Origin of the sequence: Methanosarcina sp. MSH10X1 (assembly GCF_004099695.1) — an archaeon.
In the GTDB taxonomy this organism is placed as follows: Archaea; Halobacteriota; Methanosarcinia; order Methanosarcinales; family Methanosarcinaceae; genus Methanosarcina.
On sequence record NZ_SCHL01000021.1, the window covers coordinates 1 to 57,671 of the forward strand.

53 protein-coding genes (1 of these 53 running past the window's edge) are annotated in these 57,671 nt (G+C 43.3%); 20 read left to right on the plus strand and 33 right to left on the minus strand.

All coding sequences use genetic code 11. The features are described from left to right. The 9 genes from EQO05_RS12975 to EQO05_RS13015 all read right to left on the minus strand — a co-directional run. Nucleotides 1–2,157: DUF2341 domain-containing protein (locus tag EQO05_RS12975; RefSeq protein WP_240664687.1), on the minus strand; the 2,157-nt coding region annotated here is incomplete at its 3' end. Nucleotides 2,158–3,406: 1,249 nt separating this feature from the next. Then, nucleotides 3,407–3,685: an ACT domain-containing protein gene (locus EQO05_RS12980; RefSeq protein WP_128507184.1), complete on the minus strand. Its 279-nt coding sequence runs from the start codon at nucleotides 3,683–3,685 to the stop codon at nucleotides 3,407–3,409. Between the two features lie 271 nt (nucleotides 3,686–3,956). Continuing rightward, nucleotides 3,957–4,466: a shikimate kinase gene (locus EQO05_RS12985; RefSeq protein WP_128507186.1), complete on the minus strand. Its 510-nt coding sequence runs from the start codon at nucleotides 4,464–4,466 to the stop codon at nucleotides 3,957–3,959. A gap of 653 nt (nucleotides 4,467–5,119) precedes the next feature. Next, complete coding sequence (locus EQO05_RS12990) at nucleotides 5,120–5,662, minus strand: tRNA (cytidine(56)-2'-O)-methyltransferase (protein ID WP_128507188.1); 543 nt, start codon at nucleotides 5,660–5,662, stop codon at nucleotides 5,120–5,122. 52 nt (nucleotides 5,663–5,714) lie between these two features. After that, nucleotides 5,715–7,235 carry an AMP phosphorylase gene (locus EQO05_RS12995; protein WP_128507190.1) on the minus strand — a complete coding sequence of 507 codons (1,521 nt, stop codon included), beginning with the start codon at nucleotides 7,233–7,235 and terminating at the stop codon, nucleotides 5,715–5,717. 603 nt (nucleotides 7,236–7,838) lie between these two features. Further along, nucleotides 7,839–8,054 carry a hypothetical protein gene (locus EQO05_RS13000; RefSeq protein ID WP_128507263.1) on the minus strand — a complete coding sequence of 72 codons (216 nt, stop codon included), beginning with the start codon at nucleotides 8,052–8,054 and terminating at the stop codon, nucleotides 7,839–7,841. Nucleotides 8,055–8,483: 429 nt separating this feature from the next. Next, nucleotides 8,484–8,714, minus strand: coding sequence for a hypothetical protein (locus EQO05_RS13005; protein WP_240664673.1), 231 nt, complete (start codon nucleotides 8,712–8,714; stop codon nucleotides 8,484–8,486). 778 nt (nucleotides 8,715–9,492) lie between these two features. Next, complete coding sequence (locus EQO05_RS13010) at nucleotides 9,493–10,662, minus strand: ABC transporter permease (protein ID WP_128507194.1); 1,170 nt, start codon at nucleotides 10,660–10,662, stop codon at nucleotides 9,493–9,495. Nucleotides 10,663–10,773: 111 nt separating this feature from the next. Beyond that, the gene (locus EQO05_RS13015) at nucleotides 10,774–11,934 is read right to left on the minus strand and encodes a hypothetical protein (protein ID WP_128507196.1); all 1,161 of its coding nucleotides are present in this window, start codon (nucleotides 11,932–11,934) and stop codon (nucleotides 10,774–10,776) included. A 425-nt stretch (nucleotides 11,935–12,359) separates the two neighbouring features. Here EQO05_RS13015 and EQO05_RS13020 point away from each other — a divergent pair, with 425 nt between their 5' ends. Further along, nucleotides 12,360–13,817 carry a cobyric acid synthase gene (locus tag EQO05_RS13020; protein WP_128507197.1) on the plus strand — a complete coding sequence of 486 codons (1,458 nt, stop codon included), beginning with the start codon at nucleotides 12,360–12,362 and terminating at the stop codon, nucleotides 13,815–13,817. An 883-nt stretch (nucleotides 13,818–14,700) separates the two neighbouring features. Here the strand turns inward: EQO05_RS13020 and ala are convergent. Next, a complete protein-coding gene (gene ala, locus EQO05_RS13030) occupies nucleotides 14,701–15,681 on the minus strand; it encodes an alanine dehydrogenase (RefSeq protein ID WP_128507201.1) in 981 nt (326 codons plus the stop codon). 201 nt (nucleotides 15,682–15,882) lie between these two features. On the opposite strand from ala, the gene EQO05_RS13035 reads away from it, so the two are divergent. Beyond that, nucleotides 15,883–16,608 carry a DUF434 domain-containing protein gene (locus EQO05_RS13035; protein WP_128507203.1) on the plus strand — a complete coding sequence of 242 codons (726 nt, stop codon included), beginning with the start codon at nucleotides 15,883–15,885 and terminating at the stop codon, nucleotides 16,606–16,608. A gap of 4 nt (nucleotides 16,609–16,612) precedes the next feature. On the opposite strand, the gene EQO05_RS13040 is transcribed toward EQO05_RS13035, so the two are convergent. Both EQO05_RS13040 and EQO05_RS13045 read right to left on the minus strand, forming a co-directional pair. After that, entirely contained in the window at nucleotides 16,613–17,665 is a 1,053-nt protein-coding gene (locus tag EQO05_RS13040) for a lipopolysaccharide assembly protein LapB (RefSeq protein ID WP_128507205.1), read from the minus strand. A 310-nt stretch (nucleotides 17,666–17,975) separates the two neighbouring features. After that, complete coding sequence (locus EQO05_RS13045) at nucleotides 17,976–18,365, minus strand: hypothetical protein (RefSeq protein WP_205793814.1); 390 nt, start codon at nucleotides 18,363–18,365, stop codon at nucleotides 17,976–17,978. Nucleotides 18,366–18,801: 436 nt separating this feature from the next. On the opposite strand from EQO05_RS13045, the gene EQO05_RS13050 reads away from it, so the two are divergent. After that, nucleotides 18,802–19,608, plus strand: coding sequence for a serine/threonine protein phosphatase (locus tag EQO05_RS13050; RefSeq protein ID WP_128507207.1), 807 nt, complete (start codon nucleotides 18,802–18,804; stop codon nucleotides 19,606–19,608). A gap of 176 nt (nucleotides 19,609–19,784) precedes the next feature. Here EQO05_RS13050 and EQO05_RS16025 read toward each other — a convergent pair whose 3' ends face one another. The 3 genes from EQO05_RS16025 to EQO05_RS13060 form a co-directional block, all read right to left on the minus strand. Then, nucleotides 19,785–19,895, minus strand: coding sequence for a tetratricopeptide repeat protein (locus EQO05_RS16025; RefSeq protein ID WP_240664675.1), 111 nt, complete (start codon nucleotides 19,893–19,895; stop codon nucleotides 19,785–19,787). Next, nucleotides 19,892–20,974 carry a lipopolysaccharide assembly protein LapB gene (locus tag EQO05_RS13055; protein WP_240664677.1) on the minus strand — a complete coding sequence of 361 codons (1,083 nt, stop codon included), beginning with the start codon at nucleotides 20,972–20,974 and terminating at the stop codon, nucleotides 19,892–19,894. Before EQO05_RS13055 ends, EQO05_RS16025 begins: the two co-directional genes overlap by 4 nt. A gap of 564 nt (nucleotides 20,975–21,538) precedes the next feature. Next, nucleotides 21,539–21,826 (minus strand): hypothetical protein, encoded by a 288-nt coding sequence (locus EQO05_RS13060; protein WP_128507209.1) that lies wholly within the window; start codon nucleotides 21,824–21,826, stop codon nucleotides 21,539–21,541. Between the two features lie 308 nt (nucleotides 21,827–22,134). Between EQO05_RS13060 and EQO05_RS13065 the strand changes: the two genes are divergently transcribed. Next, on the plus strand, nucleotides 22,135–22,539 hold the full coding sequence (locus EQO05_RS13065) for an FxsA family protein (RefSeq protein ID WP_128507267.1): 405 nt from the start codon (nucleotides 22,135–22,137) through the stop codon (nucleotides 22,537–22,539). 12 nt (nucleotides 22,540–22,551) lie between these two features. On the opposite strand, the gene EQO05_RS13070 is transcribed toward EQO05_RS13065, so the two are convergent. From EQO05_RS13070 to EQO05_RS13085, 4 genes are all read right to left on the minus strand, one after another. Continuing rightward, nucleotides 22,552–23,268, minus strand: coding sequence for an LrgB family protein (locus tag EQO05_RS13070; RefSeq protein WP_128507211.1), 717 nt, complete (start codon nucleotides 23,266–23,268; stop codon nucleotides 22,552–22,554). A gap of 2 nt (nucleotides 23,269–23,270) precedes the next feature. After that, entirely contained in the window at nucleotides 23,271–23,750 is a 480-nt protein-coding gene (locus tag EQO05_RS13075) for a CidA/LrgA family protein (RefSeq protein ID WP_128507213.1), read from the minus strand. A gap of 185 nt (nucleotides 23,751–23,935) precedes the next feature. After that, nucleotides 23,936–24,214 carry a hypothetical protein gene (locus EQO05_RS13080; RefSeq protein ID WP_128507214.1) on the minus strand — a complete coding sequence of 93 codons (279 nt, stop codon included), beginning with the start codon at nucleotides 24,212–24,214 and terminating at the stop codon, nucleotides 23,936–23,938. 61 nt (nucleotides 24,215–24,275) lie between these two features. Further along, the gene (locus EQO05_RS13085; protein ID WP_128507216.1) at nucleotides 24,276–25,634 is read right to left on the minus strand and encodes a M14 family metallopeptidase; all 1,359 of its coding nucleotides are present in this window, start codon (nucleotides 25,632–25,634) and stop codon (nucleotides 24,276–24,278) included. Between the two features lie 204 nt (nucleotides 25,635–25,838). Between EQO05_RS13085 and nifS the strand changes: the two genes are divergently transcribed. From nifS to truD, 6 genes are all read left to right on the plus strand, one after another. Continuing rightward, complete coding sequence (nifS, locus tag EQO05_RS13090) at nucleotides 25,839–27,029, plus strand: cysteine desulfurase NifS (protein WP_128507218.1); 1,191 nt, start codon at nucleotides 25,839–25,841, stop codon at nucleotides 27,027–27,029. 34 nt (nucleotides 27,030–27,063) lie between these two features. Next, the gene (gene nifU, locus EQO05_RS13095) at nucleotides 27,064–27,453 is read left to right on the plus strand and encodes a Fe-S cluster assembly scaffold protein NifU (protein ID WP_128507220.1); all 390 of its coding nucleotides are present in this window, start codon (nucleotides 27,064–27,066) and stop codon (nucleotides 27,451–27,453) included. A gap of 159 nt (nucleotides 27,454–27,612) precedes the next feature. Continuing rightward, nucleotides 27,613–28,599, plus strand: a complete 987-nt coding sequence (gene mptN / locus EQO05_RS13100; protein WP_128507222.1) for a tetrahydromethanopterin:alpha-L-glutamate ligase — start codon at nucleotides 27,613–27,615, stop codon at nucleotides 28,597–28,599. Nucleotides 28,600–28,806: 207 nt separating this feature from the next. Beyond that, nucleotides 28,807–29,154 (plus strand): peptidyl-tRNA hydrolase Pth2, encoded by a 348-nt coding sequence (gene pth2 / locus EQO05_RS13105; protein WP_128507224.1) that lies wholly within the window; start codon nucleotides 28,807–28,809, stop codon nucleotides 29,152–29,154. A 187-nt stretch (nucleotides 29,155–29,341) separates the two neighbouring features. After that, nucleotides 29,342–30,583: a transglutaminase family protein gene (locus EQO05_RS13110; RefSeq protein WP_128507226.1), complete on the plus strand. Its 1,242-nt coding sequence runs from the start codon at nucleotides 29,342–29,344 to the stop codon at nucleotides 30,581–30,583. Nucleotides 30,584–30,619: 36 nt separating this feature from the next. Beyond that, nucleotides 30,620–31,936, plus strand: coding sequence for a tRNA pseudouridine(13) synthase TruD (gene truD, locus EQO05_RS13115; RefSeq protein WP_128507228.1), 1,317 nt, complete (start codon nucleotides 30,620–30,622; stop codon nucleotides 31,934–31,936). Between the two features lie 208 nt (nucleotides 31,937–32,144). Here truD and EQO05_RS13120 read toward each other — a convergent pair whose 3' ends face one another. The 7 genes from EQO05_RS13120 to EQO05_RS13145 all read right to left on the minus strand — a co-directional run bounded on the left by EQO05_RS13120 (nucleotide 32,145) and on the right by EQO05_RS13145 (nucleotide 38,633). Further along, nucleotides 32,145–33,257, minus strand: a complete 1,113-nt coding sequence (locus tag EQO05_RS13120; protein ID WP_240664680.1) for a HEAT repeat domain-containing protein — start codon at nucleotides 33,255–33,257, stop codon at nucleotides 32,145–32,147. Between the two features lie 285 nt (nucleotides 33,258–33,542). Then, nucleotides 33,543–34,085, minus strand: a complete 543-nt coding sequence (locus EQO05_RS15830) for a hypothetical protein (protein WP_205793816.1) — start codon at nucleotides 34,083–34,085, stop codon at nucleotides 33,543–33,545. Between the two features lie 418 nt (nucleotides 34,086–34,503). Further along, complete coding sequence (locus tag EQO05_RS13130; RefSeq protein WP_240664682.1) at nucleotides 34,504–34,806, minus strand: hypothetical protein; 303 nt, start codon at nucleotides 34,804–34,806, stop codon at nucleotides 34,504–34,506. A gap of 453 nt (nucleotides 34,807–35,259) precedes the next feature. Further along, on the minus strand, nucleotides 35,260–35,394 hold the full coding sequence (locus EQO05_RS16145; protein WP_255420859.1) for a hypothetical protein: 135 nt from the start codon (nucleotides 35,392–35,394) through the stop codon (nucleotides 35,260–35,262). Nucleotides 35,395–35,646: 252 nt separating this feature from the next. Next, nucleotides 35,647–37,251, minus strand: a complete 1,605-nt coding sequence (gene pyrG / locus EQO05_RS13135) for a glutamine hydrolyzing CTP synthase (protein ID WP_128507230.1) — start codon at nucleotides 37,249–37,251, stop codon at nucleotides 35,647–35,649. Nucleotides 37,252–37,680: 429 nt separating this feature from the next. Next, nucleotides 37,681–38,436: a hypothetical protein gene (locus EQO05_RS13140; RefSeq protein ID WP_128507232.1), complete on the minus strand. Its 756-nt coding sequence runs from the start codon at nucleotides 38,434–38,436 to the stop codon at nucleotides 37,681–37,683. A 14-nt stretch (nucleotides 38,437–38,450) separates the two neighbouring features. Further along, on the minus strand, nucleotides 38,451–38,633 hold the full coding sequence (locus EQO05_RS13145; protein ID WP_205793818.1) for a methytransferase partner Trm112: 183 nt from the start codon (nucleotides 38,631–38,633) through the stop codon (nucleotides 38,451–38,453). Between the two features lie 525 nt (nucleotides 38,634–39,158). Between EQO05_RS13145 and cooS the strand changes: the two genes are divergently transcribed. The 5 genes from cooS to EQO05_RS13170 all read left to right on the plus strand — a co-directional run bounded on the left by cooS (nucleotide 39,159) and on the right by EQO05_RS13170 (nucleotide 44,487). Further along, a complete protein-coding gene (gene cooS / locus EQO05_RS13150) occupies nucleotides 39,159–41,042 on the plus strand; it encodes an anaerobic carbon-monoxide dehydrogenase catalytic subunit (protein WP_128507234.1) in 1,884 nt (627 codons plus the stop codon). 6 nt (nucleotides 41,043–41,048) lie between these two features. After that, entirely contained in the window at nucleotides 41,049–41,558 is a 510-nt protein-coding gene (locus tag EQO05_RS13155; RefSeq protein WP_128507236.1) for a 4Fe-4S dicluster domain-containing protein, read from the plus strand. 170 nt (nucleotides 41,559–41,728) lie between these two features. After that, nucleotides 41,729–42,184: a universal stress protein gene (locus tag EQO05_RS13160; RefSeq protein ID WP_128507238.1), complete on the plus strand. Its 456-nt coding sequence runs from the start codon at nucleotides 41,729–41,731 to the stop codon at nucleotides 42,182–42,184. A gap of 95 nt (nucleotides 42,185–42,279) precedes the next feature. After that, nucleotides 42,280–43,215: a nucleoside recognition domain-containing protein gene (locus tag EQO05_RS13165; protein WP_128507240.1), complete on the plus strand. Its 936-nt coding sequence runs from the start codon at nucleotides 42,280–42,282 to the stop codon at nucleotides 43,213–43,215. A gap of 822 nt (nucleotides 43,216–44,037) precedes the next feature. Continuing rightward, nucleotides 44,038–44,487, plus strand: coding sequence for a universal stress protein (locus EQO05_RS13170; protein WP_128507242.1), 450 nt, complete (start codon nucleotides 44,038–44,040; stop codon nucleotides 44,485–44,487). Between the two features lie 325 nt (nucleotides 44,488–44,812). Here EQO05_RS13170 and EQO05_RS13175 read toward each other — a convergent pair whose 3' ends face one another. From EQO05_RS13175 to lonB, 3 genes are read right to left on the minus strand one after another with little or no spacing between them, the layout of a single operon-like run. Next, entirely contained in the window at nucleotides 44,813–46,123 is a 1,311-nt protein-coding gene (locus EQO05_RS13175) for a TldD/PmbA family protein (RefSeq protein ID WP_128507244.1), read from the minus strand. A 2-nt stretch (nucleotides 46,124–46,125) separates the two neighbouring features. Further along, nucleotides 46,126–47,454, minus strand: coding sequence for a TldD/PmbA family protein (locus EQO05_RS13180; protein WP_240664684.1), 1,329 nt, complete (start codon nucleotides 47,452–47,454; stop codon nucleotides 46,126–46,128). 29 nt (nucleotides 47,455–47,483) lie between these two features. Further along, nucleotides 47,484–49,580 carry an ATP-dependent protease LonB gene (gene lonB, locus EQO05_RS13185; protein ID WP_128507248.1) on the minus strand — a complete coding sequence of 699 codons (2,097 nt, stop codon included), beginning with the start codon at nucleotides 49,578–49,580 and terminating at the stop codon, nucleotides 47,484–47,486. Between the two features lie 515 nt (nucleotides 49,581–50,095). Between lonB and EQO05_RS13190 the strand changes: the two genes are divergently transcribed. Next, nucleotides 50,096–50,920, plus strand: a complete 825-nt coding sequence (locus EQO05_RS13190) for a tetratricopeptide repeat protein (protein WP_128507250.1) — start codon at nucleotides 50,096–50,098, stop codon at nucleotides 50,918–50,920. Here the strand turns inward: EQO05_RS13190 and EQO05_RS13195 are convergent. After that, complete coding sequence (locus EQO05_RS13195) at nucleotides 50,917–51,396, minus strand: hypothetical protein (protein ID WP_240664685.1); 480 nt, start codon at nucleotides 51,394–51,396, stop codon at nucleotides 50,917–50,919. The two genes, EQO05_RS13190 and EQO05_RS13195, sit on opposite strands and share 4 nt — an antisense overlap. Before the next feature lie 424 nt (nucleotides 51,397–51,820). Between EQO05_RS13195 and EQO05_RS13200 the strand changes: the two genes are divergently transcribed. Continuing rightward, complete coding sequence (locus EQO05_RS13200) at nucleotides 51,821–51,922, plus strand: tetratricopeptide repeat protein (protein WP_255420861.1); 102 nt, start codon at nucleotides 51,821–51,823, stop codon at nucleotides 51,920–51,922. A gap of 185 nt (nucleotides 51,923–52,107) precedes the next feature. Here EQO05_RS13200 and EQO05_RS13205 read toward each other — a convergent pair whose 3' ends face one another. Both EQO05_RS13205 and EQO05_RS13210 read right to left on the minus strand, forming a co-directional pair. Then, nucleotides 52,108–52,539 carry a cytochrome b5 domain-containing protein gene (locus tag EQO05_RS13205; RefSeq protein ID WP_128507252.1) on the minus strand — a complete coding sequence of 144 codons (432 nt, stop codon included), beginning with the start codon at nucleotides 52,537–52,539 and terminating at the stop codon, nucleotides 52,108–52,110. A gap of 299 nt (nucleotides 52,540–52,838) precedes the next feature. Further along, complete coding sequence (locus EQO05_RS13210) at nucleotides 52,839–53,048, minus strand: zinc ribbon domain-containing protein (protein WP_128507254.1); 210 nt, start codon at nucleotides 53,046–53,048, stop codon at nucleotides 52,839–52,841. A 202-nt stretch (nucleotides 53,049–53,250) separates the two neighbouring features. Between EQO05_RS13210 and EQO05_RS13215 the strand changes: the two genes are divergently transcribed. From EQO05_RS13215 to comE, 3 genes are all read left to right on the plus strand, one after another. Continuing rightward, a complete protein-coding gene (locus EQO05_RS13215) occupies nucleotides 53,251–53,712 on the plus strand; it encodes a hypothetical protein (protein WP_128507256.1) in 462 nt (153 codons plus the stop codon). Between the two features lie 380 nt (nucleotides 53,713–54,092). Then, a complete protein-coding gene (locus tag EQO05_RS13220) occupies nucleotides 54,093–55,343 on the plus strand; it encodes a cysteate synthase (RefSeq protein ID WP_128507257.1) in 1,251 nt (416 codons plus the stop codon). A gap of 117 nt (nucleotides 55,344–55,460) precedes the next feature. After that, nucleotides 55,461–56,633 (plus strand): sulfopyruvate decarboxylase subunit beta, encoded by a 1,173-nt coding sequence (comE, locus tag EQO05_RS13225; RefSeq protein WP_128507259.1) that lies wholly within the window; start codon nucleotides 55,461–55,463, stop codon nucleotides 56,631–56,633. A gap of 242 nt (nucleotides 56,634–56,875) precedes the next feature. Here the strand turns inward: comE and EQO05_RS13230 are convergent, their stop codons facing one another. Then, nucleotides 56,876–57,671, minus strand: partial view of a methanogenesis marker 16 metalloprotein gene (locus EQO05_RS13230; RefSeq protein ID WP_128507261.1) — the 3' portion only. It continues 521 nt past the right edge of the window; only the last 796 of its 1,317 coding nucleotides appear in the window; its start codon lies beyond the right edge, outside the window; the stop codon is at nucleotides 56,876–56,878.

Below are 57,671 nucleotides of genomic sequence, written 5' to 3' on the forward strand. Positions count from 1 at the left end.
TGTATAGTTGCCTGCTGTAGAGTAAGTATGCACTGGATCCTGCTCTGTAGAATTAGATCCGTCACCAAAGCTCCAGTTTACTGTATCTGCGTTTTCAGAACTGTCGTTAAACTGGACAGGAAGTGGAGCATAACCTTCGCTGACATTGCTGGTGAAGTTTGCTACAGGAAATACTGTCCCTGGTTCTAGTGCCGGACCGAGTGTACTGAAAGTTTCTGGAGAATACTGATTATTATACCCTGTCTTGAAATATCCAGCAGAGCGATCTATATTAGAGATTCGTATTTCGTCTACTCTCCCTGTTACACCAGCATCTATTTCAGGAGTACTTAACCACAGAGAATCTGGTGAAATACTTACTGGTCCTATACAGCTTGTAGTATCTTTTGTATCAAAATTACCATCAATATAATAGTTCACAGTTCCAGTTGTTGCATTGTATGTTGCAGCTACATGATGCCAGCTATTATTAGGAATTATGGTTTGTCCAGTTGCTGTATATTCCCAGGGTGTATTTGTTTTCATCTCAGTAGTTAGACGCGTGTTTGATGAAACAGTCTGTAGCACAAGACTGTGTGAATTATGTTTTGTCGCTATTTTAGCATATTGTAGCGGGGACGAAGGTATGTTTATCCATCCTTCCATGGTTAATGCTGTAATTTCTGGATTTTGTTGCTCTGGTAATTTATCTAACATACTGAGCGGAAATGTAGCTAATCCCTCACTAAAAACGTAATCTGCAGTCCCTCCTGTATAGTACATTTGAAGATCTGATGATGGAAAACTGTTTCTGTAAATATCGTTTGATAATATGGAGGGAGTGTCAAGATTATCGGATTCCCAGTCTGATGACGCATTGGCTGTAATTACGTATCCTAAATATGATCTTTCGCTTGGGTAGAAAGTTGGGTTTTTATCTCTATACAGCTCAATGAATCCGGTTGTTAATGGAACCAGCATATAGTAATAATCACCATACTTGAACTCCTGTATACAATACCTTCCACCTGTGAAAATAGGGTTATTCGGATCACTTGTCCAATGTATAAGGTCTGTAGAAGTTGCAAGTCCTGTCATTCTTGTATGGTCGCCGAGGTCATTTACTGTATTATACCAAAGATAATAAACTGGACCTATCTTGATTAAACCCCAGGGATCAAAACCCTGGCCTACACCTGATTCCCATCCACTAGCAGAAGCGTTTAAAACAGGGTTACCGGCGTATTTGGTCCAGTTTTTCCCATCTGTTGAAGTTGCGAGCCCTATTTTATTCTCTATTCCAGACCTGCCTCTGAAAAGCATATACCAGGTAGAGTTTTCTTTCCACACATATGGCACTTCAACTGCCGAGGAATCCCATGACCCAGTCTGACCAGGTAGTAAAGCAGGATCAGGATCAGATACCCAGTGATTTCCATCAGTAGACGCTGCATGCATAATTTTTCCGCTAGGAACGTTATACCATGCGTCATACTGGCCAGGCCCGCTATACCACATGCTCCCAAACTCACCGTTTGGAATCATTGGATTATATAAGGATTTATTAAACTTACTTGGCTGATCGAATTGTATATAGTCTCCGTTGCCATTGAAATAAATTGAGTTGTTAATTTTCCCTGATACAAGGTTTGAACCGGTCATTCCACCAAACGCAGTTCCATTATACTGAAAACTTGTTGAATCAGCAAACTGAGGGGACGAACTGAGAGGGTCCGAGTCTAAATGCTGAACAAGCGAATAATTGTAAAATCCTCCATCATCCCATACTGCAGAGGTGTTTTGTGCATCTACTGCACCTGGATTACCATAATACAGATATAACGTAGTATTTGTCGTGCTTGATAAAAATGGGACTTTGACCCAGATATTTGCATTACATGCACCATCTGAGATGGAAAAACTTTCTTTTTCGAATGCTAACTGATCCCCATTTGATGAGAGAAAGTTTATGTCAGTTCCGTTTGGATTCGCCAGTTCTCCAATATCAGTATCGTTCTCTATTACCACTAGCATAGGAAAATCTGTTAGATCAGAAGCTACTTTAGTGTGATCTATCGTGATTGTTTTGCATTGTGAATAGGTGTTTTGATCTGCGTAAGCGCATCCTGGCATTAAAAGAAATAAAATTAAAATAAATAAGATGTTTCTAATTTTCATTGTTCTCACTGGTCCCAGCAATTTTTCATACAAGATGTGGAATAAACAAATACAACTTTGTAATAAAATTACAGGTGTTGCCTTATTAAACTTACTATTGGACTTCAGCTCATCAAACAAAAAATAGAAATTTTTATTTGTCAAAAACGATTTTTCCAATTTATCAAGTAGTAGCCTTTCAAAAATTTATAAAATTCATAAAGGCAGCATTGCGCAAAAAGTGAAGATACTATTCAGAAAAAGGAAAAAGAAAGAATAATAAAATATCCTAGAAGTTGAATGTGGATAAAGATTTCTCAAGATTGAGTAGCTATGGAATGGGATATCTGTCTGCAGCCCGATATAAGGAAATCAATGATGGAAGCAATATCAGAGTTAAGAATATTTTTGCCAAAGATTGCTGTATGTTGTTCGGATAAAGGAGTGCATTTTTTGATTTAAGTAATCGTGGTAGAAGAAAGAACAAGAGATCATTCTCTTCCAGATGCTCAGAGATTTGTCTGATGCTGACACTTCTTAAAGGCTAAAGAAAAGATAGAATTAGAATTGCATTGTATAGATATTTATTAACTTGGGAACAACCAGGGCAATGTGATGCAGCTAAAAAAATTAAAGTGTTTCGACAAACAAGCCAATTACCACTGAGCTAAAGATGAAGGGCTTGTAACTAACCGTTAAACGGTTGCCACGTATCTTACTCAATGATACTTTACTGCTGACACTCAAACTGCCTCACAACAAATTTGTAGAAGCTAATGGCGTTTTTTAATCATGAGATGACCTTCCAACCCGCCATATCTTAGCAGTACAAATTCCCTTAGAATTAAAACATATGAATCTATGAGCGGGTATTCATATGTATGCTTGCCTAAACACTGATCTTTTACAATGCATATATTCAGGATCATCTAACCAACTATAAAACGAAATATATCGCTTTTGACCTAGTCGAGTAATCCTCTCAAATTAAAGATAGATCAGAGATATCCAAGTGACAACCTATTAATATATGCACAGGCTTGAAATCCGGTTCTATCTGTTCTGCTGAGTGTATAAGGCTACCTTAGGGCAGTTGAGAAAAGAGCTGTAAGTGCTGAGTCCAATCCTTTTCTGTGATTAAACCCCAAGATATTTGAAAGCATAAATAATGGTAAACAATTCAGATGTCCATAATTATCTCCAGAATTTCATTCGGGTTTATAAGCATTAAAGTTCCCTCTTATTTTCCAGATCAGATTAACTTTTCAGATCAGATTCTATGCATAAATCGGAATGCATCTTCGTGCTGTACCTTGACCTCGACTCCTAGGCTCTTTCCTTCGGCTCCCATAGCTTTCTGGAAAGCCGTCAGGTCAAAATTCTCCTGTGGAGCTTCCGCAAGCACAATCATGGTAAAGATCCCCTGCATGATAGTCTGAGTGATATCAACGATATTTACGTTGAAACTTGCCATCACAGTAGTAATCCTGGCAACTATTCCTACCCGGTCGCTGCCTATAACCGTAATAATGAAACGACTTGATGCCATTTTATATCTCCTGCCGCTCGGACCTTTTTTCCTTACAGTCCGATGCTTAGATAGTTAAATGTTATAAATTGAGAGATTTTACACAGTATAAATTGAGAGATTTTGTTCAGATTGAAGACCTGATAGATAATAAATTAAACCACTGTTTTAAAGTAAGAAAGCTCAGTAAATTGCCTACAGTTTAAAGTACTCAATTTGAAAACCAGATCCAGAAAGACCAGTTTATCAAACATTGCCTGGATCTGGAAGAAATCTATCTACGCCATAAATCTCAGGTGCTCTCATTAAAACAGAGCTCAGTAATTCTCTCAGCAATGTCCTGGATATTTTCTCTACCTTTAAGTTTTATTGAGAAGTCGGCATATCTCCGGTACAGGACTATCCTTTCCTCAAAAAGTTCTTTCAGGCTCCGATCCCTTAGTCCCACTATACCTCTTTTTCTGGCATTGGGAAGCCTTCTTACAATGCTTCTGAAGGGAGCGTCCAGAAAGATTATTCTGGACATCTTTTTTAAGTGTTCCATGGTTTTTTCGGAATAAACCACACTCCCGCCAGGGGAAATAATGCAGTTGTCCACCTGCTCTAGCCTGAGAATAGCTTCTTCTTCAAACCTGACAAGAGCCGAATCTCCCTCATTATCAATCAAAGTCTGGAGAGGCACTCCGGTATTTTCCATGATCAGGTGATCCACATCGATAAAAGTATAGCCAAGGCGCTTTGCAAGTACTCTCCCAATAGTACTTTTTCCCGCTCCTGCCATCCCGATTAATGTTATGTTCATTGCCACACTCTTCTCAGGTGTAAAAATAGGGAAATCCACTATTTGAAGCTTCCCGGCAGGGAGCCAGTAGGCTTAAACTTTCCGGACAGAATACATTCTCCAGCTATATAAAACGTACAACGGTACAATCTACCTGAAAATGATCCAGAATGAAATCTTCAATTAAAAATAGCCGGGCAGGATGACCGTGAAAGCGGAAATCTGACCAAAAAAATATTTTCGCTCCTGCATCCCTGACCTAGCCTTAATACAATTTTCCGGAAACCGTTATGGCTCACACCTAATATCCCCTTCTGGCGGAACGGAACGGAAAAATCCGGATACTGCTTTAACAGGAGGAACTTGTCTGTCTGTAGACATTTTAATTTATGTAGAACTTATATTTAATACTATTCTTATAAATCGTGTTAATAAATTTGATCGCAGCATATTATATTATTAAGATAAATAAGTCACTAAAGATAAGATGCAAATAATGAAAATCCGGAACAGAATTGGCTTGAAGGAAATGAAACAATCAGAAGAGGTTGGCCAAATATTCTAAAAAGTTAAAGTGAATATCTGAGTAGCTGAAGTAAATTTTGAGGAATCAATGGATTGGGTGTAAAAGATAGCGGAGATTAAGGAATTGAGAAAGGATCTGGCTTAATCCTTTATTTAGGCTCAGTTCCTGTGTTTTCTATAACCTGCTTACCCCTTTCTGCAGGCACAATTGTCAGCTCAGCATTGGGGAATTCCCTTTCAAGCGGTTCGCCGTCTGCAATCCTGTCCATAGTGATTGCAACAGCAGCAACTTCGGAATGGGGCTGGCTCCCGACTGCAATGTTCCAGTCTGCAAGCTGGTAAATCTCAGGAGGGACTTTCTCCGCACCTACAACAATCATAAGCCTGTCACAATTTTTAAGCTCTTCAGTAACTCCGGGAAGGTTAACCCCGTACATAGAGAGGTGGCAGACTTTTCCGCCGTCTGCTTTCCATTCCCTGATTTCCTGCTTAAAATTGACATTATTCCTGATATAGAAGTTCCCGCCCCAGCGCCTGACCACATCCTCAAGGGTCTGTACTATTCCGGGGTCGTCCGAGGCAAGGAGCATACCCTCTGCACCAAGCAACCGGGCAGTTAAGCCCACATGAGTAGTGATTCTTTTATCTCTTTCCGGGCGGTGCCCGAGGCGCAGCAAAACAATCCTTTTCATGCTCGTGCTAAAACCCTGCAAGGTATTAAAGGATTTCACTGAAAAAGGAAAATTACTGGAACCCGTAGGTTCCGGGAATTCTTCTCAGAAGCATGCCCTCAACAACTATCGGGTTTGTTCTCTGCGCCGTTGTCAATGCGGTTTCGAGTTTGAACTCTTTTTCAGCATAGATCGTAAGTATCGAATCTCCTTTTTTAACTCCTTCACCCATTTTCTTATGGATGGCAACCCCGGCTCCCTTGTCATTGGGGGCTCCTGCAAGCCTGGCAATCTCAATTATCCACTTATTGTCAAATTCGATAACATACCCATCTGCAGAAGCAAAGATGTCGGCAGTATATTGCCCTACCTGGATATCATCCGATTTAATGTTCGGGTCTCCGCCCTGCGCTTCAATAATCTGTCTCATCTTTTCCAGGGCTTTTCCGCTCCGCAGGGTTTCAAGTGCAACCTCCTTTCCGTGGTCTCTTGGAGCCGCGCCTCCCATCTCAAGCAGAATACCTGCAAGGGCGGCACTCTTTTCAATAAGGCTATTCGGGCCTTCCATGCTTTCCAGCACTTTCATAGCCTCCCGGACCTCCAGCGAGGGACCGACTTTTCTTCCTATGGGCGAGGAACCGTAGGTAATTGCGCACTCGACATTCATTCCAAGCCTGTGCCCCAGGTTAATAAGGTCTCTTGCAAGTTTTTGTCCTTCTTGTACAGTTGGAACTTTTGTACTTGGTCCTACAGGGATATCCATTACCACATTGTCGGCTCCTATAGCTCCCTTTTTTGCCATAATCGAGGCAAGCATCTGATAATAAGGATCAATCGAGAGAGGGTATTCAACCCGTATTAGCTTATCATCAGCAGGCGCGATACTGGTGGCTCCACCCCAGACAAGCGCACCTCCGACTTTTTCGGTTATTTCTTTAACTTCCTGGGAACTGAATTCTACAGGACAGAGCACTTCCATGAGATCGGCAGTCCCGCCTGCCCCTGTGATTGCCCTGGAACTCGTCTTTGGAATGAGAAGCCCGTTTGCAGCGATAATAGGGACAACCAGCAGAGAGATTTTGTTTCCGGGTACTCCTCCTATCGAGTGTTTGTCCATAATAGGGTGAGTGTCAAATTCGATCGTATCTCCACTCTCTATCATAGCTCTTGTCAGCCACTCGACCTCATCGTCCGTCATTCCGTGAATATAAGAAGATGTTATAAAAGCAGAGAGTTCGATATCACTGAGATTTTCCTCAACGATATCGTTCACGAGCACTTTGATATCATCCTGCACAACAGGCCTTTTATCCATGATTTTCTTGATCACGGATACGGATTTTGAACGGAATGCCGGGACAACCTCGACAGGCTTATCCCATTCCCGGAAGTGCTCGTATACTTCGAAGAAAACTCCCAGCGTACCCGGAGGAACCATATCGTCCGTTGTGTCCACAATAGCGGAAATGCTTTCATGACCACGGATACGAACCCTATCCCCCGGATTAACCCCCAGTTCCTTCGCATCGGCAATATTAAGCAATACTTTGTGCTGCCCAATTTTTATATTAAAATGTTCCAGCTTCAACTGCATGAGTAAACTCCTTCCGTTTCGTTCTTATTATAATTGTAAATCTGTCACTATAATTTATTTCCCCTGAATCCAGACTTTCTGTTTATTTCTTCAACCTGAAACTGACAGCCCTGCCTGAAGAATCCGGGAAGGTAAACAGTAATCGCACAGAGAAATGTGAACAATAGATGTGGATAATAGATGTAAATAATGAATGTTAAACTAAGGTAACATATTAACCTTCATATTATTTTAAGTAATTCCGTAGAACTTTAAGGAAAGATGGGCTAAAAGATGTTTTAAAAGAAATTCGCAGTTAAAAGATGTTTTAAAAGGAAATTCACAGTTGTGCCTGTAGCCAGCTCCAGGCTGCTTAAATGGCGCCCATCAGATGATATTATGGGATTTAGAAAATACTTCTCAAATTGAAAGAAGAACTGAGCGAAGAAAGAATAGAGATTAATGGGAACAAATTAAGCCGGAGTAATACCTCCTTTTAATATCAGCAAATAATATCCCGGATATTAATTGTTCTCATCTGTATTCTCATTTAATTATTACTTAGTATATTCATCACCTTGCGGGTATATTAAGTAACATTACTCAGGTCGTTCATTCGTCTGGTTATTTTCCATAGTTGCGCCTGGATATGTGAACAAGCCCTTTCGCAACTCCCAGCGAGATAACTCCTATCAGGGCTGCAGTTAAGAGCACCATAAACAGGTTTTCCTCGTCAGCAAATCTGAACATTAAATAGAATAAAATAACATTTATTACTGCTCCAACGGCCAGCAAAGCTATTGCCGGTCCACCTAAAGCTTTTCCAGTATCCCTGCCCATTGTCCAATCCATCCTGAATAAATCGTCAAATTAAGGTTTAAGGCTTATAAACCAGATTTAATAACTAAATTAAGTGGTTTTTAACAAAACGAACTCTTTTCACAACAGGACCCAGAAGCCGAAACTGGTGAATAACGGAAGCCTGCAGCTGAGCTTTATGGTTCCTGAGATTTATCAAAGAATTGGGGTAATTGCATATAAATCTTAGGTAATTGCGATCTCTCAAGTTAGAATAAACCGCAAATTCAACCTGAAAATAGGTTATCTAAAAAACAGTAAAGCAATAGTCCTCATTAAGCGATAAAACTTCAATTTTAATACGCTTTTTCAGTAAACGCATTATTTATCAGAAGAGATATATTATTTTTCAGAAGAGATATATCAATCACAAAAAATATCTTACAAAATAGGGATACTTAAAAGCTCATATCAGAGAAATTCAAGGCATAAAGACACGTAGTACTCTCTTGCAATCCTCTTGAGCCAATCGGGAACCAGAGAGTATCGGTCAACTATAAGCTCATTCAGGTAGTACAGGGACTCCTCAGTCTTAAAGTCACAGAGCCGCTTTACTGCCGTTCTCCTGCTCCATGCAGATCTTTCATCATCCAGGGCTTCAAGGTAAAGCTGGTATTCTTTGCTGTCTTCCATTACATTCATAATTATCTACCAATCAATATAAATATTTGTATGAGCGTGCGGAATTAAAGTCTGATGCAGATATATCCGATCAAATGCCTTCTCCTGTGGCTTATTTTACTACTGGAAAGAATCAATAAGTTAAAAGGGATTGATAGATTAAAGGATAACCGATCAATTGCGGATAAAGGGAAAACTATAAAATTTTTATGTAAAAGGTAAATTATTAACGAAATCCGCATATAAAAAAGCTCATCAGGACCCCTTATGGAAAGTACAAGAACATTACCCGGATTTCATAAGAAATAGAGAAATAGTAAGGTAGAATTCTCATACAGTGATCAGCTGATGAGAATTCCTGCACAAGGTTTTGTTCGCTATGCTTCAGTATGTAGACATTAGTCAAAAACAATATATAATTAACGGGAATTAAATTTTGAACCCGGAGAGATATTGGTTGACGTTGAAATGTTTAATGAGAACAATTATTTTAATCGCGTTACTAATTTTTTGCTGGAGTAAATTATTTAGGGGGAAAGCGCAAAAATGGAAAAAGAAAAATTGAAAAAGGGCAGAAAAAAGGCTATAAATAGCCCTGAAATTATTTAAAAAGTTTCTAACTTTACTTTTCCTGACTGTGAAGCAAACTCTTTAACAGTAATTGACCAGATTTTCAGGTAATATTCGAATGTACCTGTGATTAGCCGAATAAATTACCGGTAAAATTGGCAGGAATTATAATTATAGTTTTAATAGGTTTACTGGTAGCAATTTAATGAGCGGTAGCAATTTAATAGCTTCATCTTGAGCTTATAGCTTTTACAGGATCGAGTTTTGCTGCTTGCTGAGCAGGATAGATCCCGGCAATTAAATTAAGAAGAAAAACCGCAACAATAATAAACAGAATATCCCGGAAGCGGACTACGATAGGAATGGTAGTAAGGCCACCGTAGAGCTCGGAAGAAGCACCTGGAATCTCATACTGGCCTATTGCCAGGGCTATCGCAACCCCTGCAAGCGTGCCGACAAGGCCCCCCAGCAGACCGAGAATGCCGCTCTGAAGAATGAATATTGTCCTGATAGCCGAAACTGTGGCACCCATAGCCCGAAGCATTCCTATCTGGCGTGTTGCGCCAATAACCGAAAGATTCAGAGTACTTACCACACCGAAAGAAGCAATTATGACAATAAGGCCAAGCACGACGGTATTGGAGGTACTTTCAATTGCAATAGTCCTGAGGATTTCAGGATTGGTTTCTGTCCAGCCTCTTGCCTCATAGCCTGTTTTTTCGATCTCGGCAGCTACTTCCCTGTCCCTGTCAAAATCCTGAAGCCTGACAGAAAGCCCGTTAATTACGTCCGGAACATCATAAAATTGCTGGGCGGTATCCAGGGAAGTATAAGTCAGGGATTCATCCAGAGGAGAGCCTGTATGAAAGATCCCGACAACTCTCAGGGAAAGAGAGTTCGCATTCGGAAAAGATACATCAATGGAATCGCCCAGATTAACCTCAAGCTTATCTGCCATTGTTGAGCCGATTACCACCGTGTTACTGGAATACTCAAGTTCCCTGAAATCCCCTTCCACCATATCGGCTTCAATATTACTGATATTGTTTTCCTGTAAGGGCAGCACACCTCTTAGCTCGGCATTGAGGGAATTTGTCTTGAACCTGAAGGAAGCTTCTCCCGTAAGGAAGGGAGAAATCGCAGAAACACCTTCAATTTTACCGATCTCGTCAACAAGCGTCCTGTAAAGGTAAATATAGTCTTCTCCTTCCTGCGGCGATACCGAAACGTGAGGAAGACTATTTACGGTAGTGTCATAGAGCTCGCCCGTAAAACCAACCATAACCGCCTGGGAAACGGTAAGTACCATAACGGCAAGAGCTATCGCTCCGACTGAAAGAATTGTCTGGAATCTTCTTGCCCTAATCTGCCTGAGCGAAATAAAGAGTTCGTAGCGCATTGGTTCACAGCTCTTTTTCCAGGCTTATCCTGTTAGCTTAATTTGCATTTTCTTCCCGGTTTATGCCTCTTTAAATTTTATATTTCTTTCAACCTTATATTTAAATGAAATTCACCTTCGAGTTTTCCTAAGAAAAACCGACATCAAGATAAGCCCTGAAATTCCTGCAATTGAAGAAAACCCGGGAATGCCATCTTCATCATTCTCGCCCGGAGTTACTGTCCCGTTGTCAGTATCATTTACCGTATTTATACCTGAAGCCGGGGAAAGATCGGATTCAATTATGGTTTCCCTGCGCTCGATAATATCACCATCGTTTCCCAGAAGTTCGATATCAAGCCTGTAAACCCCTTCCGAAAGCCTATGGCTCCAGGCAACCTCAACGGTTTCATCATCGTCGTTCAGGAGCACCGGAACTCTTGTTCGGGTAGCTTCAACCAGCCTGGAAGTTTCATTTCCTGAAGTTTCTGCCAGTTTATATACGGAAAAGACCAGATCTCCTTCAAAAGGCACCTGAGAACGGCCGAAAACCGTTGCACTGGCTCCGGTCTCATCTTCGTATATATCGGTAATCTCGGCATCGTCCCTCGCAATGAACCGCTCGGTTGAGCTTATAAATTCCCTTCGAGGAGAATAGACCTGTATCTTGACCCGGCCCACGTATTCCTTATTGTTCTCAAGAAGCGTACCCCAGGGAGCGGAAAAAATATCCGGAGCACTGGTAAGCGATAATTTCTCGGATTTTGTCGTATAAATGACATCAGAGCCACTTATAAGCATATATTCGATGTCAAAAAGTGAGGCTTCTTTTGGAGAGAGTGCGACACTGATTCCCTGGGAGTTAGGGACCAGATCATTAACCTGCATCCTTGGTGCAGAATTGCTGCCATAGGCAAAGTTATACTCCTCCTCTGAGAGAACCTGCCTTCCCTCAAGGAGCCTGACCTTCAGCGTATAAGCTCCGCGTTCAGGATTGCTTACGTTCCAGAAACCAACCTTTGTAACTCCTACACCCCCAGGAAGATTGCCAGCTAAAATTACCTGCCTGTCAAGTGTCTTCTCACGCGTACCATCGGAACTTACAAGAAGCGCTTCAAGACTCAGGTCTGCTTCTGGCAGGGTCGAGTAAAGAGTCACGTCAAAGGACTCAATGTTGCTATAAAGTTCGGCTATGCGAACCGTATTTGCCTCTCCGGCAGGAGAGCCAGCTGCTGCAAACGCCGGAATGGCTGAAATAATAAATAAAAGAAATAAAAAAAGCGCGGCTTTCATTGTCTTTTTTCCCCGATTCAATTATCAAAAAGATTGTTTTGATGTTATTTAAAAGAAATGTAACTGAGTAAAGGGCGGTTTCTCAGTTTAGAGAAAAAGATAGAATCCGATCGGAGATTGAAGGCGGGAAGAAGAGCAAGAGGAGTCGAGACGAGAATAAAGAAAAATAAAACTTCAGGAGGTAAAAACCTGAGATCCGACCAGTTTCTTGAAGTAAATAAACAAAACCTGCAATGAATCCGAAAGTATTTATTCTTTAGTTGAAGTATAAGAGGATGAATATTAAAAATACACAAGTTTACTTGATTTGCATCCTCAGGAGAAAACAACGGCCAGCTTATTAGTATTATAAAAGTAAGTATAAAAGTAAGTGCTAAAAAAGTAAGTGCTAAAAAATAATTGTTCGAGCAGAAGGTGTGGTAAAAATGGAAAAGAAAAGCGTCTTGATCCTGGGAACCGCCTCCCATGTTGGGAAAAGTTCAGTTGTGACTGCTATATGCAGGATCCTGTCGAGGGAATACAGAGTTGCCCCCTTCAAGGCTCAGAACATGAGCCTGAATTCCTGGATCACAAAAGACGGAAAGGAAATCGGAATTGCCCAGGCAATCCAGGCAAAAGCCGCAGGTACCGAGCCCACTGCCGATATGAATCCTGTTCTCCTTAAACCCAAAGGAGACTGCGTTTCCCAGATAATCCTGCTGGGAGAACCTTATGCTGACAGGAGTGCAGGTCAATACTACGATTCCATTGCAGAAATGAATGAAGTCCTCGAAGGGGCTCTTGAAAGGCTTTGCAGGGAACACGATATTATAGTTATGGAAGGAGCGGGGGGAGCTGCCGAGATTAACCTTTACGAAAGAGATATTGTAAATGTCGGCACTGCAAGGCTCACGCAGGCTCCCATAATTCTTGTTGGGGATATAGAAAGAGGAGGCGTTTTTGCAAGCCTTTACGGTACAGTAGCACTTCTTCCCGAGGATGTACGGAATAATGTCAAAGGCTTTATTATCAATAAATTCAGGGGCGACCTGGAAATCCTGAAACCGGGTCTCAAGCAGCTTGAGGAAAAAACAGGCATTCCGGTGCTTGGAGTCCTTCCTTATTTCAAGCTCAATATTCCTTCGGAGGATTCGGTCTCACTTGAGGATAAAGAGGAAGCAAAAAACGAAAAACCGATTGAGATCGCGGTTATCCGCCTGCCCAGGATCTCAAATTTTACAGACTTCGAACCCCTGGAGAGATTTGCTAGACTCCGTTACGTGGAACTTGGCGAAGACCTTGGTACCCCTGACGCGATTATGATTCCGGGCACAAAGAATACGGTTAATGACCTGCTCGATCTTAAGGCAAGCGGTATGGCTGGAAAAATTCAGGCGTTTAAAGGAAAAGTTCCCATTTTCGGGATCTGTGGCGGCTACCAGATACTCGGCAGGAAAATTTATGATTCCGGGGTCGAAAACGGAGTTGAGGCGGAATTCGAGGGTCTTGGACTTCTTGACACAGGGACGAAGTTCGGAGAATACAAAAAGAGAACAGTCCAGGTCACGAAGAGGGTTAACGCTTACGGTCCGATACTGGCTCCCATAGACGGAGAGGAAATCAAAGGATATGAAATCCATATGGGAATAACCGACTCCTACCGCAACATCTTCGGGGACGACGGTTCAATCGACGAAGCCGGTCTGGTAATCGGCACCTACCTGCACGGGCTCTTTGACAACAAAAATATGAGAGATGCTCTTATGCTATACCTTTACGAGAAAAAAGGGTTTGAATACAGACCTGAAAATGTCATGACCGAAAACGATGCCTACGAAGAACTTGCACAGGTAGTCGAACAGAATCTTGACATGGAGAAAGTCTACGAGATAATCGGAGTCTGAAAAACAGGTACGTGTAAGGCAGCTAAATGCCGCAAGCATTATGATTATCAGGTACTGCCAGGCAGAAAACCTGATAAAGCTTATTTTTAGAAAAAATGTTTCAGAAAAGATGTTTCATAAAAGGTGTTTCAGAAAAGGTATTGAGCGGTTTTCAGGAGAGTATTAAGGATAGTTGGAACAAAAAACTATTTATTGGGGGACTAAGTACAGTATTCGCGGAAGGTATAACCGACCTCCGAGAACCGCTCAATAATAAATATTTTACTGCTAATTATTTATGCATTGTGAATTTGTTCTACTATAGTTTCCAATTTTAATATTTATGTTAAAACTCTCCTCATACCTCCAGGCCGTAGAGCATATCACCCTGTCTATCAGCTTTTTTCCTCATTTTCAGTGCTCTTAACTCACTGTATATACAAACTACAAGCCTTTTCAGCAGAAAATCCTTTATTAAAGGCTCGCATCCACGAAAAACCAGAAAAATGGAAAAACGTTTTCTACAAAACTGTTGTTCTGCGACCGTTGACCCGAAACCGTTGCGCCGGTTTATCACGCTCCGGTTAAGCCGTTTTAGATAAAGCATGCGTTTTTGATCAAACTTTTTTTGAAAAAGTTTGCGCTCAAGCCTTTTTGTAAAAGGCTTGCATTTCGCCGGTCGATCACGCTTCAGCTATGCTGGTTTAGATAAATCATGAGTTTTCGCTCAAGCCTTTTTTGAAAAGGCTTGCGCTCAAACATTTTTTTTGAAAAAGGCTTGCGTTTCGCCGGTCGATCACGCCGTTGCCAGGGGTTTTCGCTCAAGCCTTTTTTGAAAAGGCTTGCGATCAAGCAGTTTTTTGAAAAAGTTTGCGTTGTGCCGGTTTATCGCGCCCCGAGCGATTTAGAACATCTGGACCTGCCTGCCGAGTCCTTTACCTGTGGCTCTCTCATAAACAAGGTGAGCGCTTGCAACGTCCTGAATTGCAAGGCCTGTCGAGTCAAAGATTGTGATTTCCTCGTCGCTTGTTCTGCCTGGTTTCAGGCTGGCAATCACCTCGCCGAGTTGGGAATGAATATCATTTTCCGAAATATAGTGTTTTGAGAGAGGGACATTTACTTCTCCGGAATGGAGCGCCTGAACCATATCATCCACAATTATCTTGGACCGGATTAAAAGCTCTGGGTCAAGTTCCTCTTTTCCGACCGCATCAGCTCCTATTGCGTTTATATGTGTGCCTTCTTTAATCCACTGAGCCTTTATGATAGGTTTTCTGGTTGGGGTGGTAGTGACAAGAATATCGCAATCACAAACCTTCTCAATACTGTCCTCATAACGGATTTCACAGGGAGTAATATCTGCCATTTCCCGGATAAACTGTTGAGAACTTTCTTTTGTTCTGGAGGTGACTCTTACCAGCTCGGGCTCAAAAACCTCACAGAGAGCTTCGAGCTGGGTTTTTGCCTGGTTTCCGGTTCCTACCATGCCTATAACCTTTGAATCCTTTCTTGCAAGGTATTTTGCGGCAATCCCCCCGGCAGCCCCGGTACGGATATCGGTCAGGTAGGTTCCGTCCATAATTGCTACAGGAGCGCCTGTTTCCGGAGAAATGAGGACAATAAGCGCCATTACCGTGGGAAGCCCACGAGCCGGGTTTCCGGGGTGGACGTTTACAATTTTCACGCCGGTAATATTCTCTTCTTCAAGATATGCGGGCATTGTCCGCAGGTCACCATTATAAGCCGTATAATATAGGTATGATTTGGGAGGCATCTGGACCCTGCCAAGTCCATGCTGCCTGAAAGCCCGTTCCACGACCTGCATATCAGAACTCATATCCATAACACTTTTTACTTCTTCCTGAGCCAGCCATAAGACTTCCATAATATAACCCTCCAGCCTGAACCGTGAGCTGGCTCACAGCTGAAAACCAAGATAAAATTGAACAGAACCGAAACAAAAACCAAACAGGCAAACCAACGACCTGATATCGCACATGATCATTTTTATTTGAGCAAATATGTATATATAACATATATCTTCACTCATTTAAAGAACTCCCTTCCCAAAAGGAGACAATCATTAATGAGAGATATGCATGGAAGTTCAGATGAATTCTCCGGCTCCTGTTTGAAAGAGGAATTGCTCAAAGAAAGACTGCTCAGGCCTGCGCGGGATATCCGGAGCATACTCCGGTGGGGTTATCCCAAGTTCTCCACTATTCGCTTTGTAGCTGATTACTTTCAGCTCAGCCCGGAAGAACGGCATATTCTCACAAGGGTAATTATGCCTCCCGACAGAGTAATATCCAGAGTCAATAAAAAAATCGCCTGTACAGCCATAAAAGATAGAAAGCTCCTCCTTGACGGTTATAATGTTCTTCTCAGTGTGGACAACCTGATAAAAGAAGGGCCCATGTGGTTCTGCGATGATGGGTATATCCGTGATACCCGATACTATTTCAGCAGGGCAAAACAGGCGGAAGATATCGGAGAAGCTCTCGCTGCGGTCCTGGAGTTTCTTTCCGAAAACGGTCCGGAATCAGTAATCTTTCTTTTTGACGCCCAGATAAGCCGGAGCGGGGAGCTTGCAGGTCTCACCCGACATAAATTGAAAGAATATAAAATTTCAGGCGAGGCAAAGACCTCAAAAACCGCGGATTTCGAGCTGAAAACGAAAGGTGGAAATCCGGAAAATAATATAATTGTGGCAACTTCCGACGGAATTATTATAGATTCGGTCAAAGAGGTACTGGATATTCCTGCCTGCCTGATGGAAAAAATAGGAATTGAACCAATCAGGCTATATTGATCGGTTACCAGGCAGTTCTCTTGAAAGACTCAACCTGCCTGTAAATTTCTTCGGCTTCCGCGTACTGCCCTTTTTCTTTTAGCAAATCAGCGTACCCCCGCAGGGTTCCGAAATGCCCGGGATCAAGCTCAAGCGCTTTTTTGTACTGGACTTCAGCCTCGTGCCTGTGCCCGAACCTGGCAAGCAGCCTGGCATATTCACAGTGAGCTTCGACGTCTTCAGGGCTCAGTTTAAGGGCACACCTGAAATGTACCCTTGCCCCATGAATGAACCCATGCTCTGCAAGCAGACGGGCATAGAAAAGATGCGGACGAGGGTCATCAGGATCGGCTTTGAGGGCTATTATGTAATGTTTTTCGGCATCGAGGGGTTCACCTTTTTCTTCAAGAAGGCGAGCATAGCGGAAATTGGATTCCACATGGTCAGGCTCAAGCTTAAGAGCCTGAGTATAATGGTAACTTGCCTCTGTTCTTTCCCCGCGTCTGGAAAACAGTATCCCGTACCCGCAGTGAGCGTTTACGTTCTCCGGGTCAAGAAGCAGGGCTCGGCTATACATTTCTTCGGCTTCGTCCATCTTGCTGAGCCTGTAGAGCAGGCAGCCGTAATTGCAAAGCGTTTCTACATGAAAAGGATTGAGTTCCAGAACTTTTTCGTACTGAACTCGTGCAGTTTCAGTTTCTCCCTTTCTCGCCAGAACTGCCCCGTATCCGCAAAGAGCTTCGGTATTTTCAGCATTCTCCCTGAGCACTTCTTTGAATTCTCGTACAGCAAGTTCGTCAAATCCAATCAAAAAAGCCGTTTTTCCCGCTTCCATAAGCGTGTCTTTCCGGACTCTTCCTGAGGATAGCGACGCACAGGCTCTGGAAATTACATATTTCTCCCTGTGCATCGAATCTTTACCAAAAATAGATGAAAGTTTTAGCAGGGTTTCCTGAGAAAGCGCATGCTCAGTTGAGAAGGAAACGACAAACTCAATGATCTTGTCAAGGTCACAGCTATCGGCTTCAACTTCTTCGATTACACGAAAAACCAGCCTGTCTACAGCATCAATCTCCATGCCTAAAACCTCCTGAAATTTACCTCTAAAGAGACTTTACCCGGCTGGATATAAATAGTTGGCTGTATAACTCTGTTATAAAATTCATATGTTAAATCTCTACAATATTGAAAACAACAAGAGGGTAAAATCAAGAAAATTGAGAAAATTAAGGAAATAAGAAATTAGAAAATCAAGAAAATTGAGAAAATTAAGGAAATAAGAAAATCAAGAAGATTAAGAAAGCGAGAAAGGGAGGATTAAATTAACTACCCTCCCTGAACATTAATCTGAAAGCTCTTAACTTATTCAAATCCTGCTCCTTTCTTTATTACACCCGGCTTACATGCAGACTGTATCGCGTTTCTACATCATATGTACCCTTAAGTTCCTCTTCGGTCAGGATTCCTTTTTCTATCAATCTGCTTAGGGTTTTCCTGTCAACCGATTCGACTATATCCCAGAGGTCTCTCTCCATAAGATAGGATTTTAATCTGTTGACGCGCCAGAGTTTCCATTCAACCTTATGCCGCCTTAGTTCCACATTACCTATTCTCAATACATCGATATCTTTTTCCGTCAGGGTATTGAGGATACGAGTTCTCAGCTCCTCTCTGCGCTTTTCCAGAACTGAGATTGCAGAGACAACATCATCATATTCAAGTACAACATCCGTAAGATCCATGTCTTCAGGATCCTGCTCATTGATATCAAGTTCCATATTTTGCCCCCCTGTTTATGCCGATAAAATTTTCATAATTCGATTTAGTTGACTGGATCTTTAATCAGCTGAATTTTTAATTCACTGGACTTTTAATTGATTTAGACTGGACTTTTAATTGATTTAGACTGGACTTTTAATTGATTTAGACTGGACTTTTAATTGATTTAGACTGGATTTTTAATTGATTAGACCTCTAACTGACTGGACTTCTAATTAGCTTCTAATTGACTGATTTTCAAGCTTATTAATACTTGATTTTAGACTTTGACACTTATAAGCCTGCCTTTGCAAAAGAAGATTGAGAACCTGATGGCATATACGAGTGCTTGAAGCATTTCTTCTTGAAGCCTGGAAATGTTTATCGCATAAAAATCCCCTCTCCTATAAGTAAGAAATCTGGCCTCCCCTGGAGGCTCTTGAATCGAGGTGGGCCGTGGTATCAGGAAAGGCTTCAAGGAAAATTGCCGCAAAAGAAGAACTTCTACGCTTTCTTCCGGAAATAAACCGAATTTTTGATTCCGAACCTGCCGTGCTTCGAATTAATTCCGAACCGGTAATGATTGTTGGGGACATTCACGGAGACCTGGAATCCCTCGAATTCGTGCTAAAAAGAAGAGAAGAAATGAATTGTAAAAATCTTCTTTTCCTCGGAGATTATGTGGACAGAGGACCGCAGGGTACCGAAGTCCTTATAAGGCTTTTCCGGTTGAAGCTTGAAGACCCTGAACATATATTCCTGCTCAGAGGAAATCACGAAACTGTGGATATGAATCTCTACTATGGTTTTTTTGAAGAGATAGGGTTCGACCGGGCTTTTCTCCTGAGGGTAAGCGGCACATATGATAAAATGCCGATAGCAGCCGTACTTTCGAGGCATACTTTCTGCGTGCATGGCGGAATCAATGGGACCGGCAGCCTTGATGAAATCAGAAAGGAAGAGTCATTTCCCTATCTCTGGAATGATCCTTCGAACCGTCCCGGAATCACCGCTTCAACCAGAGGTTCGACTGTAAAGGAGTTCGGGCCGGACATTGTGGATGGATTTTTAAAAACAAATAACCTGAAAAGAATAGTAAGAGGCCATACAGCCCTTGATAAAGGATATAGATGGTGTTTTGACGGAAAACTCCTCTCCCTCTTTTCCTGCCCGGACTATGTAGGATTCGGAAATGCTGCGGCTCTTGCCCTCTTTGAGAAAGGAGAAATAGAGCTTTTTGTCTTCGAGGAGGGAGAGGAATAAGAAATTTTACTCGTGTTGAACGTTCTTTCCTGAAAACCGTACTGAAAATATGTCCCGAGAATCTAAATCTGTATCCTCGGGATTAATTAAAAGTAAAAAAAGAAAATGCCGGATTGGATGTTAATTTGGGCAGGAAAGAAGTTAGGGAAACCTTATAAAAACCCGAACTTTTTATTTTAGTCCAGAATAATCCAGGTTTCTGTCATCTTGCTTCCTATGTCAGGATCGAGCTGCATAGCCTTCATGTATTCCTTTTTGGCTTCGTCAAAGCGCCCCATCTTTCTCATAAGAAGGCCGTAACTGTATAGTGAAGGGGAGGATAATACGGGTTCAGGGCGAGAGCCTTATTATATTCATCCTCGGCTTCGTCAAAACGCCCGGTTTCCGAAAGAAGATTTCCGTAGCTATAGTGTCCTTCAGCACTTTCAGGATCCAGGCTGAGCGCTTTCTTATATTCCATCTCAGCCTCGTACCGTCTTCCAAAGCGGGCAAGGAGATTTGCATAATTGGAATGGACTTTTGCGTCGTTCTGGTCAAGGGCAAGAGCTTCCAGGTACTGTGCTTCGGCTTCTGAGACCCTGCCTTCTCTTGCAAGGAGGTTTCCATAGTTAAAAAGAGTCCGTCTGTGCCTGGGATTTAGAGAGAGAGCTTCTCTATACTCGATCTCGGCTTCTGAGAAACGTCCCAGGAAAGAAAGCAGGACTCCGCAGTTGTGGCGAAGGCTTGGGTCTTCAGGGTCCAGCTTTATTGCAAGCCTGTACTCCTTCTCAGCATCCCTTAGCCTTCCCAGCTCAAAGAGCAGGTTTGCGTACCCCCCTCGCGCAGGGACGTAGTCAGGGTCGACCATAAGCGCCCTTGAGTAGTACTCTTCGGCTTCCCTTACATACCCGTACTCGGTCAGGATGTAGGCGTACCCTGCATTTGCTTTTACATGCTCTGGTGAGGTTTCAAGCACCATTTTATATTCCTTCTCAGCATCCTCAGTCTTTCCAAGTTCCAGAAGAAGTTCGGCATAGGCACATCTTGCATCTCCGTTCTCTGGACTTTCTTTTAGAACCTCCAGATAACTTGCCTCCGCTTCAGGGAAAAAGCCCAGAAGATGCGCTGCAGTACCCAGTGCAAAGCAGGCATCCTCACGTAGTTTTCCGGAAGCCCTTATATAACAGGCTTCTGCAAAAACATATTCTTCCATAACCATTTTCTGCTGCCTGCAGGCATTGGAAAGATCAAGCAAAGTATTGGGGGAAAAAGATTTTTTTTCAGCAAGCTCCAGGGCAAAATCAACTGCAGAAGACAGATTTTTCTGATCGGATCCGATTATTCCAATAACATCATATATAAAGTCATCAATTGCATCGAAGTCCATAAATCCGGCACCTCAGAAAAGTGATTGTTTTTAGGGGATAAGTGTAACTATCTGTGTAACATCCGGACTATATTTTAGATTTGATAGAATATATTAGTGCGTGAGTAGTGCGTGGGGTCTGGGGTATAATATTATTTCATTAATAGTGCGTTAGATTACGAACATAATATTATACCTATCATATAACAGACTATCCCCTTTTCTCGCTAAATAAAACAGCTGCCTGCTTAAAACAACGGAACTTTCCTGATAGAACAGGCTTTACAAGATAAAAGTAGCCCTGTTAAAACAAGAGAATCCGAAAAAATAAATGTATATTTATAAAAACCTGATGATTATTTATCTTAGATAAAAGGGAAATTAAAGCATATAAATAAAAAGTCTATGGAATTAACCAGCCTGCCAGTAGAGCGAATAATAAGCTTGGAATATGAATATTAAACAATGTAGACTGAAAATGGATAAAATAGCCACTCGGTTCTGGATAAGAATCAGTTCTGCCAGTATAGTTAACCTGATCGGTTAATACTGGTGCCAGTTCTCTTTCTACTCCTTGTTTACATTCTATTTGTGGTTCGGTCCTGAACTTAGTGATAAACCTGAAACGAGACCGATAGCCACACCTATAGACATTCCGAGGATGTAACCAGTGGTCTGAGAATCCATTGCCGGACCGAGAACAAAACTTCCAAATAGAATTCCAAGGACTGCCCCGGCTCCAATTCCCGGCGCCATCCATCTCCCGCGAGGCTGCTCTGCTCTCTCTCCTTTTACTCCGTCTTTTCTACTCCTGGCTTCATTCATAGCTTTCCATCCTTTTTGCCTGTCTGTGTGCTTTTCTCCTGCTGGCATTGGAAATTAGTTAGCTGTTGATCCTTCGTGTAATGTCCCGCCGGTATTGCGAATTTAGCCCCGCAGCCGGTATACAGATTAACTATCAAGTGTTTATATCGTATAGTAGGTACACTTCATATATTCTTTTATAAGTCCTCTGGAAACTGAATCCTTTGGGGAATGACCCAAAAGAAAATATATGATAAAGGCAGTAGCACCTCTCTGTAAGACTTAAAAAATACCCAAATTACTGCTAACTTACTTGAGAATCATTAATAAGTATATCTCAGTAATAGTAAATATCCAAAATTCTGAAAATGATCAGCATGTTTTTTAAACTCTTCTCCATTTTCCTGATTATTCCCATTATTGAGCTTTATCTGCTCATTAAAATCGGAGGAATGATCGGGGCTTTAAACACCGTGCTAATTATTCTGATAACCGCAACCCTTGGCGCCTACCTTGCAAAATCCCAGGGTTTTCGCGTACTCCGCGAAATCCAGGAGGCTACGAGCAGGGGTTACATGCCCGGAAACGAGCTCCTGCACGGACTATTCGTACTGGTTGGCAGCTTTGCCCTTCTAACTCCGGGTTTCCTGTCCGATATAATAGGGCTCTCCATGCTTGTTCCCCAGATCAGGGAGATCTATGTGGGAATAGCAAAAGGGGTTATAAGAAAAAAGATACAGAATGGACAGTGGCAGATGAGAATGTATACAAATTTTCGATGACCGGGATGCCGTTTAAGATATAAATCTGAAGACGTAAAGCAGCAGGGGAACCAGGAAAACCGTAACTAACCCTGCAATTCCTATTGCAAGCCCGCTCATTGCTCCTTCGGTTTCTCCAAGTTCTATTGCCCTTGTTGTTCCGAGCGCGTGGGATGCAGTGCCAATTGCAATGCCGACTGCAACTTCGTCTTTTATCCGGAAGCAGCGGCAGATATAAGGACCCAGGACAGCCCCTGCAATCCCGGTAAACACAATTGCAGCTACTGTTATTGCAGGCAGACCGCCTATCTGTTTTGAGATTTCTATTCCTACGGGTGTGGTTACGGATTTAGGGGCAAGTGATCGGGTTATGATCTCATCAAGCCCCAAGAGGGTAGAGAGGGTGAAAATACTTGAAACTCCGGCTATACAGCCTGCAGTTATTCCTGCAAGAATGGGAAGGGCATCATTTTTTAAGAGCTGGATTTTCCTGTAAAGAGGCACAGCAAGCACTACCGTAGCAGGCCCGAGGAAAAAGGAAATGTAATCGCCCCCGAGGTTATAAATCTCAAAATCGATTCCGAAGTACAGAAGGAAGGCCATCACAAGTACCGACGCCACAAGCAATGGATTAAGGATGGAAAGCCGGGTCTTCTTATACAGGTGTGTACCTATCCGGAAAGCTACTAAAGACAGTAAGATCCCAAACAGGGGCGTATTAAGAAATTCATTCAGGGAATCTGCCTGCAACTTTAACTCACCTCTTCTGCTCCTTTCTCGCAGGCATTTACTCTTTTTGATTTAGTCCCGAATCTGCTGTCATTGCCTTCAATACCTTTATCACCCTCATCGCCTTCCTTTTCTGTACAGCAGGCTGTGTTTGCCGGCTTTTTCCCGAGAGACCTTTGAACAAATTCCACTGTAAGCCCTGTTACAGCAAGGGTCACAGCAGTGGAGATAAGGGAAATCACAAGAATAGCAGTCCATTTTCCTTCAAGCAGGGCGAAGCAGGTTATCAGGCTGACCCCTGCGGGAAGGAAGAAAAAAGCCAGGTTCTCAAGGAAAAAATCGCTTATTTTGCCTATCATGTTGAGTTTAATTACACCTGAGTACAGTCCGAAGAAGAGGATGAGCATTCCTATGACATTACCTGGGACCAGCAGCCCTGTCACTTTCTGTATCAGCTCGCCCAGAAAAAATATACCCAGAATAATTGAAAATTGTTTTAGCAAAATTACTTTTTCCCTCCACCTATTGGGTTGGACTATAAAATTCCAGTATATTAAGTCTTTGGTTTACCGGAAGATCCCGTATTCTAGTTTCTCAATAAACTGAGTTCGGTTGCTATTCAAAAGGGCAGAAATATAGTGAAGACAGGTTAATGCCAATTTATCAATAACAACTATTTGCCTGACTGTCAATACGGGTCTGAACGGTCTTCGGGTAACGAACCATTGTCACTCACATCCTTCACCCGTTCTTTTTCTATTTTTTCAGCATCGGCAAGAATCTCTATCTGGTATCCCTTTCCCGATAGGTAATCAATCAGCTCGTCCGGGAGTACTCCCTGGATTTCAAATAAGCCGTCAGCAAGTTGCTTTGCCGTCTGCCCGAATACATCAAGGTCATACAGGCGCTGGAGGTCACGCAACCGATCCCATGTATCGGTATGAATTCTTACAATATAATGGCCCACGTGAATCAGTCCTTCCCCCGGGGATGTCTATTCCTGGAATAAATCCCTATAATATCGTTGCTTACTGCCCGGCTGCAGCCAGGCAAAGTTCACTCATGGCAGCACAAACATCCTGGATGATATGGCTCATTTCACTTAAGGGTGGAACGAATTCCTCCCCGAACTCGATGGTATAAGCATGGACCTTCCTGTTAAGCCCGTTTACGATATGGCGGCTGAAGGCATAGTCATCTGATGTCGCTGATGTTGGATAGAGCCCGACAGACTGTTGAATTGTGTATCTTTTGCCGCGTACAGCCTCCAGTGCGCTGTTCATACGATTAGCGAGATTTATAATCATATCCTTATCCTGCGCGGATATAAACTCTCCATAAAGCGTATCGTTCAGATTCCCGCGTTTTCCGTTATATACAGGATTCGAAAAGTTCTGTCCGGGATCGGTAGTCTGGTTATTATCATCTCCCCAGTTATGCAGTATAAGCCCCCCGTAACTGTGCACATCCACGTAATAACCGATATTCGGAAAGGTGTCGAAGAGATGGCGTACATTACTGGATTCAGGCTCGGAAAATGCACTTTGCCCCTTATACGTGAAACTGGATGGACTGGAAGAGGTTCCAATCCCACTGTCCCACAGGAAATCAAAATTCCGGTTTAAATCCACACCCTGAGAGGAAGCCCCTGCAGCAGTGTTCGGGTTGCGGTTCTTACGCCACCAGAAATGCTGAGGATCGCCAGAATTTGGATTATAGGTCTGGCTGTAGTGCTTGCCATCCGGATTCACATCAGGGAAAACAAAAATATCAAGGTTTTCAAGAATTGCACGGACCTGAGTTACAGGGAAACTCTTCCCTCCGTAGGTTAGCTCGCTGCCGGCACTATAAGCATTGATGAGATTGACGAGGAAGTTTACGCAAATATCCGAACCACCCCATTCCCGCGCATGCATACTGCCCGTGAAAAGTACACCGGTTCTGCCCGTATTCGTTCCGACACGTACTCGGACAGCATGGGATATCCTGTTCTCCCAGGTGCGGTTCGGGAGTTTGATAAGAGTTACGAGATCGGGGTGCAGAGCCTTGAGGTTAATAAGCGCGGACTCTACCTCGTCTGCGGTCATATAGCCCATTACTGCACGCTTTTCAAATCCCGAGAGCCCTGCAACTTCAGCGAAGCGGTTGATGTGCGAAACTTCCTGCACACGTTCTTCAGCTACCCTGGACAGATCGGAAACAGACTCGACGGTGTAACCCGCCGCCCCAACCTGCCGAATCTCTTCCTCCGTTAAAACACCCGGAACCATAAAGCGGTCAGCAGCCAGTTTTCGTGCAGCACGATACTTTAAATCAAGCTCGAATTTATCAAGCTCCCTCAATTTTTCAGGAGTTTTAGCGGTTATTCGGACTGAATAGATTGCCATTTAAAATACCCCCGTCAGGAATCCCCGTATCCTCACTAATGCCCGGTGCCCAGCATTCCCGGGTGCCATATCTCCTGACGCTTTTTCAGATCTGAATTCGTAGATATATTGATTATTGTATAAATGGACTGGTGATGGTATCAGGGAGGTGAAATATACAATAAATTCATATTGCGCAAACCCCTATTTTCATAGGGGGTCCTGATGGTAGAAAAGCGCTTTGTTTACATGGATCACGCAGCCACTACCTTTACAAAACCAGAAGTGGTTGAAGCTATGCTGCCTTTTTTGGAGGAACATTTCGGAAATCCTTCTTCTCTGTATTCAATAGGAAGAGAAGGCAAGGAGGCAGTGGAAACCGCCCGTGAGCAGCTTGCAAAGGCTCTGGGTGCCAATCCTGAAGAAATATACTTTACTTCAGGGGGAACCGAGTCCGATAACTGGGCTATCAAGGGGACGGCTTTTTCCAGGCGAAGGAATGGAAAACATATCATAACGACGCCAATCGAGCACCATGCCGTGCTTTACCCCTGTGAGTACCTGGAAACGCAGGGATTTGATGTGACCTACCTGCCTGTAGACAGGTATGGGCTTGTAGATCCTGCTGAGGTTGAAGCTGCACTCAGGGAGGATACTATTCTTATCTCGGTAATGTATGCAAATAATGAGATCGGCACAATAGAGCCTATTTCTGAGATAGGTGAGATCGCAAGAGAGCATGAGATTCCTTTCCATACCGATGCCGTGCAGGTCATAGGTAAACTCCCACTTGACATGAAAACGCAAGATAAAAACGTTGACATGCTTTCCCTTTCCGCTCATAAGTTCTACGGACCCAAGGGAATAGGAGCGCTATATCTGCGGGAAGGAACAGAAATCGACAATTATATGCACGGAGGCGGCCAGGAGCGCAAAAAGCGAGCAGGAACCGAGAACGTTGCGGGTATTGTCGGATTGGGAAAGGCAATCGAACTTGCAGCAGCGAATGTTGATAATCATAATGAAAACATGAGAAAAATGAGAGACCGGCTCCTTGCCGGACTTCTGGAAATCCCCAGCTGCAGGTTAAACGGACATCCGGAAAAGCGCCTTCCAGACAACCTGAATCTCAGTTTTGAGTATATTGAAGGCGAATCTTTGCTTCTTATGCTTGATGGGATGGGAATCTGCTGTTCTACAGGGAGTGCCTGCTCCTCAGGTTCTCTTGATCCCTCGCACGTGCTCAGGGCAATAGAGTTGCCTCCGGAAATAGCTCAGGGCACACTTCGCCTGACCCTTGGGGATCAAAATTCCGAAGAAGACATTGATTATGTGCTTGAAGTCCTGCCTGAAATCGTCGAAAAGTTAAGAGCCATATCTCCTTTTTATAAGCCCGAGAATATATGTGAAAAATAAAAACGTATAAGATAGTAAGAACGGGGGAAATACTGTGTATAATAAAAAAGTTATGGATCATTTCATGAATCCCAGAAACGTAGGGGAAATTGAGGATGCCGATGGCATCGGAGAAGCAGGAAACCCACACGGTGACCATATGAAAGTTTTCCTGAAAATCCGGGACGACCGTGTTGAGGACGTGAAGTTCAAGACTTTCGGTTGTGCGGCAGCAATCGCATCCAGCAGCATGGCGACTGAAATGATAAAAGGAAAGACTCTGAAAGAGGCGTGGGACCTGACAAACGAAGCAGTCGCAGAGGCTCTCGAAGGCCTTCCTCCAGGCAAACTGGAGTGTTCAGTCGTTTCCAGGGAAGCTATCCACAGAGCAATCAATGAATACCGGAAAAAGCAAGGGCTGGAAGCATTACCTGAGCAAGCCTGATAAAAAGGGAATAAAACAAACCCAAGCCGCCAGAATAATGGAGAACCAGTTATCCCGGAAGGAACTGCCGCAAAGCCCGAGAAACTTTAAACATCTGCAGCATTCCGCATTTGTGGAACTTATCGTAAACTTGATCTGGTGTTCTCCCGATCATACTCCATGAAAAAAGTAGGGATTATAATCACAGACCCGGAGGACTGGACAGCCAGAGCGCTTACTGAAGACGCGAGAAAAAAAGGTTTTTCTCCTTTTGTCCTGGATCTCAGGAGAGCAGAAGTTAGCATTAATTCGACAACTGGCGAATTAGCAGCTAAGAAATCAACAGCTATCTTTAGAGTTGGAGATATACGGCTCTGTGATCTTGACGCGATAATTGTGAGGGATGCGGGTGCAGGCAGCTTTGAGGGCTTGTCTTTCAGGTTTGATATTCTCAGGGAGCTGGAAGCCGAAGGAATACCTGTTGTCAATTCCGCTGAAGCTGTCCGGAATGCTGCAAATAAATACCATGCTTCCTATCTGCTGGCAAAAGCCGGACTGCCTGTGCCCGAAACTGTGGCTGTTCAGAGTGTGGAGACGGCCCTGAAGGTGATATCAGAATTCGAAGATGCTGTCATAAAGCCTGTATTCGGATATAAAGGAAAGGATATTGCAAGAGTAAAAAACGGTGAAGTAAGGTTTTCGGATAGAAAAATAGAACCCTCATGCCCGGAAGAAATTCTCAATCAGCTGCTTGAAGCAAGGGGTATGCTTTACATTCAGGAATTTATAGAGAATCCGGGAAGAGATATCAGAGCCTTTGTTGTTGATGGCACGGCGATAGGAGCAATTTACCGCAAAGCAGCATCCGGCTCATGGGTCAACAATCTGAGCCGGGGAGGAAGTGCTGACCGGTGTGTGCTTACGGAAGAACAAAAAGAAATTGCTGAGAAAGCGGCCCTCGCAGTAGGCACGACTTTTGCAGGCGTTGATATTATAGAAGGTTTGAATGAGAAGCTTAATAATGAAATTAAGGCTCATTCCAGCCAGACAGGGTTAAAACCTAGAGTTCTTGAAGTTAATGGAACACCATCAGGGAAAGGTATTTTTGATGCCTGGGGGATAAATCCTGCAGAATATATTATGGAATACATTAGAAACATTTTATGAAAGAATTATAAATGATATCAACATATATGATATAATCAAACCATTAGACGAAAGTATTCTGGAGTTTTAAGATTTACTTCGGAGCCGGATCGACCATGATAGAAATATTTGGAATGCGAATGTAGAACCGATATTTGAATAAATCCGGATACTCCCATCAAAAACCTTTAAGAAATAGATGGACCTTGAATAAACCCGAGGCAAAGGATGAGTGAATATAAACAGTGTATTGTTACCAGGGACGATCTGAAGCTTTCCAAAGGCAAGTTTGCAGTACAGGTAGCTCATGCTGCCGTTTCTGCTTCCGAATGGGCAAGCAAGAATGATCTTGAGAAGTGGAAGGAAGGCGGGCAAAAAAAAGTTGTCCTGAAAGTCCCTACCCTTAAAGACCTTTACGAGCTTAAGGAAAAGGCAAGACGGGAAGGGCTCCCTACTGCCCTAATACAGGATGCGGGGCTTACGGAAATTCCGTCTGGAACAGTCACAGTTCTGGGAATAGGTCCGGCAAAGGAAGAGCTTATAGATAAAGTTACGCGGGACCTTAAACTTGTTTAAGTGCCGGGAGCCTGAAAATCAGGTTTTGAAAGGCTGAAATTAGATTAAGCCGAATAGAAGTTATCTGTACGATAGCTCCTCCGATCAGGAAAGAGGCTCTGCCCGTGTTTAGTTCAGGGCAACCTTTCTGAAAGAAAACTTGACCAAAGAATAGAGGTTTTGTCGGTATTCGGTTCAGGAGGGCAGTATGAAGGATTCAGGGGTTTCAGGAAAAGATGCAGCTTCAGTGACTGCCGTTTTATGCGTATTTCTTATAATTGCCACATTTACCGGGATACTGTCTTCGGATTCAATTGAGAATCTAAAAGATGAAGTAGCGGGTTATATCGCCTCAGGATTTGAACCAGGAAGCCCGGAAAATACTTTTACGCCTGAGCCGGCTTTATTTACTTCCCCGGCAATACCCACTTATTCTCCCAGGAAAAACGAACTCACGCCAGTATTGAGAACTCCGTTACAGCCTGGTTTTTCCCTGAGCAGCAATTATCAGACCTCAGAGTTTTTCCAGGGAGAGCCGGGCTATATAAGAATCAGCATTAAAAACGAAGGAAGAAATCCCATTTTTATTGACAGGTACGGGGTCTCGGTTAATTCCTCCGAAAGCCGGATTTATTCCGAGGACTGCGGTGCTTTGATTTCTCCAGGTGAGGAGGCGAATCTCGGAGTAATCGTTGTTCAGGTCCCTGCAGAAGAAAAAGCCAGTTTCAAAATAGTCCTCTCGCTGCTTGCCTCGACCTCGGAAGGCAAATGGCACGAATATGATCACTATTTCCTGAAAGATTTCACTGTAAACCTGAAGCCAACTCCAGAAAAATCGATTCCAGCGTACCGATATAATCCAGCTTCTTACTTTGAGACCATAAACCGACTTGTTGAGCCAGCCGAACCTGATGTAAGGAGTAAGGCAGCCGAAGTGGCTCGCTCATATCCGGGAGCATATAATATGTATCAGGTATGTGCCCTCTTTGACATGGTAAAAGAGAAAATAGAGTATATCAGCGACCCGAGAGGCAATGATATCTGGGAACCTGCTAATGTCACTCTAAGAATAGGAGCCGGTGACTGTGAAGACCAGGCAATTCTTCTGTCATCCCTGCTTGAGGCTGTAGGGGGCACAACCCGGGTTTACCTGACCAACAGCCATGCCTTTGCAGCGGTTTATATAGGAAATGGTACCGCTGCAACAGATGCTTCAGTCAAGGGAGTCAGGGCTTATTACGGAGACGTCGATGTGAATTACCTGACCGACGAATACGGTTCCTGGTTAATGCTCGACCCGACGTCAAGCCTTTATGCAGGTGGGCTCCCCGGAAAAACGGCTCAAGCAAGAGTTAAGGCAGCTGAAGAGGATGAAACATACAGAAGCTGGACTTTCGTAAATACAAGCGAAGTAAGAGTTATTGATATCAATCCAAGATGGCCTTTATAATTTCAGTAGATATTGATTGAGGAGAGTTTTTTATCCATGCAAGTGCCGGAAATTGAAAAACAGATAGGAGTAAACCTTTACTCCACAGATACCGACGGCCTCGGAGGGCAGCTTCGCCAGGAAGTAGAGGATTTCATTGTTAAGGAGGTTACGAATCGGGAGGAAGGACAGGAAGGAAAATACCTTATTCTTGAACTTACAAAGCGCGACTGGGATACGCATCACCTGACCCGGACTCTTGCAAAAATTCTTCAAATAAGCCAGAAACGGATCAGCGTTGCAGGCACAAAGGACAAACGTGCTCTTACCACTCAGAAAATCAGCATTTTTGATGTCGGCGCCTCCGAAATTGAGAAGATCCATTTAAAAGACGTGGAGTTGAAAGTCCTGGGACGTTCCCGTAGATCCGTAGAACTCGGAGACCTGTGGGGAAACGATTTCATAATTGCAATCCGGAATATAGCCTCTTCGCCTGAGGAGGCGCGCAAACTGCTCGAAAAGACTACAAACGGAATTCTGGTCCAGGGAGGAGTTCCGAACTTCTTCGGAATCCAGCGCTTCGGTTCTGTGCGCCCTGTTACACATCTGGTCGGAAAAGCCATTGTGGAGGGAGATTTTGAGAAAGCTGCCCTGCTTTATATTGCCGAACCTTTTCCTGATGAGCCGGAAGAAACAAAAAAAGCTCGCCAGTTTGTCAAGGAGACCCGGGATTTCAGGGAAGGCTTGAAAACCTACCCCATCCGCCTCGGGCATGAAAGAGCTATGATGAACCATTTGATAGCAAATCCTGATGACTTCGCAGGCTCTTTTCTGGTGCTCCCGAAAAACCTTTACAGAATGTTCGTACACGGCTACCAGTCCTATATATATAATACAATCCTGTGCAGACGAATCGAAAAAGGTCTTTCCCTGAACCAGGCTGTGGAAGGCGATATTGTCTGTTTTAAGAATGAGCTCGGTCTGCCGGACTCCTCAAAAACCGAAAAAGTAGAAGCCGAAACTGTAACTGCCATGAACCGCCTGATTAAGAGAAACCGGGCTTTCATAACCGCTCCCCTTCCGGGTTATGGCACGGCGTTTGCTTCAGGCCTGCCGGGAGAAATCGAGCAGGAGGTTCTCGGAGAACTCAGAGTTCCCCTCCAGGGCTTTAATATTGAGGAAATTCCCGAGATGAGTTCGAAAGGCACAAGACGGGAAATCCTCCTTCAGGTCGAACCGAAGTTTGAGGTTGACGAGGATGACCTGAACCCCGGAAAATCAAAAGCTGTGCTTGAATTCATGCTGCCGAAAGGAAGTTATGCAACAATCGTACTCAGGGAATACATGAAGGTAGACCCCCTGCAGATGAGCTGAAACTGAGAAATCAGGTACAATCGAATACTTTAAGTTTTCTTTTGTGTATGTACTTCCTTTTTTTCTTTTTTATTGCTTCTTGACACGTTTAAGTGCCGTGAAAGTTAAGCTCGCCTGGGCAGCAGCTCTTTTAAAATTTAAGAATATAAGAATTGAAATAAGCCCGGACAGGATACCTCTACCTATAATGCTTCAGGTAAAATCCGGATCAAGATTTATTTACATAAAGCGCCGCAGCTAACATGCTTAACACTGCGAACACCGACCCAGACTCTGGAATAGTCCTGCGCTTCGGTTCACCCCCGGCTGTTTTGCCGATTTTTTCAGATTCTCTATATATTTCCTGCTCTGGCTCTGAGTTTTCCTCTATATTTTTTATTACTTTCGGCAAAATTTCCTCATCCAAAGGAAATTCTACATAGCTGAATATAACAGGCACATCGGCAACTCCAATCTCTTTTCCCGCCAGGTCAAATATCTCGTAAATATCATCAAGAGTTGAATTGTTAACTTCCGAGCCTTCCAGAATTCCTACTCCTACACGGTTCTCAATGCTCAAGCCATAGCTTACAACCGGCCCCTTGGGATAAGTGTAAGGCTCCATATATTTTCTTGCAAGGGTGCAGATTCTACGGAGCTGGTCATACCATTCTCGCCTCTGGTCTTCAATATAGAATTCGGGCTCTCTTCCGTAAGTTGTAATTAATGTATTTTTCTTTTGAGCTTCAAGGCTTTTAAGCCCCAGTTTTGCAAATACGCGAACTGTTTCATCTTCATCGTTCAAAGCGGTCGTAAGCGGCTCAACTGCGCGTTCGTCTCCAATTCTACCGAGAGCTTCAGCCGCACGCACCCGGACACTGGAATCTTCATTACCAAGGGCTATGATTAAAGGCTCTATTGCTGGCTCACCCATCAGACCAAGGTTATAGCCCAGGTCTGCTCGAAGTTCCGGTTTTTCTTTGAGTGCCTGAATCATGGGCTGAACTGCTCTTTCATCTTTTATTCCTGCAAGGACGGCAATGACCTTCATCTGGAGGAACACATTTTCGTTCTCGTCCTGCAAGATCTTAATAAGAGGCTCTACGGCAGGCTCTCCTATTTCTACAAGAGCGTTAGTTGCAGCACTTTCAACTTCCCACTCCTGATCCGTCAGCAATTTAATGAGTGGCTTTACAGCTTTTTCATCCTTTATTTTGCCGAGAGTAATAGCTGCATTTTCACGGATCTCCGGGTCTCTGGAATCCAGTGACAGGATTAAAGGTTCTACTGCAGGCTCTCCAGCTTCAACCAGGGTTTTTACGGAATCCGCTTTAAGATTCACATCCTAAGAGTTAAAATTCTGAATTAAAGTCTCGACTTCCTGTTTATCTAAGGCAGCGCTGGCTACTTGAACACTGGAAAATGTAAGCAACTGGATAACCATCAGCGTGAACAATATAAAAACGATTATTAAAGGAATTCCCAACCTTCTAACCTTCATTTGATCACCTGATCCATATTTATTCAGAGCGCAAAAACTTTAAACAGGAATACTGGTTGGATGATCATAAATTAAAGACTGAAATAAAAACTAAATTAAAAAGTAAATTAAAAATTTTAATAATTTTTATTCTGTTACTGTGACCATATTAAGAGATACCAGTCTCTTTACTTCTTCTTTCGGGAGAAGATACCCATTGTAACCGTCAAGTTTTGGGTCTGCCGGATTTACCCCGTATTTTTCAATATAGTCTGCCTCTGCTTCCTTTATGATTCCTGACATTTCCTGTTCGCTCATTACCACATCATAATCCACACCTTCTTTCAAGCCTTCTGAAGGTTCGCCTGTTTCAGTGACCAGCACTCTTGTGGTACTGTGCAAAACTGTGCCTTCCAGGTAATTTGGGAGTTCTCCCCTGGCAAATTTGAGGTCATTCTCTGTAATATTGTGTCTTCGATACAATTCCTGCAGTTCTTCATCCGTATAACTTAGATTACCAGATGTATCAGTTGTCGCTTCAGCTTTAACCTGAGTCTCTTCATCGGTGTGATTATTATTATCGAAATAAATCACTTTAAACGCTACCTGGTTATGATATTCATAATAAATGCCCAGGATTACAGCAATACATACGAGGGCTATGACCATGATTATTTTTCTTTTATTCATGTTGTGGGACCTCAACAGACTGTTAGCGATACAACCTGATTTATGACCATGATTATTTTTCTTTTATTCATGTTGTGGGCTCGGAAATACATGAATCCTGTAGATAAGTTTTAAAAAGTTATCTAGCTCTGAACATATATATTTTTCTTATTCTGATAAAGAGTTTAACAAATTTAATGGAACTTAGAGGAGGATATTTCTCATTATTTCTGGGCATAAACATAAAAAACAGCTGCAATTTTTAAAATTCAACATAAAGTTTGATAAATTCCATCGGAATCAGGAGATTTCCGTGGAATTTAAACCAGTAAAAAGGAGATAAAAACTCTGAAATTAAAGTTTTTAAATACTTACTAAACACTTACTATTGCCTTGAATATTTACTATTGCCTTTAATATTTACTATTGCCTGACTGCATTAAACTCGATTATTCAGTTTTTCAGCGGTCTTATACGCGTCATAGATTCCATAGGCCCACGTAACTGGATAGGTAATAAACCCGATAAGGATAAAACAAAGAAAAACATTTATTACCTGGATGCAAATAAGCAGCATTCCCTTCACAATTTCGCCATTATAAATCTGGCCGAGTCCTGAAAAAAAGAATGATGCTACGGCAGCAAGTCCAGGGTTCTTCATAACTTTTACATTTTGTCCGGCAACAATGATTTCAGGATTCTGCACCTGAATATTCTGGTTTTGAGCATTTGTTGTTTCCATCTATTCACTCCCCAATTACTCTAATTATTATCCTGGTTTTCCAAGAATTAACTTGGTTAAACTTACTTTCTCTTTTTTGACTGTGAATAGTCAATATCTCAGAATGTATATAAACTTACTCAGTGAGAAATCACTCAGATAGCAAGAAATTAATAAAGTTTTCATTATTTATTAACCATATAAAATTCTAACTAATAAAAAAGTCAAATGTTAATTAGATTGAAATAAATCTCTTAATAAAGAGAATATGTCAGTATATAGCGCAAGGGCAGAGGGGTTGAGAAGTACTGGAACCTAGAAAAAGGGAATAAGAAAAGTAAGATAATAAAAAGGTGACAGAGGAATTTAAAATTGTTTTATGAGAGTTTTAATTAAAAATTGGTGGGAGAGGGGTGAATAATCCCCGGATCTTCTCACACGCTATATAGAAAAGAATATCTATTTAGTCAGGAATTATTTTTTCTTCTTTTCCTTTGCAAGCTTCTTTTTGGCGTCCTTGCTACCTGCAGAAGCCATTTTTTCCAGCTCTTCCATCTTTTCTCTCTTAGCGATCTTCTTCTTATCCATATCTTTTTTAGACATTGCCATAGTGCATACCTTCATAGTATTCAATGAATGCAAAATCCGTACAGGCATTACTGATTTGAAATGCCTTAAACAGATGTCGCGTAATTCCTCATTCTCAGTTTTAAAAGTATTTATCAGTTTCCCGCGAGATAAAAATTCTTCAGCAGAGTATCAGGTTGAATCAAAGCTTCGAATTTATTCAGTGCGGGATTAAAAAGAATATGACAAAGGGAATTCGAAATCGTAGATTCCCTTAAATAATTTTTACCTGCATTATCGTCCTTCTCTTTCCTTTCTGTACCTGCACATTGCCCCGACAAGCCCATTGAATGGGGGAGACGGCCTGCCCGGTCTTGACTTGAACTCAGGGTGGAACTGGGAACCAAAGAAGAAACGCTTGCCAGGAATCTCGGCAATCTCCATCCTGTTCTTGTTTTTCCCGGAAAAGACAATGCCAAAAGACTCAAGCCTGTCCACGAATTCAGGATTTACCTCGTACCTGTGTCTATGGCGCTCGACAATATAATTGGTCCCGTAGATTTTTGCGGCGATCGAGCCTTCTTTAAGGACAGCCTCATAGTCCCCAAGGCGCATGGTTCCGCCCATATCCGCAACACCGGTTTGCTCGGGCAGGATATCAATTACCGGGTAAGGGGTATCCTCATCAAACTCCGTACTGTTTGCCCTTTCAAGTTTGGCTACATTCCTGGCAAATTCGATAACTGCAAGCTGCATACCCAGGCAGATTCCCAGGAACGGAATATCGTTTTCTCTGGCGAACTTTATTGCCATTATTTTACCTTCGGTTCCGCGCCCGCCAAAGCCCCCAGGAATAAGAATTCCATCGTACTGCACCAGTTTCTCAATCTCAGCCGGATCTTCTTCCAGGGTCTCGGCTTCAACCATGTTAACTTCAACCCTGCATTTGTTATTAATTCCTCCGTGTTTGACGGCTTCGAGAATACTGAGATAAGAGTCCTCAAGATTGGTATATTTTCCCACGATTGCCAGCCTGACCATATCGGTTGTGGATTTCATCCTTGCAACCATTTCCTTCCACCCGCCGTTTTCGACACCCGATTCAAGTTGCAGGTGTTTCATAAGCTGGGTGGTCAGGCCCTGCTCTTCTATAGAAAGAGGTACTTCATAAATGTCGTCGGCATCATAGGCACTGATAACCAGTTCCTGGGGCACGTCACAAAAGAGGGCTATTTTTTCTTTGGCACTTTCCTGAAGAGGAGTTTTTGATCTTGCAACAATGACTTCAGGGCTGAGACCAAGGGCACGGAGTTCCTTTACAGAATGCTGGGACGGCTTGGTCTTTTGCTCGCCCTGAAGGTCTTCCATAACCAGGGTCACATGAATAAATACGATATTTTCGGAAGGCTCTTCCCTGTGCATCTGGCGTACAGCCTCAAGGAAAGGCATACTCTCGATGTCCCCGACCGTTCCTCCGATTTCAACAAGACAGATATCAGCCCCACTCCTGGCAGCTACCTTTCTGATCCTGCTTTTTATCTCATTTGTAACATGGGGAATAATCTGGACGGTTTTTCCGAGATAGTCCCCTCTCCTCTCTTTGGAAATTACTTCCTGGTAAATCTTGCCTGTGGTAAGGTTATGGTCTCTGGTAAGTTCCGTATCAAGGAACCGCTCGTAATTCCCGAGATCCAGATCAACTTCACCCCCGTCCTTGAGCACAAAGACTTCCCCGTGCTGGTAGGGGCTCATCGTGCCTGCATCTATATTGATGTAAGGGTCGATCTTGATAGCCGTAACTTTATAACCTTTGTTTTTCAGGTTTCTGCCAATGGATGCGATGGTAATGCCTTTTCCAAGCCCGCTCATCACCCCACCGGTAACTACGATATACTTCATGGATAAGCTTCCTCAATAGTTTTCCTAATAGCGGTTTCAGACTAAAGGATATTAAGTGGAATTAGACAGGAAATAATCAAATTAATAACGTGTAGAAAATCTGTCAATAATCCTCTGGTACGAACACAATACCAATATCGTCATGATATAAAAAACACTCTCTAGTTCTAAAAAAACAGGCTCAAATAAGGAATGGAAGTAAGAGAATGGACTCTGATGAAAAATGATCGATTTCTGTAATTTTTATAAATTACTAATATAAAGCGCAGGGCAGGAAAACCCGGAGGGGGAAGCATAAAAAGTTCAACTTCCCAGGGCTTTCGGCTACTTCGCAAGTATGGATCTTCGGAAGAATTTTCCGTACTTTTCTTAGCTATGGACCTGAATTAATGAGTATAAACCAGGTTGAGATTAAGTTTCCCGAAGGATTTAACCTTCTTCTGCGATTTTTAGCAGGATATACGTCATAAATGTCACAAAAAAGATTGAAAACATAAGCGACTGGACAAAACTAACTTTAAATTGCAGGCTAGCTGGCAGAATAAAGTAAAGGAAGAATAAGCCTGTAAGCAATAAAAAGCCTCCAAAAGCCATGCTAAGAGGAAGTTTTTCATTCCCACTTACATTTCTGTGGGTCTTTCTTCCCGCAGGAGCCGGAAAGCCTCCTGTGAAGCTTTTACGAATAAAAGATGAGAACCCACCAGACCCTTTTCCGCTTCCTGACTTCGGGCGAGAGACTCTCTTTACAGGCAGTATAACCTGGGGATTTTGAGAACTCAATTCCTCGTCTTCATCTCCTGTATAGACCTCGTCCTTCGAGTGTTCCTGCGGCTTTGATTCAACTTTGCCGAGCTGAACCTGAAAACCTTTCTTCCTTGAGCCGTAGCCTGCTGTGATATAGATCTGCCCTTTTGTAAGTATCCTGCCCTCGGGGGGGATTCTTGCAACTGCGGAAACATACTCTTTTTGAAGCACATACGGATTATCCCTCAGAAAAGTGATCTGGCCTTTCAATTCTTCACTTACTGAAAAATGGATATGAGTAGGGGACCCGTAGTTTGTGATCAGGATTTCAAAGGTTTCTTCTCCGCCGGGAGAAAGAGAAATCTCGACACTTTCTTTTTCAAACTCGATTGAGTTTATTTCCTGTCGGTTGATAATAACATTCTGGAATATCTGCTGCAAGTTTAACCCTCACATCAGTGCCTGAGGTCAGGAGGAAGCAAATTCGGGATTCCCTCATCTATTGGATAGTGCTCCTTGCATACGGGGCAGTATAGGGTTCCGGATATGACCTCTTCTTTATTTTCTTCGACAACGTTCAAAATCAGGTCGCCCTTACATACAGGGCAGGCCAGAATATCCATAAGATCTTTTTTCACCAAAATTCACCGTTAAAGCCGCTTTTCCGATAGGGGAAGAGAGAATTTTACTTAGGGTCGGAATAGTTTATTATTTTTTTCATTCTTTCTTAATCCCGTGAGCATTAAATTATCCCGCTATCTACGGTATTCAATTCATCCTCCTATTTTAATGTAATCTATATATTTGCAGGCACTTATGATTTGAGTGATTATAAGTTTTATCAAATGTATTTCTTTATATATGAGAAAAAATGCGGATTTTAAAAAAGTATATAAAATAATAACGTTTAACGTTTGATAACTCTGGAGGATTTTTTGATTAGCTGGCTTTTAGCTTACATAGCACTCACTATCAAAAAATAAGGTATTCGACATTAGGAAACCTGGAATTCAAGATTGGAAAACTTAGAACCATCCGGGCTATTTATTTCAGGAATACAGTTTAAAATATATCAGTAGAATTAAAAATTCTCTATTAGAATCCTGAAACCGGAACAAGCCCCGGAAAGTTCAGGGAATATAAAGAAGACTGTGGGATATGAGATGAAACAGGAAATATACGAAAAAAGCATTGACCCTGCAACCCGGACCATGCTGCAGAAAGCCGAGGAAGAAGGTATTGATACTGCCTGGGAAAGATATGAGAAGCAACTACCTCAGTGCAGTTTCGGACAGCTCGGAGTCTGCTGCCGGAATTGCAATATGGGCCCGTGCCGGATAGATCCTTTCGGGGAAGAAGCTGATAGGGGGATTTGCGGTGCTACTGCAGATATCATTGTTGCAAGAAATCTTCTGAGATCAATTGCTGCAGGTGCAGCAGCTCATTCCGATCATGCGAGAGATGCAGTACTGGCCTTTAAGAAGATGAGTGAAGGAGAGGCTGTAAGCTACAGGATAAAAGATACAGCAAAACTGTTATCCCTCGCATCGGAATATGGAATTTCCTGCGAAGGGGAAAGCCTGGAGGAAGTGGCAACCAGACTCGCTGATATCCTGCTTCTGGAATTTGGAAAACAGGAAGGGCCCATCCTGTGCACCAGAAGAGCCCCCGAGATAAGGCTCAAACTCTGGGCCGAGCTTGGAATAGAGCCAAGAGGAATCGATCGGGAAATAGTAGAATGCATGCACAGGACGCACATGGGTGTGGATAATAATGCGGTTCATATTCTGCTCCAGGGACTGCGCACAGGACTATCGGATGGCTGGGGAGGCTCGATGATCGCCACCGATATTCAGGACATACTTTTCGGAACCCCGCAGCCGAGAAGAAGCACCGTTAATCTGGGAGTACTGTCAATGGACAAAGTAAATGTGATCGTTCACGGGCATGAACCGGTTCTTTCAGAAATGATAGTCGAAGCCGCCGAAGATCCCGAACTTCTTGAACTTGCACAGGAAAAGGGTGCGGCAGGTATAAATGTTGCAGGGATTTGCTGTACTGGCAATGAAACCCTGATGCGGCACGGGACCCCCATAGCAGGAAACTTCCTCCAGCAGGAACTGGCAGTAATTACAGGCGCTGTGGAAGCTATGGTAGTGGATGTCCAGTGTGTTATGCCCTCGCTTGGAGAGCTTACGGGATGCTACCACACAAAGTTTATATCTACATCCCCAAAAGCCGATTTTCCTAATACCTTGAGAATGGAATTCCACGAGGACAGGGCTTATGAAACCGCAAAAGAAATCATAAGGACGGCCGTTGAGAACTTCCCTAACAGGGTTCCGGAAAAGGTTGCCATACCTGAAGCTAAGCAGGAATGCATTGTCGGTTTCAGTGTCGAAGCCATCCTTAATGCGCTTGGCGGAAGTCCTGATCCCCTTATTGAGGCGATAAAAAGCGGAGCAGTTAGGGGAATCGGGGCTGTTGTAGGCTGTAACAATATAAAAGTGAAGCACAATGACAGTCACGTTAATCTTGTCAGGGAACTGATTAAAAACAATGTGCTTGTAGTCACAACCGGCTGCAATGCAATTGCGTGTGCCGAAGCAGGGCTGCTTTTACCGGAAGCTTCCGAACTTGCAGGCGAAGGGCTGAAAGCCGTCTGTAAAGCCCTTGGCGTACCTCCGGTCCTGCACATGGGCTCCTGTGTTGATATCAGCCGTATCCTTGTACTTTCATCTGCGCTTGCAAACCGCCTGGGTGTGGACATAAGCGATCTTCCGGCAGCAGGAGCAGCCCCTGAATGGATGAGCGAAAAAGCGGTCAGTATCGGGGCTTATGTGGTTTCGTCAGGCGTATTTACTGTGCTAGGCACTGTTCCGGCGGTTCTTGGAAGCCAGGCTGTTACGTCCCTGCTCACAGAAGGCTTAAACGATGTGATCGGGGCGAGTTTTGCAGTTGAATCCGATCCTTTTAAAGCCGCAGACCTGATGCTTAAGCACATTGACGGGAAAAGAAAGGCTCTGGGCCTGACCTCAGAGAGATGATTCAGAATGAAAGATATAGTTATTCGGCCTGAACGCTGTCTGGGCTGCCGCTCCTGTGAGATTGCCTGTGCCGTTGCACATTCCGAGAGCAAGAATCTCTTTTCAGCTATAGGAGAAAAGCCGGCACCCAAAAAACGCATCAATCTGGAGTATGTCCCTGACCTTGAAATCTCTCTTCCCATTACCTGCCGCCACTGTGAGGATGCTCCCTGTGTTTCGGTTTGCCCTACAAAAGCTCTCTGCCAGGATGAAACTACCAGCACGGTAAGTTACACCCCTGAACGCTGTGTAAACTGCTGGACCTGTTCTACGGTATGCCCCCGTTTCATTTCTCTATACCAGATGATTCTCGTTATGGGCTGCTGGACCAGTTCCATGGTGTCGAATCGTGGAATAATTAGCAGGCAAATTAAAGCAGGAATAAAATGTGATCTTTGCGAGGGCAGGGACCAGCCTGCCTGCGTAGAGGCCTGCCCGACACATGCCCTTACTCTTTTCGAGAGGGAAGAAGATTAAAGGATGAAAGGACACGCAGATGCTCAGAAATTCTTAAAAAACCAGAATCTACTGGTGCATCCCGCTCAAGACAATTGACCCTGCTTGCGCCACCGCCCTCTTTATCAATAAGCGTATATAAAGTAGTGTTGCCCTATTAATGTGAAGAACTTAATAATGGGAAGTGAGGCATGACTAGTAGTGTTTACACGAAGATAATGGTTGCAACCGACGGTTCGGAACCTGTCAGAAGAGCAGTCGAAACAGCAGTCGAAATCGCAAAAATAAGCGGAGCAAAACTTTATGGTGTGTATGTGATCGCCTATTGGAGACCTTTGATAGCCTATCCCAGGGATGTTGGGTGGGAAAGGGCCACTCTCGAACACTTCAGAGCCGAAGGCAAGGAAGCAACGGCTTATGTCGAAAACTCTGCAAAAGCTGAAAATATCGAGGTAGAATCCGTACTCCTGGAAGGAGATCCTGCAAGTGAGATTGTCGATTTTGCAGAAGAAAATAATATTGACCTTATTGTCATGGGTACACACGGAAGAACAGGATTCCAGAAATTCCTGCTCGGAAGCGTGGCTGAAAGAGTGGTAAGGCACTCTAAAAAAGCAGTACTCGTCGTAAGGGGAAAAACTGTATAAAAAGGCAAATTATATAAACATTAAAATTTTTCAGAAAAGGAATTCCGGAACTTTTCCGGATATATTGATTTACCTTTCTGTACAAATAACTGGTAATGATAGACCTTTTAATCGAGGTACTGGATTTTGCGCTTCCCGTACTTGCAATGATTTTTGTGGGGCTCGTAGGCACAGGCATACTTGTAGAGCTGGGCCTCATGCAAAAATTCTCCAGGCTTGTGAGCCCTATTTTTGCCTACACCAACCTGCCTGATACCTGCGCTTCAGCCTTCCTTGTGTCAATAGGGTCTACGGTAGCTGCAAATAGTATGCTTTCCCAGGCAAAAAAAGAAAATTGTCTGGAGGATAGGGAGGTCCTGCTCTGTTCAATGATGAATGCTACCCCTGCCTATTTCCGGGAACTTTTTACCTACCAGATTCCGGTTGTCCTGCCTGCACTCGGCTTTGTAGTTGGAGGATTTTACTCCCTTGTATTCATAGTTACTGCCGTAGTCAAAATCCTGGTAATTGCAGTTGCAAGCAAACTTTTCCTTAAAGGCAATTCCTGCAGGGCTCCTGAACCGCAAGCCCGGAAGAAAGTATCCTTGAGAACTGCGGTTTACAGGGCTTTCAGGAAAGAGTTCAGGGCTTTTTTAAGAATTGCAGGGGTTTACCTTTTTGCAACTACAATTGTCTTCATACTTCAGGAACAGGGAGTTTTTGAAGTTTTCAGCGTACTGCCTCTTGCTGAACTTTTTAAGATCCCAGCCGTATCAATTGTCCCGTTGACAAGCTACGTAGCCAGCCCTATCCTTGGAATTTCACTTCTGGGTCCGATGATTCATTCAGGTGAGATTACGAACATACAGGCAATGATTGTGCTCATGCTTGGCAGCATGTTTATGCTCCCGATTTTTGCGCTTCGCAGCCAGATCCCAAGTAAAGTAGCGATTTTCGGTACGCGCCTTGGTGTTCAGATTGTCGTATACTCAACCGTAATAAGCCTGCTTGTGAGGCTCGCAATCCTGCTATTGCTGTTAAGCGCCGCATAATACAGGAGTGTCGGTACAGAAGCTATCTATAGAGAAATTATCGGCACAGGAACTACGGTACAGATATTGTCGAAAAATTTTTTAGAGAATAAAATAGAGAAAAAAATTAAAAAGGACCGTTCAGAAGGAAAGAAAAATAGAGAAAAAGTAACTAAAGATTACTTGTATAAACTTAACAAAGATATTAAAAACACAGTAGTGAACGGGGGTTTTTGGAGGAGGTTAAAATATGTTGGATATAATTATTGTCAATAAGATTTGATTTTGAGCTTTACCCGTTCACTATTCTCCTCTGACGATCAAGCTATATATAAGTATTTTGGTGCGTCAAAAAGATATCAGCCTTTTGTGCCAGAATATTAAGAATTTATTGAATTCAAATGGCTTTTTATCCGCATATAGACAATTAAAATATATTGAAACAGATTGAAAACGAAGTAAGTCAGCGTTTAAACAGCGTTAATACGACATTGAAACAATAATGTCAATGTATAAAAATAACATTATAAAATTATTGTATAGTTATTAAGTTTAAGCATTTATTTGTTCCATAAGAATTCCAGACGAACAACAGAAAGCTTCCAGAGTTTTCTAATTATAAGATAGTATAATAATATAAGAATATAATATGGAATACGATTAAAAAATAGTATAAGGAATATGAAAAAATTCGAGTTATAAAAAATGTGATGCAAGAGTTATATAGGTGATAATAAAATTAAATTCAGGAATAATAATATCTGGAAATAAACTGGAAAGAATATCCGGAAAGAATATCCGGAAATGATAGAGTAGAAATTTGCAGCTTAATGAGGGTTTAATATGGATGGCAGAACTTACAAAAAAATAATGATTGCAACCGATGGTTCGAGGCATGTGAGGAAAGCGATTGAGGCGGGAATTGAGCTTGCCAGACTCACCGGAGGCAGGCTCTATACTGTATACGTAATCGCTCCTGCAGGCTATTCTCCGAGAGATTTCGGGTGGGAAGAGTCATTGAGAGAATTTCTGGAGACTGAAGCGAAGAAAGCCGTTACTTTTGTTGAAGATGCCGGGAGAGCCGTCGGTCTTGAAGTAGAACCCTTAATTCTTGAAGGTCACCCTGCAGACAAAATTCTGGAATTTGCAGAACAGGAAGGCATGGACCTGATAGTTATGGGTACACTCGGAAGAACCGGACTTGACAGGTTCCTGCTGGGGAGCGTAGCTGAAAAGGTAGTAAGGCACTCAAAAGTGCCGGTCATGGTGGTAAAAGGAGAAGCTGGAGAATAAGAACCAGGCGAAGCTGCAGGATAAAAACCCGATAATTCGTTAAAATGAATTTTTTAAACGAATTTTTCCGGGAAGTAAGTAATACTAATAATACTAATTTTCGAGAATTATTGAAAAATCAGTTACTAAAAACCCGTTACTAAAAATCGGTTACTAAAAATCGGTTACTAAAAATCGGTTACTAAAAAATCAGTTACTAAAAATCGGTTACTAAAAATCGGTTACTAAAAACCCGTTACTAAAAATCGGTTACTAAAAAATCAGTTACGAAAAATCGGTTACTAAAAAATCAGTTACGAAAAAAGAAAGGGCTTTTCAAGAGCCCTTAACTTATAACACTAAGGTCCGATACCCGGATAGAAGGTGTAATTATTCCTCCGACTTTTCTGACATCAAAGCCTGCCCCTGTGATTTGTCTCAAGAGCTCGAAAGCATTGCCCGAGATCATGAGCGACTTTATAGGCTTATCAAGAGCTCCGTCTTTAATCGTAAAGGCATTTCTGGCTTCTACGGAGAAGTCTCCTGAAATTGAGTTCGCCGTGTGAGCCCCGATTACTGTACTTACAAAAACCCCGGACTGGGTATTAGCAATAATATCGGTCTGAGGGTAATCAATAATAAAGTTCCTGATCCCTACGGAAGGGGGGCTTGTATAAGAAGACCTTGAGCCATTTCCTGTGCTCTTTACGCCTGCTTTCCCTGCGGTATAACTGTCATAGAGGTAAGTCTCAAGCACACCTTTCTCGATTACAGTAGTACGCTGTGAAGGAACACCCTCATCGTCCGAAGCCGAAGTTTCAATCCCTGCCTCAATGAGCCCATCATCGTAGATATTCAGTTCCGGAACTGCCAGTTCTTCCCCGAGTTTATCTATCAAACCCGATCTTCCCTTCTGAATATTGTCCGCATCAAGGGAAGGAGCAAGCGCTTCCTCGATAATGTCGGATAAAGCAAACGGATGGAAGATCACATCTGTCTTTTGAGATTCGACTTTTATTCCGCCATTGGATTTCAGCGCAAGTTCGGCTGCATTCTTTCCCAAAGCAAAGAAGTCAATATCAAGGGAACGCGAAACCGCAAAATCATAGGCTGTCGAAGTCTGCCCATTTACAGTAATGACATCCACAAAACCAGAAACTGCTGTTGATTCTTCTTCGATTTCTATGCCGTTTGTGTTCAGGATAAGCTGCCTGCCCTTTGCCCGAGTAAAGCCCCCTGAAGTCGGAAGTGTGCCCGGAACTTCTTTCGTGCCTTCTATGAGGGCCAGGGCATACTCAATACACGCTTCAAGTTCCAGAGCCTCGACCTTTTTATCGTAGATGCCAGAGACCGTGGGATATTTCCCGTTAGAAGGAAGACCTACCCAGTCAGGGTCGCTTTCCCTGACCCTGGCTTCGGCAACTGCAACCTCTACAGCATTTTCTATCTGGGCTGCCGAATTCGTACTGGCGAAACCAACGGCTCCGTTTACTATAGCCCGGACTCCTATGCCTTCCGAGAAACGGTCCTTAGCGTTCTCTATGGCGTCCTTTTTAAAATTCACGCCTGTTGAGTGATTTGCAGCGTAATAGACCTCAGCTTCTTCAGCCCCTGCTTTTTCTGCAAACCTGAGAGCTTTCCTTGCAAGCTCGTACATCTTCAGGCACCTCCTACCAGAGCTTTTGAGATCGTCAGGTGAGGAGAACCGTCGGATACGGACACAAGCTGCCCGGCTTTTCCGCATCTGCCTGCGGTCATTTTCAGATCGTTACCCACAAGAGCTACATGGTTGAGAATTTCAAGGGTTTTGCCGGAGAGAGAAACGTCCCGTATGAGTTCGGTGAGTTCTCCGTTCTTTATAAGGTATCCTTTTTCGGCATTGAACTGGAAAATTCCTTCTCCGGTGTTAACCTGTCCTCCTCTGGACCCTATAAGATACATCCCGTTCTTTACTTCTTCGAGCATCTCTTCAAACCTGGCATCCCCGTTATCTATGAAGGTATTGCTCATCCTGACAACAGGCATGGAATAGCCCTGAGCTCTACAGTTCCCAGGCGTTCCCCCCAGTTTCGCTGCAGTTTCCCTTGAATGGAGATAAGAATTAAAGACTCCGTTCTTGATTATTTCTGTCCTTTTTGATTGTGCTCCTTCAGCGTCAAAAGGATAATACCCAAACTCATGCAGGGTAGGGTCATCGATAATCGTAATAAGAGGAGATGCAATCTGTTCTCCAATTCTGTTTTCAAGAATGGAATCTCCTTCAAGGACGAGATCGGCCTCGGATGCGTGCCCAACGGCTTCATGGGCAAAGACGCCAGCCAGTTCCTGGTCAAGAATTACAGGCATTTCTCCTCCTTTAGGGGTTTTCGCATTGAGGAGTTCAACTGCAGTATTCCCTGCCTTGCCGGCAAGTTCCAGAACATTCTCTTTCTTAAAAAGCTCATATCCGTACCCAAAGCGGCTTTCCCTTCCTGCCTGGTATACTCCGTTCTCGGAAGCAACCGCAGAGACCGCAAAGCCGACGTTCAGAAGCTCATACCCCGATTCAATACCATCGGAACTCCTGTATTCGACTTTAAACTCGGACTCCAGATACATTACCTTGGTACTGTTGATGCCCTTTACTTTCGCACTGGTTTCTATGCTCTTTAAAAGATCGACTTTCTCCTCAATAGAAACGTCTCTCGGATCAATCCTGATTTCGGGAAGGTTCTTTACTTCAGGAGGATTTACGACCGCAAGTTCTACTTCTTCCTTGGGAGTGCCGTCGTTCATAGAAAAAGCGAGTTTTGAGGCAGCTTCGATACCTTTTTTAAGGTCGATATCTCCCTCTACGGAGGTATAGCCCCAGGAGCCTCCGCAGAGAGCCCTTATGCCGGCTCCCTTTGTGAAGTTTCTGGAAATTTCCTCGATCTTTCCGTTATCCAGAATAATTGAGGTGGAACTGCCCTCAATTATCCTGCAGTCATAAAATTTAATATCCTGCATGTTAATATCCTGCATAATACCTGTCCTGATCAGTTCCTGCACCCAAAAAGATTCTTAGCCTGTACGGAAGCGGGTGAAACCTCAGGAATATCGAAGCTGAGCCTTGTGATACTTCGGAGTTTTTCAATAATTGAGTTCTTTCTCGGCCCCACAAGGCTGTGTTCCATTACCTCCGCAATAGTGGAAACAGGGATAATCTGAATCTTTTCCCGGTATGATTTTTCAATGAGCACATCTGCTTCATTTGCTTTCGGGATGATGACTTTCTTCATACCCGCCTGGGCTGCAGCCTCAATCTTATAGGTAACTCCGCCTACTGGCAGGACATCTCCCCTGACTGAAAGGGAGCCTGTCATTGCAACAGTCTGGTCAACAGGAATCTTTTCGATGGCAGATATGACAGCCGTTGCAATGGAAACCGATGCACTGTCGCCTTCCACGCCTTCGTAGGTTCCTACAAACTGGATATGGACATCGTGTCTGGAGATATCCGTACCTGTCATATTTTTTATGACAGCAGAGACGTTTTGCACCGCTTCCTTTGCGATCGTTTTGAGCTTACCTGTTGCTATAATCCGGCCCTCGGATCCGGAAATTGCAGGGGTGACTTCGGACACGATAGGAAGTACGATCCCGGAGTCCCCGCCCATAACTGCAAGTCCGTTAACCCTGCCCACAGCAGAACCTCTTCTGAGGAAGGATTCATATTCCTTGCGCTGCTCCAGGTAGCTGTCTGCAAGCTGCTGCTCAATGGATCTTGCGATTCTTTTTGCAGCAAGTACGTGTTCTGAGGTTGTTAATTGAGCTCCTTCAGAGTGGGCAATATCTCCTGCCACACGTACGAGCCCGCCAAGGTCACGCAGTTTCAGGGTAAGATGTCCTTTCCTGCCTGCCCGCCTTCTGGCTTCCCGGATTACTTCCTCCACTGCACCTTCATCAAAGTGAGGGATGTGCCCGTCCCGGACAACTTCCTGGGCAACAAAACGGACCATTTTCTTCCGGTTCTCGGCACTATCTTCCATGGAGTCCCGCATGTAGACTTCGTAACCGTAACCTTTTATCCTTGACCTGAGCGCAGGATGCATCTTCTGCACGGCGTCCAAGTTCCCTGCAGAAACCATAATAAAATCACAGGGCACTGGCTCGGTTTTTACAAGAGCGCCTGAGCTTCTCTCGGACTGCCCGGTAATAGGATATTCCTTTTCCTGGAGCGCAGTCAGGAGGCTCTGCTGGGATTCCAGCCTGAGAGTATTGATTTCGTCAATAAAGAGCACACCTTTGTGAGCCTTGTGGATATCTCCTGCCTCCACCCTGTCGTGAGCAGGAGTCTCAAGCCCGCCTGACTGGAACGGGTCGTGTCTTACATCCCCAAGCAGAGCGCCTGCGTGAGCTCCGGTTGCATCGATGTATGGTGCGTGCTCTTTATCATAATTGGAAACCGCCATCTTCGGAATCATCATTTCTTCTTTAGGCAAGAACTGGCGGGTCAGCATGAGAATCATTATGCCTGCAATAATGCCCCATAGTAATTGGGCAACAAAATAAGAGTAGATAATAATGCCCACAACAAAAAGCATCATGAGCATATTTCTGGCCTGGGCTTTCTTCCTGGCTTCCATCTTGTGAGCCATGACGATTTCTCTGCCTTTTCCGGCAGGAACCTCCCTGATTTTAGGGTTGTTCAGGTCTTCCATGTTAGGATATACAAGAATATCCTTGAGCTCTTCTTTAGGAAGAAGTTCTGCCATTGCTTTTGCAAGCAGGGATTTCCCTGTACCTGGGGTCCCTATCATCATAATGTGCCGTCTCTGGCTGGCTGCCTTTTTCACAACTTCTACGGCATGCTCCTGCCCCAGCACCTGGTCAATTAGAAGTTTGGGTACATCTATATTAGAAGTATTTTCAAACAGGAAGCCGATGTCAACATCTTCATCCATGTCCTGACCGGATTCAGACTCGGCTTTAACCTGGTTGGGTTCAGGCCCAGTCATACCCTTACCGGACTCATCCCTCTTCTGGTCGGCCGCAGACTTGTCTACGTCCTGAACGGGCTCGCCTATATCTTGAGCGGGTTCGTCCATCTTCCCCGAAGACTCGTCTATGTTCTGATTACTATTATACACCATGGTTAGCTCACATATTCGAACGTTGTTAAATAGACGTTACTAAACAATATTTATATTTGACGTTTTCGAAAAATAATGGGATTAGTGATAAAATGATTGGTAAAAGCGGGTGTCACAATAACGAATTCCTGAAGTTACTGTACCCCATCCATACTTCGGCTAATTATATAAACTTACGGTATATAAAATTAACCTACCACTGTATATACAATATATAGAAACCTCTTGTTATATACTATTCGCTAGTTGCGCATTTGGCTCGAAAACGCAACAAAAATTAATTTTCAAATCGGTGTTTAAGAAGTCTCAAGTCATTTATGATATCTCCCCTATATATACATTGAGCATGGTCCGCGGATTCAAAACTGACTCAGAGCCGAAATGAGATGTCAAAATTAGTTCAGACTGGTTCAGACTGGCTCAGGCTGAAATAAATCTAATGAAGCCATATCCCTGCAGCTGCTCATAAACCGGTATCGACATCTATTTAAAAAAACAAGAGGCTTTTTTCTCTTATGTCCGGAAGCAAGGTAAGAAATCTTCTCCTTCTGAAGCAAATTCATAGTGCTGTAGCCCAGATCAAAAAAGGCAAGCTGGATAAAGCCCTTGAAACCCTAGATAAAGCCGAAGACTCCGCAAAAAGAGCAAAATCTACTGACGCCCTTTATTATGTTCTTTTTACGCGTGGAAGTATCCTTTATACTGCGGCTAAATATGATGAAGCCCTTGAAACCTATGAAAGGGCACTTAATGCAGGCTCAGAACTCCTTAAAGCCGACCCCGAGAATATTGATTACCAGCACTATATGGGCACAACCCTGAGCAATACCGGAAACCTGCTTAAAAAGAAAGGTGAAATTTCACAAGCTGCCGAATACTATACCCGTGCCTGTAAGACATATGTAAACCTTCTGGAGAAAGAGCCTGAAAATGCAGTTTTCCGATCCTATGCCGGCGAGAACCTGAATAATTATGCGGTTCTCCTCACGGACATGAGCTCTTTTGAAGAAGCCTGTGAGGTGCTCAGGCAGGCAATTGAGCTTTACGAAAAGCTCCTCGAAGAAAAGCCAGAAAACCTCGGCTACCAGGCCGAGCTTTCAGTCGCGCTCAGCCAGTTTGGAAATTGCCTCATCCGCCAGGGCCCGGAAAAGCGCGACTCTGCAAAACCGTACCTTGAAAAAGCCCTTGCCATGCAGGAAAACCTTCTAGCCCAGCAGCCCGAAAATGAGAACATTAAGGAAGCCATTGCTTTGACCCGTGAAAGGCTGGAAAGACTGGAAAAAGTAGAAAAGCAGGAAAATCCGGAGAAACCGGATAAGCCTGATAATTCCGAACATTAAAGATTGTTATTCGAAAATAGCAGCATATGCACATAAAGTAAAATCAAGAGGCCTGCAACGATTCCCCAGATGAACTGAAAGGTAAAGTACGAATAAATAACCAGCCCCAGCACGAAAAGGGTAACAGCAATATTTGCAAGCCTGACTTTCCTTTTCATCCGGGGATCGTGCGGAGTTCCGGCTTCTTCTTCTTCCAGGTAACATTCCGTGAAGTGACTTCTTTCCCATTTCAGCAGGAAGTAAAGCCTCAGGATAAGGACATCGATAACTATGCCCCAGAGAAGCTGCCCGATATAAAAGGTATAAAAGAGGATAGCTGCGAGAAAGATACCCACAAGTATAAGGTAAATTTTTTCTCGTTTTCTGATTTCAGGAATCTCGATTCTACCCTTCCCCCAACACTCCTTATCTTTTTCTTCCTTTATTTCTCCATTAACGTTATTTACCTTTTCCCAGACGCCCATTTCAGAGATCAATTAACATCAAATTATTAAAAAAATAGTTAAAAAACATGGGTTAATTTTCGGGCGGCAAAAAAATTAAATGATAAAAAACCCGAACGCAGCAACTGTAATCAGTCGCCTGAGTCCGAATTATCCACGCTCCATCGGCGCGGCTTTTCCCGGTATACAGAGGATAAGAATCAATAATCTCTTGTTCTCACGGTTTTTGCTACAACTACAGCACAAAAAACACAATGTTTAAGCTATCCTGAATTTATTCTTTTACTGTGTCAGGGCGTTTGAGAGATTCAACAGAAGAAAATTTTCAAAAGACCTCATTTTCAATGTAAGAAGGTAACCCCAAGGAAGCCTTAAAAGAGCTTAGAAAAGCCGAAGAAGCTATAAACTCCTCGAAAACGACCCCGAAAACATAGCCTACCAATCAGATGTAGGAGCTATACTCAACAATTTAGGAACCTTGCTTTCTGATATGGGGCGCATTGAAGAGGCAAAACAAAGATATGAGAAAGCACTCGATATGCGTGAAAAGCTCCGTTAAAGACACTACCCTCCTGCCACGATTAACAAGTACTCAAAATGTCAAAAAAGGTAAGAAGGCTGGTGATTACCTGAAAATCTCCTTAGTGGCTTAACTTCGAGCCTATCCAGAAACTCAAAATTTGATTTTCTAACCCATTCTGGAACAGTCGATGGAATTCTATTTTTATAGATTATAGAGTAAGGTTATTCTCTCAAAGTCCCGACAACAGGATAACCCTTTAATATTTCAGCTCCATGCGGTGTCTGGTCTATTTTTCCAGTTATGTCTGTCCCAGCATTGCATCCTTTATGACTGCCATTTATCCAGATATTCTCATCAGTGACATCATAAACCTGACCCTGATAGGAAGCGTATGCCTTCCCATTTTTACCGTTGTACTCTGCAAGTTCTTGAAGTGTAAATTCTTTCATCTCAGATTTGTTTGTTGCATTCTGCATTTCGGTTGCAGTCTGTATTTCAGTTGCCTCTTCTCCAGTTGGAGTGACTGCTTCAACAGGAGTTACAGCTTGTTCTGGTGTTCCAGTTTCATTTTGAGTTACCGGTTTATTTTCCGTGCATCCTATTGTCAGGAATATGCTGAGTAAAACTATCAATATAATCAGAACTTTTCTCATTATTTCCCCCCATACAGCACAATTTTCTTTCTATTTACTCAGTTCCAAAACGAGAAAGAAATTCTTCGAATTTCTGAAATTTAATACAAATTGATCTAAAGGTATTATTTTATTTCATGGAGCTTACGCACTCAAGATATAAAAATAAAGTACAGTAAACATTAAATGATGTAATTTTTCGATTCTAACGTCCTGGAAAAAACATATGAATCCGATATAGTTGTAGAATTAAGTTTAATTTTAAGACATGCTCATCATGAGGATAAAAATAAGTTTTGGGATAGTCTCTTTAAGTAAATTTAAGTAAACAGGTCGAAAATATTTCCCAGCATGTTGCTGTCAGCCTGGTAGAATTCGGTGTATTTACAGCGTTTGCAGGTGACGTGGGTGAATTTCTTGTTCTGGAGGTCTAGGAGTTTACTGAGAAAACCGCCTGTGGTGCGGATTTCGCCGGTCTCGTAAGAATTATTACCGCATTTGGGGCACACGAAGTTAATATTTCTGCTCATTTTCTGGTCTCGTTATTTTGTAGTTTGATTATTTTATGATCCTGTTATTTTTCGGTCTCTTTATTTCCCGGCCTTGTTATTATTTGATCTGGCTGGAATTTGTCAGTTAGTCAGGAGTAGCTTTACACTGGCATTATTTAATATTATTGCAGAAATAGAGGAAAGAAATATTAGACTAAAGAATAATTACTGCGTAAGAGCCATGAAAATAAAAGCTATAATCACGATTGCGCTTATAATCTCGGCTGCCCTGATGGCTGCAAAGTTATCTCCGGGGATTATTAATACTGATCAGTTCAGGGAAGGAAAGTATATCCATCTGGACAGTATGGAAATTGCCTTCAGTAAAACTGATGCGAAAATTAGTATTGAGTACCATTTAAGCCCTTTTGCCCAGGCGTATATATTTCTTTTCGGGAGCAAGCATCTGGAGCCCAAGATAGAGGAGATTTTTTTTGACTTTGAGAATGTGAAAGTTAAGGAGATAGGGAGAAGCAGTGCTTTGATTCAGGTGAAAGGCGTCTCCAGAAGGAGTGATGAATATTACCTGCACGAGTCCCGGGAATTTGGAATGGCGCCTGATACCCTAACTGTGATTTATCCAGAGGGCGCCAGGAGAAATATTCAACACGCAAAATTCACCCCGAATACATTTTATGTTTGAGAAAGGTCCGGTATAGCTTAGATTAGCTTTTAACTGGCTTCTAATTAACCTTTAACTGGCTTCTAATTAACCTTTAACTGGATTTAATCAGCTTTTAACTGGCTTTTAATTAACCTCTGATCGAAATTCCCGGATTCCGGATCCAATGCTCAAATAGCGCTTCCATTTCCAGAAGCCTTTAAATTTCCTTTTATCTCTGCTTATCTCTCCACAGTTGATCTATTCTTCTCGTCTTAAGCTTTAAGAGGAGCTGTTCTTCCTTTCCGAAGAAAGTAATTTCCGGCTAAGGACATTTATTCAGACACATGGCACAAAAAGGTGATTTTATACACATTTCAGGAATATATATTTAATAAGAAACCCAATTTTCTTTGATAGCCATGGGAAGATTCAACCTAAAATGTCTCAAGTGTGGAAGAGAATATGGTCAGGAATACAGGCTCACCTGTGAAAATGACAACTCTCTTTTGCGGGCGGACTATTACGAAAAAACGCTGGAACTAAGAAACCAGCCCGGAATCGGAAGGTTCCATTCCTGGCTCCCAATTCAGGAAGAGCTTACTACGGATGCAGGACCCATAACTTACAAAAGCGAAGCCCTTGCCAGGGAATTGGGGCTTTCAAACCTTTATATAGGATTCAGTGGGTACTGGCCCGAAAAAGGGGCTTTCGTTAGAACCTGCAGTTTCAAAGAACTCGAAGCCTACCCGACCATGCAGCTCCTGAAAGAAACCGGTGGAAAAGCTATAGTCCTTGCCTCTGCCGGAAATACAGGTAGGGCATTTGCTCACGTATCGGCTTTGACAGGCACTGATGTCTACATAGTTGTGCCGGATTCCGGAGTTTCAAAGTTATGGTTGCCCGAGGAACCGACCGAATCTATTCATCTTATACGCATGAGCCCTGGAAATGATTACACGGATGCTATCAATCTTGCAGGCAGGCTTGCAAAACTGCCTGGCATGGTTCCCGAAGGCGGAGCGAGAAACGTTGCCAGAAGAGACGGGATGGGCACTGTAATGCTGGATGCAGCCATGACAATAGGGAAAATTCCTGACCATTATTTCCAGGCTGTCGGAAGCGGTACTGGAGGAATTTCAGCCTGGGAAGCCGCATTACGTCTCAAGGAAGACGGGCGGTACGGGCGAAAACTTCCGAAACTCCAGCTTGCCCAGAACCTTCCGTTTGTGCCCATGTATAATGCCTGGCAGGAAAGAAGAAGAGAGATAATTCCCGAACTTGACATGAATGATGCAAAGAAACGGATCGAAGAAACCTACGCCACCGTACTTACCAACCGGGCTCCCCCGTACGGAGTTACAGGCGGACTCTATGACGCACTTGTTGATACTGACGGAATAATGTATGCAGTTACAAGAGAAGAAGCCCTTGAGGCTAAGGCTCTTTTTGAGTCACTTGAAGGTATTGATATCCTATCTCCCTCAGCAGTGGCGGCAGCCTCCCTGTTAAAAGCTGTACAAGCCGGAAAAATCTCAAGAGACGAAACTATTCTCCTGAATATTGCAGGCGGAGGATACAGTCGCCTGAAAGAGGACTTTGACCTTTTCCAGATCCCGCCGGTAGCTACTGCGAGGGACCCGGATGTGGCTCTCGAAGAACTTAACATCTGATTGGGAAAAGAACTGAGTTTGGAAAGAGATCCAATCAGGAAACTATCCGAATTTAGAAAATATCTGAATTTGGAGAAGCGACAGAAAAATTAGAGAAGAAACTGAAGAGGTGGTTTCATGGCAAGCCCGGAAGAAGAAGTCATAGCAATCATGAAAAAAGCAGGTATAGACCTTGCTGCAACCCTGCCCTGTGACAGGATCAAGAACCTGCTTCCCCTGATTTCGGAGAATTTTCCTGAAATCCGGTTGACGAGAGAAGAGAATGGGGTGGGCATCTGTGCCGGAGCTTACCTTGCAGGGGGTAAACCCATGATGCTCATCCAGAGCACAGGGCTGGGAAATATGATTAACGCCCTGGAATCCCTGAATATAATATGTAAGATCCCCCTGCCTGTCCTGACAAGCTGGCGAGGGGTCTATGGCGAAGGTATAGAGGCACAGGTTCCGCTTGGTGTCCACCTGCCTGCAATCCTTGAGGGGGCAGGACTGGAATATACAATAATTGATGAACCCGAAAAGCTTCCTTTCCTTGAAAACGTAATAAAAGATGCCTTTGAGAATTTAAGGCCGCATATAGCCCTGATCTCACCCAAGATCTGGGAAAAATCGGACTGCTGTGCCTGGGAAATCGCAGGAATGCCGGAAAAGCCGGAGATTATGGAAAGGACATGCAGATTTAATTTTACAGGGGAGACACTCAAGCCAGTCATGCTAAGGAACGATGCAATTTGTGCAATTGCTTCCGAACTCGATGGGGAAATTACGGTAACAAATCTGGGAGTACCCTGTAAGGAACTCTATGCCTGCAAGGACAGAGATCTTAATTTCTATATGTTCGGCTCAATGGGGCTTGTCTCGTCAATAGGGCTTGGTCTTGCTCTTCAAACCGAGAAAACCGTCGTGACCTTTGATGGGGACGGCAGCCTGCTTATGAATCCTAATGCCCTGCTCGAAATTGCCAGAGAAGCCCCGAAGAACCTGATAATTGTCTGCCTTGACAACGGCGCATATGGCTCCACGGGCTCGCAGGAAACCTGTGCCCTTCGCTATATCGACCTGGAAATTCTTGCAAATGCCTGCGGGATTCAGAACACGGCTAAAACAAACAGCAGAGAGGGGCTAATTGAAACCTTCAGGAAGTTTCGGGACATACAGGAACTTTCCTTTATCCATGTAATCCTGAAACCCGGGAATACAAAAGCCCCTAACATTCCCCTGAGCCCTGAGGAAGTTACAAAACGCTTTAAAGAGGCTTTAAAAGCTGAGAGTATAAAGAAACTTAAAAAATAGAAAGGCTGCCCAGGGAAGCCTTAAAGGCAGGGGACTAAAAATCTTTTAGGATAGGAGCTATGAAAACAGATAACCAGAAAAATAACAATCACAATTGAGGAGTGCTAAAGGAGAGAAGGGCGTGAGAAAACATGCCGGACGGCAATTGCTTACTCTAGCCTTATTTTCTCCAAACCGGGATTTTTCAGCATACCGATCTGAAGTTTTTACTTCGAGTTTCTGACTTTCAACAAGCTTTTTTATTACCCTCTCCAGCTTATTTTTTCTACAGGCTCAGTGAGCCTGAACCTTCCGGTGAGGACTTTCCCTTTGAGCTCTTCGGCTGCTATAATTGCCCTTGCGCGATCGGACTGGCGTAGCGTGACCTTAATATCCCTAGGGCATCCCCCGGTTGCACACCTGACAGAGCCCAGGTTTGCAGTAAAGGCTTCCCCTCTGCATCTTGAGATGCATAGTCCGCAGTTAAAGCAAAACTCCGGGCGGTGTACGGCTCCGTTTTCTTCCCTGCTGACGGCACCCATGGGACAGGCTTCAATTACAAGGCAATCTTTGCAATTAATACATTTTCCGGGCTCGTATTCTATATTCAGGTCGGCATTATCCCATACATCGCCATAAGTGATCTCGCAGAGCGGGATCCGACCTGCAAGGTCTACAAGCTTAAGCGGAATTTCCTTATCGAGCTTCAGGATATTTTCCAGCATACCTTCGTGAAGTATCGGGATCGGGACAGCCCAGGTATTGATAATTTCAGGACCGGCAGATGTTACAAAACCTCCCATGTATTCAGGGAGCATGTCGTGCATGTCCGCAAAACCTGTGAGGTTAGGATTATCCGGAGCGCTTCGGGTGCCAGCACCCGTAACAAATCCATCCGCTCCGTTGAGTAGCACCCTTGTCCCGATCCCTATAGTCTCAAGCCCGGGATCGTTTTCTATTGGATTTAACTCGCCGCAGCCACAAAAGGTCATCTCTTTAAATTCACCTTCAAACGGCAGGGCATGGAAGATAGTATTAATGGGTTCTTTTCCGGGATTT

What these genes read in the sequence shown, in the direction of transcription:
- EQO05_RS13015 (WP_128507196.1), bottom strand. Translation starts at nt 11,934, where the DNA reads ATGAAAGCCGCGCTTTTTTTATTTCTTTTATTTATTATTTCAGCCATT.
- EQO05_RS12980 (WP_128507184.1), bottom strand. Translation starts at nt 3,685, where the DNA reads ATGGCATCAAGTCGTTTCATTATTACGGTTATAGGCAGCGACCGGGTA.
- EQO05_RS13160 (WP_128507238.1), top strand. Translation starts at nt 41,729, where the DNA reads ATGACTAGTAGTGTTTACACGAAGATAATGGTTGCAACCGACGGTTCG.
- EQO05_RS13020 (WP_128507197.1), top strand. Translation starts at nt 12,360, where the DNA reads ATGGAAAAGAAAAGCGTCTTGATCCTGGGAACCGCCTCCCATGTTGGG.
- EQO05_RS13060 (WP_128507209.1), bottom strand. Translation starts at nt 21,826, where the DNA reads ATGCCAGCAGGAGAAAAGCACACAGACAGGCAAAAAGGATGGAAAGCT.
- EQO05_RS13155 (WP_128507236.1), top strand. Translation starts at nt 41,049, where the DNA reads ATGAAAGATATAGTTATTCGGCCTGAACGCTGTCTGGGCTGCCGCTCC.
- truD (WP_128507228.1), top strand. Translation starts at nt 30,620, where the DNA reads ATGCAAGTGCCGGAAATTGAAAAACAGATAGGAGTAAACCTTTACTCC.
- EQO05_RS13065 (WP_128507267.1), top strand. Translation starts at nt 22,135, where the DNA reads ATGTTTTTTAAACTCTTCTCCATTTTCCTGATTATTCCCATTATTGAG.
- EQO05_RS13040 (WP_128507205.1), bottom strand. Translation starts at nt 17,665, where the DNA reads ATGGAGATTGATGCTGTAGACAGGCTGGTTTTTCGTGTAATCGAAGAA.
- comE (WP_128507259.1), top strand. Translation starts at nt 55,461, where the DNA reads ATGGCAAGCCCGGAAGAAGAAGTCATAGCAATCATGAAAAAAGCAGGT.
- EQO05_RS13130 (WP_240664682.1), bottom strand. Translation starts at nt 34,806, where the DNA reads ATGGAAACAACAAATGCTCAAAACCAGAATATTCAGGTGCAGAATCCT.
- lonB (WP_128507248.1), bottom strand. Translation starts at nt 49,580, where the DNA reads ATGGTGTATAATAGTAATCAGAACATAGACGAGTCTTCGGGGAAGATG.
- EQO05_RS13045 (WP_205793814.1), bottom strand. Translation starts at nt 18,365, where the DNA reads ATGGAACTTGATATCAATGAGCAGGATCCTGAAGACATGGATCTTACG.
- EQO05_RS15830 (WP_205793816.1), bottom strand. Translation starts at nt 34,085, where the DNA reads ATGAATAAAAGAAAAATAATCATGGTCATAGCCCTCGTATGTATTGCT.
- EQO05_RS13010 (WP_128507194.1), bottom strand. Translation starts at nt 10,662, where the DNA reads ATGCGCTACGAACTCTTTATTTCGCTCAGGCAGATTAGGGCAAGAAGA.
- EQO05_RS13175 (WP_128507244.1), bottom strand. Translation starts at nt 46,123, where the DNA reads ATGTACGAGCTTGCAAGGAAAGCTCTCAGGTTTGCAGAAAAAGCAGGG.
- EQO05_RS13110 (WP_128507226.1), top strand. Translation starts at nt 29,342, where the DNA reads ATGAAGGATTCAGGGGTTTCAGGAAAAGATGCAGCTTCAGTGACTGCC.
- EQO05_RS13170 (WP_128507242.1), top strand. Translation starts at nt 44,038, where the DNA reads ATGGATGGCAGAACTTACAAAAAAATAATGATTGCAACCGATGGTTCG.
- EQO05_RS12985 (WP_128507186.1), bottom strand. Translation starts at nt 4,466, where the DNA reads ATGAACATAACATTAATCGGGATGGCAGGAGCGGGAAAAAGTACTATT.
- nifS (WP_128507218.1), top strand. Translation starts at nt 25,839, where the DNA reads ATGGTAGAAAAGCGCTTTGTTTACATGGATCACGCAGCCACTACCTTT.
- EQO05_RS13180 (WP_240664684.1), bottom strand. Translation starts at nt 47,454, where the DNA reads ATGCAGGATATTAAATTTTATGACTGCAGGATAATTGAGGGCAGTTCC.
- EQO05_RS13215 (WP_128507256.1), top strand. Translation starts at nt 53,251, where the DNA reads ATGAAAATAAAAGCTATAATCACGATTGCGCTTATAATCTCGGCTGCC.
- cooS (WP_128507234.1), top strand. Translation starts at nt 39,159, where the DNA reads ATGAAACAGGAAATATACGAAAAAAGCATTGACCCTGCAACCCGGACC.
- EQO05_RS13220 (WP_128507257.1), top strand. Translation starts at nt 54,093, where the DNA reads ATGGGAAGATTCAACCTAAAATGTCTCAAGTGTGGAAGAGAATATGGT.
- EQO05_RS13000 (WP_128507263.1), bottom strand. Translation starts at nt 8,054, where the DNA reads ATGGGCAGGGATACTGGAAAAGCTTTAGGTGGACCGGCAATAGCTTTG.
- EQO05_RS13165 (WP_128507240.1), top strand. Translation starts at nt 42,280, where the DNA reads ATGATAGACCTTTTAATCGAGGTACTGGATTTTGCGCTTCCCGTACTT.
- EQO05_RS13035 (WP_128507203.1), top strand. Translation starts at nt 15,883, where the DNA reads ATGAGAGATATGCATGGAAGTTCAGATGAATTCTCCGGCTCCTGTTTG.
- EQO05_RS12990 (WP_128507188.1), bottom strand. Translation starts at nt 5,662, where the DNA reads ATGAAAAGGATTGTTTTGCTGCGCCTCGGGCACCGCCCGGAAAGAGAT.
- EQO05_RS13205 (WP_128507252.1), bottom strand. Translation starts at nt 52,539, where the DNA reads ATGAGAAAAGTTCTGATTATATTGATAGTTTTACTCAGCATATTCCTG.
- pyrG (WP_128507230.1), bottom strand. Translation starts at nt 37,251, where the DNA reads ATGAAGTATATCGTAGTTACCGGTGGGGTGATGAGCGGGCTTGGAAAA.
- EQO05_RS16145 (WP_255420859.1), bottom strand. Translation starts at nt 35,394, where the DNA reads ATGGCAATGTCTAAAAAAGATATGGATAAGAAGAAGATCGCTAAGAGA.
- EQO05_RS12995 (WP_128507190.1), bottom strand. Translation starts at nt 7,235, where the DNA reads ATGCAGTTGAAGCTGGAACATTTTAATATAAAAATTGGGCAGCACAAA.
- EQO05_RS13055 (WP_240664677.1), bottom strand. Translation starts at nt 20,974, where the DNA reads ATGGACTTCGATGCAATTGATGACTTTATATATGATGTTATTGGAATA.
- mptN (WP_128507222.1), top strand. Translation starts at nt 27,613, where the DNA reads ATGAAAAAAGTAGGGATTATAATCACAGACCCGGAGGACTGGACAGCC.
- EQO05_RS13085 (WP_128507216.1), bottom strand. Translation starts at nt 25,634, where the DNA reads ATGGCAATCTATTCAGTCCGAATAACCGCTAAAACTCCTGAAAAATTG.
- EQO05_RS13210 (WP_128507254.1), bottom strand. Translation starts at nt 53,048, where the DNA reads ATGAGCAGAAATATTAACTTCGTGTGCCCCAAATGCGGTAATAATTCT.
- pth2 (WP_128507224.1), top strand. Translation starts at nt 28,807, where the DNA reads ATGAGTGAATATAAACAGTGTATTGTTACCAGGGACGATCTGAAGCTT.
- EQO05_RS13190 (WP_128507250.1), top strand. Translation starts at nt 50,096, where the DNA reads ATGTCCGGAAGCAAGGTAAGAAATCTTCTCCTTCTGAAGCAAATTCAT.
- ala (WP_128507201.1), bottom strand. Translation starts at nt 15,681, where the DNA reads ATGGAAGTCTTATGGCTGGCTCAGGAAGAAGTAAAAAGTGTTATGGAT.
- EQO05_RS16025 (WP_240664675.1), bottom strand. Translation starts at nt 19,895, where the DNA reads ATGAGAAAGATGGGGCGCTTTGACGAAGCCAAAAAGGAATACATGAAG.
- EQO05_RS13005 (WP_240664673.1), bottom strand. Translation starts at nt 8,714, where the DNA reads ATGAATGTAATGGAAGACAGCAAAGAATACCAGCTTTACCTTGAAGCC.